Raw genomic sequence first — 57,671 nt, 5'->3', positions numbered from 1 at the left:
TTGGTATCTTGATATTCATCCACCAGCAAGTAGCGAATGCGGTTTTGCCAACGCTGACGAACTTCGGCGTTGTTTTGCAATAACAGCACCGGCATTAAAATAAGATCATCAAAATCGAGCGCGTTATACGCTTTCATTTGCTTTTGATAAAGATCGAAGCAGTAAGCGAACAGCTGTTGTTGTTCACCTTGAGCAAAACCTTTCGCTTGCTCTGGCGTCAACATGTCGTTCTTCCAGTTGGAGATAGTGCTGAGCAATTGGCGCAGCAGATCTTTATCGCCCTCGAGCTGTTTCTCTGTCAGCTCTTTGAGCAGCGCAAGCTGGTCTTGGTCGTCAAACAGAGAGAACCCCGCTTTCAAGCCCAAAAATTTATATTCCCGACGGATAATATTGAGGCCTAAAGTATGAAATGTCGAAACGAGCAGCCCTTTTGACTCAGCTTTTCCAAGCGTTTGTGCTACCCGCGCCTTCATTTCTCGAGCGGCTTTGTTAGTAAATGTAACGGCAGCAATGTTGCGCGCTTTATAATCACACTGTTGAACCAAGTAAGCGATCTTGTTGGTAATTACGCGCGTCTTACCCGAGCCAGCCCCCGCCAATACTAGACATGGGCCCGATACATATTTGACGGCTTCGTCTTGTCTTGGATTCAGCTTCATGAGGTACTCGTATCACTTTTATTTGGGCCGTCTATGATAATGCCGCGCTTTACCGATTACTACGTCATTCACCATAAGATTTTTGTCATTTTACTACACTAGTGTATTGCATAAGGGGCTATAGTTTGGTCTATAATGAATGAACGTTCATTCACTGTGGGATGTCAGCATGTCTAACTGTATTCACGTGGATAAGTACCAGCAGATATTGGTGGCCGCTGAAAAGCTGATCGCTGAATCTGGATTTCAAGGCTTATCGATGCACAAATTAGCCAAAGAAGCCGGTGTCGCAACAGGAACGATTTACCGTTACTTTGATGACAAAGATCATCTTCTCGTGACCGTTCGCTTGCACGTTTGTCAGCATATTGCTGATGCGGTGCAAGCCAATATTGATGATGAGATGCCTTTGAAAGAACGCTTTAAAATGATGTGGCTTAATATCTGGGAATTAGCACAATCAAGCAGTGCAACACTCAGCAACCGAGTTCAATATGAATCATTGCCAACAACAATCAGTTGCAATGTTAAGGAACTTGAGCGAAAAATGTTTGCCAAAGTGGATTTACTATTTGATCAAGGTAAAGAGCAGGGATTATTCAAGCCGTTGGATAACCAGATTTTGTCTGCTTTAAGCTTCGAAACAACGGTCGCCCTTGCCCGTAAAAAAGCGATGGAATGTTATCAACTGGATGACAGCGCACTCAGTGCTGTGATTGACGCCAGTTGGGATGCAATTACTCAACACTAACTTGGAGTTCTGACTAGAATGAAAAAGTGGACATTCTTTATGTTACTTATCGCCTTCCTACTGTTTGGTAGCGTGATAGGTTTTAATCTGTTTAAACAACAAAAAATTGCCGAATTCATGGCCAACCGTCCTGAACCTGAATTTCCAGTGACAGTGACTGATGTAACTCCTGTTGATTGGATCCCAGTGATTGAAGCGATTGGTTTTATTGAACCCAATCAAGGCGTGACACTGACATCTGAAACAAGTGGCGTGATCGATAAGATTTCATTTGAATCAGGGACACAAGTTGAGGAAGACCAACCTTTAGTTTTGCTTGATTCTGCGGTTGAGAAAGCGAATTTAAAAAGCTCACAAGCTCGCCTACCAGCGGCAAAAGCGAAATACGAACGCTATAAAGGTCTATTTGCTAAAGGGTCGATTTCAAAAGAAGCTTATGATGAAGCCGAAGCAAACTACTACTCTTTGTCTGCAGATATTGAAAGTTTAAAAGCTTCTATTGATCGTCGTGAAATCAAAGCTCCCTTTGCTGGTGTGGTGGGTATCCGTAATGTGTATTTAGGCCAATACCTACAGCCAGGCACCGATATTGTTCGCTTGGAAGATACCAGTGTAATGCGTCTGCGCTTTACCGTTCCACAAACGGATATTTCACGTATTTCATTAGGCCAGCAAGTGGATATTTTTATCGATGCTTATCCTAATGCAGCGTTTACAGGATCCATTACTGCGATTGAGCCTGCCGTTAGCGTTCAAAGTGGTTTAATCCAAGTGCAAGCCGATATTCCAAATAGTGACGGTAAACTACGCAGCGGTATGTTTGCTCGTGCCAACATCATCCTGCCGAAATTAGAAAACCAAGTCACGCTTCCTCAAACCGCCATTACCTTCACCCTGTATGGTGATAATGTTTACGTGTTGAAAGAAGAAGATGGCGTTAAACGAGTAGAGCAGCGCGTTGTAAAAGTAGGTGAACGCAAAGGTGCTGTGGCGCATATTTTAGAGGGTGTACAAGATGGAGACATCGTGGTCACTTCAGGTCAAGTGCGCTTAAGTAACCATTCGAAAGTTCGGGTAGTCGAAAGTAATGCGACTACACCACCTGCTGAAACACCGATGCTGTAATTGGAGGAATCATGCGTTTTACTGATGTTTTTATAAAACGTCCAGTGCTCGCGGTATCGATCAGCTTTTTGATAGCTCTGCTTGGTTTTCAAGCTATTTTCAAAATGCAAGTTCGTGAATACCCTGAAATGACGAATACCGTTGTTACAGTGAGTACAGGCTATTACGGTGCAAGTGCCGACTTAATCCAAGGTTTTATCACTCAACCTTTGGAACAAGCAGTCGCACAAGCCGACAACATTGATTATATGACTTCTTCTTCGGTATTGGGTAAATCAACGATTACCGTAACGATGAAGCTCAATACCGATCCCAACGCTGCACTTTCAGATGTGTTAGCAAAAACGAACTCGGTACGCTCACAGCTTCCTAAAGAGGCCGAAGATCCGACGGTAACTATGTCTACCGGCTCAACCACCGCGGTGCTGTATATTGGTTTCACTAGTGATGAACTTAGTTCAAGCCAAATTACTGACTATCTTGAGCGTGTATTTAACCCTCAAATATTCACCGTCAACGGCGTCTCTAAGATTGACTTGTATGGTGGCATGAAATACGCCCTTCGCATTTGGCTTGATCCAGCAAAAATGGCAGGACTACAGCTCACTGCGGGCGATGTGATGAACGTGCTGAATGCCAACAACTATCAATCAGCAACAGGACAAGCCACTGGCGAATTCGTGCTGTATAACGGTAGTGCCGATACGCAAGTGTCAAATGTCGATGAGCTGAAAAACCTGGTGGTTAAAACGGGCGACGGCAATGTTATTCGCCTAGGTGATATTGCAAACGTCACGCTAGAAAAAAGCCATGATGTTTACCGCGCAAGTGCAAACGGCCGAGAAGCGGTTGTAGCAGCCATCAACGCAGCACCTAGCGCAAACCCAATCAACATTGCTCAAGATGTGCTGGATCTGTTACCGCAGTTAAAGCGTAATCTACCAAGTAACATCGAAATGAACGTGATGTATGACTCCACGGTGGCGATCAATGAATCGATCCACGAGGTCATAAAAACCATCGCTGAAGCCGCCTTGATCGTACTTGTCGTCATTACTCTATTCCTAGGCTCTTTACGTGCCGTTATCATCCCGATTGTTACCATTCCACTCTCCTTAGTTGGTGTTGCTATGGTAATGCAGGGAATGGGCTTCTCATGGAACTTGATGACACTGCTAGCGATGGTATTGGCTATCGGCCTTGTGGTGGATGATGCAATCGTTGTACTAGAAAACGTTGACCGCCACATTAAGCTGGGTGAATCACCATTTCGTGCCGCGATTATTGGTACTCGTGAAATCGCCGTTCCGGTAATTGCGATGACGCTGACACTGGGCGCCGTTTATGCACCGATAGCGATGATGGGTGGCATAACAGGCTCACTCTTTAAAGAGTTTGCACTCACACTGGCTGGTGCTGTATTTGTTTCAGGTATTGTTGCACTGACACTTTCACCCATGATGTGTTCTAAAATGCTTAAAGCGCACGAAGAGCCCAACAAGTTTGAACAAAAAGTGCATGGATTGCTTGATTCAATGAGTAACCGCTACGCGAAATTACTCGAGAAAGTAATGCAGCGCCGTCCTGTCGTGATTGCCTTTGCGGTGATCGTGTTTGCCAGCCTGCCTATGCTGTTCAAATTCATTCCAAGTGAGCTTGCCCCTTCTGAAGATAAAGGCGTGGTCATGTTAATTGGTACGGGTTCCTCGAATGCGAACTTGGACTATTTACAAAACACCATGAATGACGTGAATACGATTCTGTCTGAACAGCCAGAAGTTCAGTTTGCTCAAGTCTTTACCGGTGTTCCAAGCTCCAACCAAGCGTTTGGTATTGCCTCGATGGTACCTTGGAGTGAACGCCAGGCAAGCCAAGCTGAGGTTGCCACTCGAGTCGGCACCTTAGTGCAAGATATTCCAGGCATGGCCGTAACGGCCTTCCAAATGCCTGAACTTCCCGGAGCAGGCTCTGGATTGCCAATTCAATTTGTCATCACTACACCCAATAGCTTTGAAAGTTTGTTTGCTATTGCCACTGAAGTGCTAACAGAAGTGAAAGCAAGCCCGATGTTTGTGTACTCCGATTTAGACCTCAATTACGATTCTGCGACGATGAAAATTAATATCGACAAAGATAAAGCTGGGGTTTATGGCATCACGATGAAGGATATTGGCACGACATTAGGGACCATGATGGCGGATGGCTATGTCAACCGCATCGATCTCAATGGCCGCTCTTATGAAGTGATCCCGCAGGTTGAACGTAAATATCGCCTCAACCCTGAATCGATGAATCACTACTTTGTGCGTGCCGTTGACGGAAAAATGATCCCATTAGGAAGCCTAATTACCATTGATGTGATTGCAGAGCCGCGCTCACTGCCACACTTTAACCAGCTAAACTCGGCAACCGTCGGAAGTGTACCGGGCCCAGGAGTTGCAATGGGTGATGCGATCACGTGGTTTGAGGATGTTGCCGCGACTAAACTGCCCGCAGGCTACAACCACGATTATATGGGTGAAGCACGTCAATACGTGACTGAGGGAAGCGCACTCTACGCGACCTTTGGTTTGGCACTCGCCATCATCTTCTTGGTACTGGCGATTCAATTTGAGTCGTTAAAAGATCCATTGGTTATCATGGTATCTGTACCTCTCGCCATTTGCGGAGCATTAATTGCATTGGCTTGGGGCGCAGCAACCATGAACATCTACTCGCAAGTAGGGTTGATTACACTGGTTGGTCTTATCACCAAGCACGGTATTCTTATTTGTGAAGTGGCGAAAGAAGAGCAGCTACACCATAACAAGTCTCGCATCGAAGCGGTGATGGAGGCAGCTAAAGTGCGTCTTCGCCCAATTCTAATGACGACAGCAGCGATGATTGCAGGTTTGATCCCGTTGATGTACGCAACGGGTGCAGGTGCAGCTCAGCGCTTTAGTATTGGTATTGTGATTGTGGCAGGTCTTGCGATTGGTACACTATTTACGCTATTCGTACTGCCTGTGATTTACAGCTATCTAGCCGAAAAACATAAGCCACTACCTGTGTTTGTTGAGGATAAAGACCTCGAAAAGCTAGCCAGAGTTGACGAGGCCAAAGCAGCACAACGCCGACTCGCTGAAAATAAATAACACCATATAATTAAGACTGCTTCAAAAAAGGCCACCTCAGTGGCCTTTTTCTTACCTTGAATAACGACATTCTCAGCTCAATTGCTTAGAATGGAAACAAACTGACAGGAGTGTAAGCCGCTATGTTTGACCCTAAAAAACTTGAGCAAATTGCCAAACAAATTCACGATTCAATGCCTCAACCCGTAAAAGATTTGGGTGCCGACGTTGATCAAAAAATCCGCCAAGTGATCCAAGGCCAATTAAATAAATTGGACGTGGTGAGCCGTGAAGAATTTGATGTACAGACTCAAGTATTGATGCGTACTCGCCAAAAGCTCACTGAAATGGAGCAAAAATTGGCCGAGCTAGAAGCGAAAATCACCGCCAAATAATATTGCCCGGTTGAGATAAAAATTTCCCAATAAAAAAAGGCTTGGTCAACGGCGACCAAGCCTTTTGTTTTATATTGTGTTTGCTTTTGTATTTATTCTCTCCAGTCAGTCTGGAGCTTTACGTCATCATTCTCGTCATTCAAAAGGGGCGAACTCTCGGCCCCTTCTTAACCACCGGAAGGTTAATTAGCCTTTAGCCACCGACAGCGATGCGTTTCATATCTGTCATGTAACCACGCAACTCTTCACCGATGTACTCAACCGGATGGTTACGAAGAATTTCGTTCACTTCAATCAAGGTCGCGTTATCAACGAAATTCGAGCTTTCACCAAGGCCTTTACCAATCACATCAGTAGATACTTTTGGCATGAACTTTTCGCGCAGTAACGGTGTTGCGACATTGGCAAACAGGTAATTACCATACTCTGCTGTATCAGAAATAACCACGTTCATTTCATACAAACGCTTACGTGCTACTGTGTTGGCAATCAGTGGCAGCTCATGCAGGGATTCATAGTAAGCTGACTCTTCAACAATACCGGAAGCCGTCATAGCTTCAAATGCCAGCTCAACCCCAGCGCGAACCATGGCAATCATCAAAATACCTTTGTCGAAGTACTCTTGCTCAGTGATCTGTACATCAGACTGTGGGTAGTTTTCAAACGCAGTTTCACCGGTTTCAGCACGCCAGCCCAGCAAATCAGCATCATCGTTGGCCCAGTCAGCCATCATAGTGCTAGAGAAATGACCAGAAATAATGTCATCCATATGTTTGTTGTACAGTGGGCGCATCAAGTCTTTAAGCTCTTCAGACAGCTCAAACGCTTTGATTTTTGCTGGGTTTGATAGGCGATCCATCATGTGAGTGATGCCACCAAATTTCAGCGCTTCGGTTACCGTTTCCCAACCGTATTGCAGCAGTTTACCTGCGTAACCTGGGTCAATACCTTCTGCTACCATCTTCTCATAGCACACAATCGAACCCGCTTGTAGCATGCCGCACAAGATGGTTTGCTCGCCCATAAGGTCCGATTTTACTTCGGCAACGAAAGAGGATTCCAAACAGCCAGCACGATGACCGCCCGTTCCCGCCGCCCAAGCTTTTGCGATATCCCAACCTTCACCTTGAGGGTCATTTTCTGGGTGAACAGCAAGCAAAGTCGGCACGCCGAAACCACGCTTATACTCTTCACGCACTTCGGTTCCCGGGCACTTAGGCGCCACCATCACAACCGTGATGTCTTTACGGATCTGCATCCCTTCTTCAACCACGTTGAAGCCGTGAGAATACCCCAATGCTGCACCTTTTTTCATCAGCGGCATGATGGTTTCGACAACATTGCTGTGCTGTTTATCTGGCGTTAGGTTAATGACCAAGTCTGCTTGAGGGATAAGCGTTTCATAGCTACCCACTTCAAAACCGTTCTCTTTAGCATTTTTATAGGACTGACGCTGTTCGTCGATCGCTGCTTGACGCAATGCATAAGAGACATCAAGGCCAGAGTCTCGTAAATTTAGACCTTGGTTTAAACCTTGTGCACCACAACCGACAATCACTACTTTTTTACCTTTGAGGTACTCGGCTTCGCTTTCAAACTCAGAGCGATCCATAAAGCGGCAACGACCAAGTTGGTCAAGTTGTTGGCGTAGATTTAGGGTATTGAAATAGTTAGCCATGTTAGCGCTCTCCTTTAAAGATTCTTTCCATCAGGTCGGTTTCTAGAACCGAATAAACTGATACTAAAGCAGACATCAAGTTGCTTAAAGTGATATATTCACAATTAGTTATTGCAATTTATGCAACGTGATGTGATTAACTTATGAACATTAAAAACCTGCAGATGTTTATCCATCTGTGTGAGAGTAAAAACTTCAGTAAGACTGCCGCCGCGATGCACATCAGCCCATCCGCGCTCAGCCGGCAGATCCAGAAGCTGGAAGAAGAAACTAGCCAAAGCTTATTTGTGCGTGATAATCGTAGCGTTGAGCTAACGCCAGCAGGCAGTAAACTGGTTCCTGTTGCACTCAAAATCATTACAGAGTGGCAGCAATATAACGTACAAATGAAAAACCAAAACAGCGTATTACAAGGTGAAATTCGTTTGTTTTGCTCCGTCACCGCCAGCTATAGCCACCTGCCTCAGTTACTGTCCGATTTTCGAGTTCGCCATCCGTATATTGAGTTCAAACTCTTGACTGGCGATCCTGCTCAAGCGATTGATAAGATTTTGAATGATGAAGCGGATATTGCCATTTCAGCCATGCCCGAACAGCTACCAGCTCGCGTTGAATTTGAAACGATTGGTGAAATACCCTTATCGGTGATCGCGCCGCTCGGGATCAGTAGCTTTATCGAACAACTGCAAAATGACACACCCGATTGGTCAGTTGTCCCTTTTATTGTTCCTGAAGCGGGAACGGCAAGAGATAGAGCCAATGCATGGTTTAAAAAAATGAAGATCAAACCCAATATTTACGCGCAGAGCTCAGGGCATGAAGCGATTGTCAGCATGGTCGCGCTCGGTTGTGGTATCGGCATTGCGCCGGATGTGGTGATCAACAATAGCCCGGTGAGAGATAAGATCCAGCGCCTTAAATTAGCACCCGTAAAACCATTTCAGCTCGGTGTGTGCTGCAAACGCTCGCAGCTTGATAACCCATTAATCAAAGCATTGTGGGATGTTGCAGCGAATAAATACCTGACGCCATAACTCATCCCTCTTTTCAAAGAAAAAGCCACTGACGAGCAGTGGCTTTATGATTCATGGTAAGGGCGTTAAATTACCCGCGAAAATTGTTGCTGACGAGCACGAACACGCAAGTATTTATCAAAGCACATGCAGATGTTGCGGATCAACAACCGCCCGCGCAAAGTCACGCGGATCTCTTTTTCATCAGCTTCCACTAACTCATCATCAATAAAGGTTTGTAGTAACTCAAGATCTTGCTTGAAGTAGTGATTAAACGTCACGTCAAACTGTGCTTCAATTTGGCTTTTATCCAGTTTGAAATTGCAGATAAGCTGCTTGATCACTTCGCGACGGAGTAAGTCATCACTATCCAGTGCCACCCCTTTCCAGAGTGCATGACGTAACTCATTGACTTGCTCATAGTATTTTTTCAGCTCTTTTTGGTTCTGCGCATACGCATCCCCAATCATTGAAATGGCTGAGACACCAAAGCCAACTAAGTCGCAGTTACCTTGCGTGGTATAACCTTGAAAGTTGCGATGTAAAATGCCTTCACGCTGCGCGACGGCCAACTCATCATTGGGCAGAGCAAAATGGTCCATGCCAATGAACTGATAACCAGCACCCGTTAAGGTCGCGATCGTGTCTTGTAATATGGCCAGTTTTTCTTCCGCCGTAGGTAGCTCTTCATCTTTAATCTTACGCTGCGCAGCGAACAGCTGCGGCATGTGCGCGTAGTTAAATACCGACAATCGACCCGGCTTCATCTCCAACACTTGCGCTAATGTTTTAGCAAAAGAGCCTTTAGTCTGCTTAGGCAAGCCGTATATGAGATCAAGGTTGGTTGAGCGAAAACCCAGTTGTTTAGCTCGTTCCGCCATAGCAAAAATAAAGGTTTCATCTTGCTCGCGGTTCACCAGCTTTTGCACTTCTTTGTTGAAATCTTGTACGCCGATGCTCAAGCGGTTAAATCCTTCGCTGCGCAGGTGATCAAGCATCTCTAACTCAATTTCACGCGGATCAACTTCAATACTGATTTCTGCGTCATTTTCAAAGCGGAACTCACCACGCAAAATGGCCATTAAACGGCTAATTTGCAATTGAGTTAAAAAGGTTGGTGTGCCGCCACCGAAATGCAGTTGTGTGACTCTACGGCCATGCAGCAAAGAGGCTCGTTGGCGAATCTCATGTTCGAGCACATCCAAATAGTCGTCGGCTTTATGCGAATGACGGGTAATCACCTTATTACAACCACAGTAGTAACAAAGTTTATGACAAAACGGGATATGAATATAAAGCGAAAGTGGCCTGTCAGGGTATTGGGCACACGCCATATCATAATCGGCAATAGTAAATGCTTCATGGAATTCAAGTGCTGTAGGATAAGAGGTATAACGCGGGCCTGAATAGTTATACTTATCTAAAACAGCTTGATCCCATACGATCTGTTGGCTGGGTACGACTTGCGAAGACATGCTGTGCTTTCCGTTCGAAACTTTGACGGGCTATTTTGCCACATGACAATGATGGACGTCGGGTGACAAAACGAAATTTGTGTATAAATGTTCTAAACTGCTAACGCGATCACTCACTCGAAAGAGGCAGTCGAGCCATTACATCATTTGAATCGGAATTTGACTATTCAAAGGGGCAATGCGTTTTTGTAGAACTTTTAACTCTTCAACAATCGCATCCATTAAACGGGCCTCCGCCTTTTGGCGCACTAAGTTATGCTTCATTCGCTCTTGTTTGGCGAGTTGGCTGCGCTCTTCGCCACGCGGCATATCCTTCACTATATAATACAATTCGGAAATAGAGGGATACGAACTATCAAAGTCGATTCTCTGTTCGCCTTGAACATAATCCATAATGCAGTAGACACGGATGCTGATCTCGGAGAGATCACATTGGCCTTGAATCCCAGCCATGCAAAGCGTATTTACGCTATCAAAAATATTTGCATTGCGTTTTTCAATGGCCAATGTTTGATGTTGAAGCTGCAAATCCTTTTGCTTTTTCAGTTGCAGCAGAAGGTAACCAGCGTAAGACGCTAAGCCGAGAATAATGATTCCACCAGCAATGGCTAACAAGGTTACATTCATGGCACTTTCTATCCTTTTAAATCATTTAGGTCGAAGCCTTCAAAATCTGATAATAAATCATCATCTGAACGTGATTTTTTGGCACTACCGCCAGTCACGATTGGCTCGAAAACATCTTCTTGCTCTTCAGCATACAGACCAAGTTGCTTCATCAGTGCTTCAATACGATCGAGTTTCTCATCAACGTATTTTTGCAAGCCGGCACCTAGGTTTTCGCCATTATCAATACGATCGAGCAACACGTTCAATTGCGCATCATTTTCCAGCATTTCGAGCTCTTGCTCAGCCGACAAACGACGCTCTTGCTTGGTCATTTTCTTCGCTGGCTCAACCACCAGAGGAATTTTTTTCTTGCTGCCTAAACGTGGATCGCGCGCTTTAGCGGCTTCTCGCTGCTGCTGATCTGAACCATCGGAATGGCGGCTACCCGCTTTCAGACCTTTCTGTTTTTTAACTCGCTTACGCAAACGGCCTTCAACATCTGCCTCACTGCGATTACGCGTGACAATCACGTCGCCTTCACCGGCTGAACCCGGCTTTCTCGATTTTTTACTACGGCTCATTACTGGGGTTTCCTCAGTAAAATTACATCATTACCAATAAATTCAAGTTCAAGCTCATCCCGCTTGGCCAAGTACTGGAAGGTTTCACGACTAAAAAAGATCACATGTGTGAGATCATTTTTGTAGTGCCACCCAGCAAACGCCTCCACGTCTTTGACTAGTTTGGTCATTAACCCAATCCAGCCTCCTGGCTTAACTAAATTTAACCATTGCTGCCAAACTTGGTGCGGCTTATGTAAATGCTCAATCACTTCAGTGGCAGTCATAAAATCATAGGTCGCCTGCAACACCTTTTCATCTGGATGAAAAAAGATATCGTATAACGACATTGTGTGCCCAGCCTCTTCCAACATAATGGATAAGGTTGGCCCCGGCCCACAACCAAAATCTAACCCGTTAGATGCCGGAGAAAGCCTCTCCAACATCGGCGCACAAACGCGTGACAAAAACTGGCGATAACCCCTATCCTGCGGGTTATTTTCATGCAAATCATAAAATGCTTTTTCCGCTTTTTCGTCAAGACGATGTTCAGGGCTAACAAACACAAGTGCACAGTGTTGGCACTGCAGATAAGGGCGAACTTTATCGGCAAAATAAGGAACTATTTGTTCACTAAAACATAATGGGCAAATGTGCATGTAACATCCTCAAACAGGGATGCGCAACATACCAGAAAGTGGCATTAGAGTGGAGAGTCAGCGCGTATTTTTTCACCAGCTAGGCAAAAAAAGATAAAAAAAGCGATAGGTAAGCCGATCATTGAGCAAAAAATTACGTTTTCTTCAGCACAAAAGAAAACGCCCTAGCTCAGTGCTAAGGCGTTTTCAAACAACAGTGCTCGAACGGTGTAGGGTTTAGTGAAGGCCGCCAACGTATTTAGAAAGTATTTCGATGTCAGTGTCGCTGAGCTTTTTCGCGACATCACGCATCATGGCATTCATATCATTATTACGAGCGTCATCGCGGAATTTTTGCAGTTGAGCTTTGATGTAGTCAGCATGCTGACCAGAAATTTTAGGGAAACCTGAAAGCTCAGTACCATTACCACGTGGACCATGACACGCAATACAAGCGGTTAAACCACGCTCTGCATCACCTGCGCTATAAAGTGCTTTTCCTTTCACTGCAACGTCTTCAGGCGTTGAGTTCGCTGAAATAGTTTGTGATGCAAAATACGCTGCAAGATCAGCTATATCTTCGTCGCTAAGAGGCATCGCCATGGCACTCATTACGGGATCGTAACGACCTTGTTTGCCACCGCTTGTCATTCCCAGCTTGAGATCATGCAATTGCTTCTCTATGTATTTCTCATGCTGACCAGCAATTTTAGGATAGATTGTAAGTAGACTATTGCCATCAGCACTGTGACAGGCAACACACGTTTGGGATTTTGCTTTACCAGCTTCAATGCTGCCTTGGGCCCACACTGAGCAGCTGGCTAAAAGACTCAAGATTAGCGCTAATTTCTTCATGACATTCCATTTATAATTATCAAGCTTCCAGTACCACTTTGCAGTTGCTACTCACTCTCAGTGGCGACTCATGGTACAATAGGCGACCTTATGCCGAGCACGGTTATTTTACACAATTTCACAAAAAAGTAATCAATCGACTACACAAAGTCGAGATGGAGTTAACAGTGAGCGTAAAAATTCATTATCAAAACACGCATTTCATTACCAGTGCGCCTGACATTCGTCATCTACCTGATGATGAAGGGATCGAAATTGCGTTTGCAGGACGCTCCAATGCAGGTAAGTCGAGTTCGTTGAATCGCTTAACGAATCAGAAGAGCTTGGCTAAAACCAGTAAAACTCCGGGTCGAACCCAACTGATCAACCTATTTAAAGTCACTGAAGGTTGTCATATTGTGGATTTACCGGGCTATGGTTTTGCTCAAGTTCCTTTGGAACTGAAGAAAAAATGGCAAAAATCATTAGGTGAATACCTACAAAAGCGCAAGAGCTTAAAAGGGCTGGTTGTGCTAATGGACATTCGCCATCCGATGAAAGATCTCGACCAACAATTGATTTCTTGGGCTGTCGATTGCTACATCCCAGTGCTAGTACTACTGACTAAAGCGGACAAGCTAAAAAGTGGCGCACGTAAAGCTCAAGTGTTAAAAATTCGTGAAGAGGCACGCTCTTTTGGCGGCGATGTCACTGTCGATGCTTTTTCATCATTGAAAGGCTTAGGCGTCGATGTGCTGCGTAACAAATTAGATACGTGGTTTGCACCCGCACTCGCACATTTAGCCGAGCAAGAAACAGTGGAAGAGATGGATGAGTGTGACTCAACTCACTTAGAAGAGAATCCAGACCATTCTGCACAGCACTAATTCAGAAGAACACTAAAAATCGTGACTCCAACAGAGCCCTACCTAATCGTGGGGCTTTTTTATAGGCTTTAAATCCAAATGCGAACGGCAAAGAGAAAAATCCCCACCATCCTGGTGGGGCAACGGGAGAGAAGTAGGAGGTAATTTATTATTGTTTTGCTAAGCATTCCTTAATCCCTCCAACTTTTCAATAGGTCAAAGAGTCATCAATTCACTCACCCACAGAACACCCCTCTGGCTCACCCCAATAAAATCAACATAACATAATGAATATTAATAATATTTAAACATATTCTTTGTGTTTGAGGCGAACTTGATTTCTCATTAGAAATAATCAAAGTGTGACTGTTAGCCAGTTACAGAATTGGGTGTTTATAAAAGAAACAAAGTAACTACTCAGCAATAGAATAGTGTGTTTGTATCACCTAAATTCTCGTAAAAAAACAGTGATGAATATTTTCTTTGGCCCAATAAAAAACGCCCCAGTCAAATACTGACTGGGGCGGCTGAATCAGCCTAATCCAATAACGTGAAACAAAAGGTCTGAAAGATAGAACATCTTACCTCTGTACCCTACGAGAGTTAATGTATAACAAATGGTCAGAAATGAAAACTATTTTTGTAGTTTTTTTTCATGAAAATTTTGTTAAACAACACAAAGTTTAAAATCAAGAACACTTGTTTCTAGGCCATAAAAAAGCCGACATTTGTGCGTCGGCTCATATAAATTAGCTAATTCTGCTTAAAAAACAACTAATGCGCCTGATCCCAGTTGTCTCCATGACCAGTATCCGCGACCAATGGCACCGCTAGCGTTGCCGCTGATTCCATCAATTGTTGTACTTTAATTTCAATTTCGGCTAAAGCCGTCTCTTGCACCTCAAACACCAGTTCATCGTGCACTTGCATCAAGAGTTTAACGCGTCCCTGTCCATGCTCCTCAATCCAAGCATCGACTAATAGCATCGCTTTTTTGATGATATCCGCCGCCGTACCTTGCATTGGAGCATTGATCGCAGCACGTTCAGCGGCTTTGCGGCGCATCCCATTACGCGATTTAATTTCAGGCAGATGCAAACGGCGACCAAATAAAGTTTCAACATAGCCAAGTTCACTAGCCGTAGAGCGTGTATCTTCCATGTACTGCATCACGCCAGGATAACGCTCAAAGTATTTATCCATATATTCTTGGGCTTCATAACGAGGAATGCCGAGCTGCTTAGCTAAACCAAAGGCGCTCATCCCGTAAATCAAACCAAAGTTAACCGCTTTCGCACGGCGACGCTGCTCACTGCTGACTTGCTCAATACTCACTCCAAGAATTTCAGCCGCGGTCGCTGCATGGATATCTTTCCCTTGCTGGAATGCTTCAAGCAGCGCTTTATCGCCGGACAAATGCGCCATAATCCGTAGCTCAATTTGCGAGTAATCGATGGCCAGAATTTTCCAGCCATGAGGAGCGATAAAGGCTTGACGGATCCGGCGTCCTTCTTCGTTACGGATCGGAATGTTTTGCAAATTTGGATCGGTTGAAGACAAACGACCAGTGGCGGTTACAGCTTGGTGATACGAGGTATGCACTCGCCCTGTGGTTGGGTTGATCATTTTAGGCAGTTTATCGGTATAGGTTGATTTCAACTTAGCTAAACCACGATGTTCAATGATCACTTTAGGCAGAGGGTAACCGTCGAGTGCCAACTCTTGCAGTACTTCTTCATTGGTGGAAGGTGTACCTGTTGGCGTTTTCTTAATCACCGGTAGCCCCATCTGTTCAAACAAAATGGTTTGCAGCTGTTTTGGTGAGCTTAGGTTGAAAGGTTGACCCGCGATATCAAACGCTTGTTGTTCTAGTTGCTCTAAACGAGCAGCGATTTCATGCGATTGCGCGCCAAGCAACATATCATCAATCATCACGCCTGTACGTTCCATACGTGACAACACGGGAACAAGAGGTACTTCTATCTGTTGGTAGATGCGATTGAGCTTCTCATCTTGCTCAATATGACTCATCAAACGGTGATGAAGTCGCAAAGTCACATCAGCATCTTCCGCAGCGTACGGTGCCGCTTGCTCAAGTTCAATTTGGTTGAAGGTCAGTTGGTTTTTACCTTTGCCCGCCACCTGTTCAAATGAAATACAGCTGTGTTGCAAGAATCGTAGCGCTAAACTGTCCATATCATGTTTGCCACCGACGCTGTTGTACACATAAGATGCGAGCATCGTATCGTGCTTGATGCCTTTCATATTGATACCGTAACGCGCAACAATGCTGGCATCGTATTTTAGGTTCTGCCCCACTTTGGCTTGGCTTTCATCTTCTAAAATGGGTTTAAGTTGGGCGAGTACCCAATCACGGTCCAGTTGCTTTGGTGCGTCAAGATAGTCATGCGCAACAGGAACATACGCTGCAACGCCCTCTTCGGTCGCAAAAGAGAGGCCAACTAAATTCGCTACCATATAATCGAGGCTGTCGGTTTCCGTATCAAACGCAAACACTTCTGCCGCTTTCAGTTTTTCTAACCAAGCATTAAACGTCTCTTCATCTAAAATGGTTTGATATTGGCTGCGATCAATCGTGGCGGCGGTTGTATCCATCTCCTTTGCTTGTGAAGAAGAAGTGTTTACCGCACCCACTTTTTCATCAGCGTCAATCACCCCATTACCACCATCCAGCAATTCTGTTAACCAAGATTTAAACGTGAGCTGACCATAAAGCTTAATCAACTCATCAATATTGGGCTGGGTTTTGCACAAGGTCTCTGGTTTCTCTTCCAAAGCGACATCCAGCTTGATGGTGGCCAATTGGTAAGAGAGAAAAGCGTTTTCACGGTTATCCGCCAGTTTTTGCGCCATGGTTTTAGAGCCGCGAAAACCCAATTGCGCAATTTTATCGAGGTTATCGTAAATTTGCTCTAGGCTGCCAATGCCTTGTAGTAACGCAATCGCTGTTTTCTCACCGACACCCGGTACACCAGGAATGTTATCGACTTTATCGCCCATCAAGGCCAGATAATCGATGATAAGCTCAGGAGGGATACCGAATTTTTCAATCACCCCTTCACGGTCAAGTACCACATTCGTCATGGTATTGATCAAGGTGACATTCTCGTCCACCAGCTGTGCCATGTCTTTATCACCAGTGCTGATCAGCACTGGCATGCCGGCTTGTGATGCTTGAGAGGCTAGCGTACCAATCACGTCATCGGCTTCGACACCTTCAATCGATATCAGCGGTAGCCCCATCGCACGGATAACATTGTGCAACGGCTCAATCTGACAACGTAGATCATCAGGCATTGGTGGACGGTTAGCTTTGTATTGTGGGTACATATCATCGCGGAAGGTTTTTCCTTTCGCGTCAAAAATAACCACCATACGCTCAGCGGAAAACTGGCGCATCATGCTACGGAGCATATTGACCACGCCATAGACAGCATTAGTTGGAATTTCGCCATTACTCATGGTGCCTGGGTAGGCATGAAATGCACGGTAAAGGTAAGAAGAGCCATCAATCAGAATGAACGGGTTGTCAGGTATGCGAGCCATAGTCTTTTGCAATCCAAAGCGAGTACGAAATGTAATGACTAAGGATGCCATGACTGTCTTGAGGATTCCACGCCAATGCACCTTGAGCAACGAAACATTTTGCTGATTTGTCCACCACCGCAAATGACATTCTGTGGATAACTCTGTTTATAGTTTTTATCCACTGGTTATTAAACAGTGATTAACGAGGAAAACAACGACATTAACCTATTGTTTATAAATGAATAAAACAAAGATCGCACATTCCTATCATGATCTTTTTACGATCATTGATTGTGGAAAAGACTATCGATGGCCTTTTATTCACAACAAAAGCATCCTCTTGAAAATGAGCGATAAAAAAAGCGACACCCGAGGATGTCGCCTAGCAAAAACAGGTAAAACTAAGTGAAGTGATTCATTCAGCCTTACGATAAAGCTATAAATTACACTGGAAGCAATGTGAGCAATGTCGTGTCAAAAAGAACTTGCGCAAGTTCGTCGCCAATTTGTCTTGTTACTTTTAACACCTAGCAATTCGTTAATCGTAAACTCGACGTCCTTGTGAACTTCGCCATTCCCTAAGACATAGTTAATAATAATGATTCTCATTTAATTATCAACCCCTAAATGAGAAAAAATCTCATTTATTTTCTAATCATGCTAAAAACACCTACCCATCTATTTCATGAAATCTTTTTTTAATTGATTTTCAAATAGATAGAAAAATTCGCTCCCCTGCCTAAATTCACAACTTAGTTGTCTTGATGTAAATATTGTGCCGTTTTGGCGTTATCTTCTGCCAGCCACTGCGCAACATCTTTAGCAAAATAGGTTAAAATGCCGTCTGCCCCTGCGCGTTTAAAGCACAATAATGACTCCATTACGGTTTCACGTTCTTTAAGCCAACCATTTAAAATGGCTGCTTTATGCATCGCATATTCACCAGACACTTGATACGCAAACGTAGGAACTTGTAATTCAGATTTCACGCGGCGCACCACATCAAGGTATGGCATGCCGGGCTTCACCATCACCATGTCAGCCCCTTCATTGATATCCATCGCCACTTCGTGAATGGCTTCATCGCTGTTGGCCGGATCCATCTGATAGTTTTTCTTGTCTCCCCCTTTCAGGTTCGAAGAGGAACCAACCGCATCGCGGAATGGGCCGTAATAACATGACGCGTATTTCGCAGAGTAAGCCATGATCTGTGTGTGAATAAAACCCGCCTCTTCAAGCGCTTCGCGGATCTTACCAATTCGTCCATCCATCATATCGGAAGGGGCAACCACATCGGCACCGGCTGCAGCGTGAGACAGCGCTTGTTTGATCAACACCTCGGTGGTCTCATCATTCATCACATAGCCACTTTCATCGATGATGCCATCTTGGCCATGGGTCGTGAAAGGATCCAGCGCGACGTCGGTAATGACACCCATTTGTGGTATATGCTCTTTTAATAATTTCACCGCACGTTGCACTAAGCCGTCAGGATTATGCGCTTCAGCAGCACACAAACTTTTAGCATCTTGATTAACCACTGGAAAAAGTGCGATGGCTGGCACGCCGAGATTAGCCAAATACAGCGCTTCTTCGAGCATTAAGTCGATAGAGAGACGCTCAATACCGGGCATAGACTCCACTGGCTCGCGGCGATCTTTACCCATCAAAATAAACATGGGATAAATTAAATCATTAACCGATAACTGATTCTCAGCCATCAAACGGCGGCTAAAATCATGCTTGCGTAAGCGACGCATGCGACGCCCTGGGAACTGACCTTGAATGGATACTGACACTCTCTTCTCCTTGTTTATACGCGGTGTGAGAAAGCATTCTTTCTTCACTACCGCTATCGCTCAAGTGTGGCGAAATCATATCACTCTCGCTTTTTGACGCTAGCGCCAATCGACAAAAATCAGAAAAATGACCTAAGGCTCACACTTCCGTATACTGTTCTCCCATTCTCTGTTTATCGAGATACACCATGATTGACACTCACGCTCACATTTATGCCGCTGAATTTGATCACGATCGAGATGAGGTCGTGCAACGCGCTAAGGCGCAAGGCATTGAGGCTATTTTGTTGCCCAATATCGATCTTGCCTCCATTGAGCCTATGCTTAAAACCGAAGCGGCTTACCCTGAACTTTGCCGATCGATGATGGGGCTGCACCCATGCTATGTGGATGAAAATGTGAAGCAAACGCTAACGGTTATCGAATCTTGGCTAGATAAACACCCCTTTATCGCCATTGGTGAAATTGGCATTGATCTATATTGGGACAAAACCTTTCAGGCCGAACAAGAGATGGCTTTCGTCACTCAACTTAATTGGGCCAAAGAGCGCGATTTGCCTGTTGTCATCCACACCCGTGATTCCATCACTCAAACTCTACAACTGCTGGAAAAAGAGCAAGATGGCTCACTTAGCGGTGTATTCCACTGTTTTGGCGGCACGCTTGAAGAAGCTAAAGCAATTAATGAGCTAGGGTTCCATCTTGGGATTGGTGGTGTATCAACGTTTAAAAATGGCGGCATGGATAAAGTATTACCGCATCTCGATATGAACTTTGTTCTGCTAGAAACAGATTGTCCCTATTTAGCCCCTGTCCCTCACAGAGGTAAGCGCAACGAACCAGCTTACACAACGCTAGTTGCCAAACGCATCGCAGAACTCACCGAACTCTCGTTGGTTGAAGTGAATAACATTACAAACACTAATGCTAACTCACTGTTTAAATTATAATTTATAGAACTATAGATAGAATGATATACACATCAGCGTGATATATATCACAAAAATAGTCATGCAAACACTATAGTATGCGGCAAAATTTTAATACATAAACGTGGCTAATATGTGTGAACATGGTAATCACTTACAACGTCAACATCGAACCTTCTGGCAAAAACTTCTGGGCATCAAGGAAGTCTATCGATGCTCTCAGTGCGGTTATCTTTTGAAGATTAAATAGTCCACTATCTAAATAGTCCACTATCATAGGTACAAAAAAAGCGGCTATTCGCCGCTTTTTTCATGTATTAATGACTTTCATCTTCCTGCTCTTCCTCATCTTTGCGCACATAAAAACGAGCAAAGAAAAGTCCAACCTCAAACAATAAACACATCGGAATGGCGAGCAAGGTTTGCGACACCATATCAGGCGGCGTGAGTAACATACCCACCACAAATGCCCCAACCACGATATAAGGCCTTTTCTCACTCAAGGTTTTCGGCGTCGTCGCCCCCGTCCAACACAGTAAAATGATGGCGACGGGAACCTCAAAGGCGATACCAAAAGCGAAAAAGAGCGCAAGCACAAAATCGAGATAACTGGCAATGTCCGTTGCAAACTCAACACCGCCTAAAGAGATGGCCGTAAAAAAGCCAAACACCAGCGGAAATACCACAAAGTACGCAAACGCCACACCGCAATAGAACAACAATGAGCTTGAAAACATCAATGGCATGACTAAACGGCGTTCATGCTTATACAAACCTGGAGCGACAAAGGCCCAGATTTGATAAAGGATAAAAGGCACCGCGAGAAAAGCGGACGCGATCAAAGTAAGTTTGAGTGGCGTGAAAAAGGGCGAGGCAACATCGGTCGCAATCATCGTCGCCCCTTCAGGCAAACGCTCAACCAATGGTTTGGAGACAAAATCGTAGATGTCGCTAGAGAAATAGACTAAGCCGATAAAAATCACGATCACCGCAGCTATTGAACGCAATAAACGATCGCGTAGTTCTAGCAAGTGACTGATTAAAGGCTGTGTCTGCTCAACGGAAGACATATCGAACCTCGTATAAATAGAGCATAAGAGGAGGAGTTACAGTGGTAACAATAACTCCTCCTACAGAGATGAGTCGGCTTTCTTATCGGCCGTTTCAGGCGACGAAATCGTTGTAGCGGGAATCACTTCAACGCTTTGTTCATCGCGCTCTGTTTTTGTTTCAGAGGGCGATGAGTTCGCATAAGGACGTTGTACATCTTGCGCAGCCTGCTTGAGCTGATCCACAGAAGATTTTAGCTCTGGAGATAAATTTTCCATCCCCATTTGCTCTGCTTTACGCAAGTTTTCTTGCAGCTCTTGAATTTTGAGCTCATGTGCTAATTCATCTTTGACACTGTTCGCCATGTTCTTTGCCGTGCTAACAAATTTTGCCACACTGCGAATAGCATGAGGTAAACGCTCAGGGCCAAGAACGACCAACGCGACAACCGATATTAATACCAGCTCCCAAAAACCGATATCAAACACGTGTTAGGCCTGCTCTTTATCTTTTTTAGTCTCAGCAGTCGCTTCTGTCTTCTGCTGCTCTATATTTTTAGGTTCAAAATCTGCGTCTTTCTTGGCAGGTTCTTCATCACTCATCGCCTTTTTGAACCCCTTAACCGCACCACCGAGATCACTACCGATACCACGCAGTTTCTTGGTTCCAAATAGTAATACAACAATCACGGCAATAATTAGAAGTTGCCAAATACTGATACCACCCATTCTCTACACCTCAGGAATTTCTCAACAAATTGATTTCAAATAAAAGACCGCTTAACGACGGTAAGCACTCCAACTGAGTAGCCAAAATACAACACCTGCAATCGCACTGGTTATTGCAAACGGCTGATAAGCACTGGTCACTAATATCGCCGAGCATACGACCAAAGTGGCGCCAATACCAAATAAAAACTTTCCTGTTGCCTGTTGACGCTTACTGGCTCGATAACCTTGGTACAACTGATCCAACCTTTGGTTCATTGCTTTACCTTGTTTGAGGCTATCGTAAAGCAGCTCTGGCAATTCAGGTAATTTTTCAGCCCAAAGCGGAGCTCGCTCTTTCACTGCGCGGATAAACGCTTGCGGCCCAACTTGGTTCATCATCCATTTTTCTAAAAATGGTTTAGCGGTTTGCCACAAGTCCAATTGAGGATAAAGCTGACGCCCTAACCCTTCGACATACAATAGCGTTTTTTGCAACAAGACCAATTGCGGCTGCACTTCCATATTGAAGCGACGAGCCGTGTTAAACAAGTTTAGCAACACATGACCAAATGAGATTTCGCACAATGGCTTGGCAAAAATTGGCTCACAGACCACGCGAATAGCAAACTCAAATTCATCGATGTTGGTTTCACGTGGAACCCAACCAGAATCAACGTGCAATTGTGCCACTCGGCGGTAATCTCGGTTGAAAAAAGCTAAGAAGTTTTCGGCTAAATAACGTTTATCTTCACTGTTTAAGGTACCGACAATACCACAATCTAAGCCAATCCATTGTGGATTGTCAGGATGCGCGGGATTAACAAAGACATTGCCCGGGTGCATATCGGCATGGAAAAAACTGTCGCGGAACACTTGGGTAAAGAACACGCTCACCCCGCGTTCAGCAAGCAACTTCATATTAGTGCCGTTGGCCGCTAAACCTTCAATATCAGAAACTTGAATGCCATATATTCGCTCAGAAACCATGACAGTTTCATTACTAAAGTCAGGAATTATCTCTGGAATGTATAACTCTTCACTATTTTCAAAGTTACGACGCAGTTGAATGGCGTTGGCTGCTTCTCGGCGTAGGTCGAGTTCAGCAAGGAGAGTTTTTTCGTATTCACGTACCACTTCAACGGGCTTCAGTCGCCTTGCTTCAGGTAATGCTTTGGCAACAATTTTCGCCATGCGATACATGAGTTTGATATCGGCATCAATCACTGGCCGAATATCTGGCCGAATGACCTTGAGTACGATTTCCCGGCCAGATGATTTGAGTTTGGCGGTATGGACTTGAGCAATCGACGCAGAAGCAAGTGGTTCAATATCAAATTCATCAAACCAAGTTTCTAAAGCGCCGCCCAACGCTTTTTCCATCTGAGTTTTAGCAAGTACACCATCAAACGGAGCGACTTTATCTTGCAGTAACGCAAGTTGGTCTGCGATGTGCGATGGAAACAGGTCACGCCGCGTTGACATCATCTGACCAAACTTAATCCACACTGGACCAAGCTCTTGCAAGGCTAAGCGCAAGCGCTCACCTAATGGTTTGTCCGCATGCTGATTTTTAATCCAGAACAATCCTTTGCGCGCTAATATTGGCGCTTTGGTGAGTTGATGTTCTGGCAACAGTTCATCTAGACCATATTCCAATTGTACCTTGATAATTCGGTACAACCGCTTGAGTTCAGTTGGCGTCATGCTTGCTCCAACAAGTGTTGAATTTTGGCTTCGATACGCGCCGCTTGGCTATTGAGATCATCCACTTGGTCACAAAAATAGGCCACCTCGAGCGAGCTGGGCAATAAACGCCACTCTTCCGTTAACACTTGGCTGAGGTGGTTTTGATGCTTGCTTCGTTGTGATTGCAGCGCTTGGCCTATGTCTCTCACACCCTGCACTAAAGCGTGAGCCAGCACATCGCCCGTCAGGCGTGACAACCACTCTTCAACATCCGGCTTGCAATCGGTGATCAACTGGGCAAATTTTTGCGCCAGTTGAATATCGCCCTCCAACACCAACTTATCTTGTTTGATCAGTTGGGTGATGTTCGCTTGCTCACGTAGCTCGGGCAAAATGGAAACATTGAGCGACAGGTAGCAATTCGACTCGCCTTCGTAAGCCGCTAACACATCAATTTGCTGGCTAAAAATGAAGGTCAGCGTTTTATTGAACTCTTTGAGATGCACTTGGATGACTTGCCCTTTCAGGCGTGATAATCGGCGCACCAACTCAGGATCGTCTTGAATTAAGGTGTTGAGTGTGGTCTCAATCGCGGCGGTAACTAAAGGCTCAAACGGCATGCCCAATCCTTAGAATTTGTAACCACGGTGCAGCGCAACAATACCGCCCGTTAAGTTGTAGTAACTCGTTTGCTCAAAACCAACCTGATCCATCATCCCTTTTAAGGTTTCTTGATCGGGATGCATGCGGATAGATTCCGCAAGATAGCGGTAGCTGTCGGCATCATTGGCAATGATTTGGCCCATTTTCGGCAATAGATGGAACGAATACGCATCGTATACTTTGGATAATGGCTCAAGCACTGGCTTGGAGAACTCAAGTACCAACAAACGACCACCCGGTTTTAAAACGCGGAACATCGAGCTCAGCGCTTTATCTTTGTCCGTCACATTACGCAGGCAAAAACTGATGGTGATGCAGTCGAAATAGTTATCAGGGAAAGGCAGTTCTTCGGCATTGGCTTGCACGTAATGTACGTTGCCCACGACACCTTTATCACGCAATTTATCGCGTCCGACATTGAGCATCGAGTTGTTGATATCAGCCAGAATAACATGACCTTTTTCGCCCACAATGCGTGAAAATTTGGCGGTTAGATCGCCCGTACCACCACCAAGATCCAAAATACGTTGGCCCGGGCGAGCGCCACTGCAATCAATGGTAAAACGCTTCCATAAGCGATGAATGCCACCAGACATCAGGTCATTCATCATGTCGTATTTGGCCGCAACCGAGTGAAAAACTTGCGCGACTTTGGCGACTTTTTCTTCTTTCGCTACGGTTTCAAAACCAAAGTGAGTGGTATTTTGTGTCTCTAATGCTGTTTTTGATTGCACGCTGGTATCCGTCATGAAGGTTCCTCTTGGGCAGCACTGTTTTGTTAAAGGCGACTGCGAGCGATCAGTTTACTTTATCCTCAGCGTGATGTCTTTCTACTAAAGGTGCATTTTCCACCGCACTGTCTGCCCATGCCTCATTTTGTGCTTGTTCGACCCATTCACTGTTTATGGAACGTTTTATCTCGACGCCAAGTTGTTTAAAACTTTCGGCTTGACGCAGTGCGTTGCCACGCCCTGTCGCGAGCTTATTCATCGCCCCTTGATAGTTTTGGTTTGCACGGTCTAACGCGCCACCAAGCCCTTCCATGTCCTCCATAAACAAGCGTAATTTATCGTACAATTTGCTGGCCCGCTCAGCGATCAACTTCGCGTTCTGGTTTTGTCGATCATTGCGCCATAAATTATCGATCGTACGCAGCGCAACCAACAAGGTGGTTGGGCTAACCAGCAAAATATTTTGCTCCATCGCCTCTTTTACCAAGCTGGGATCAGCTTGAATCGCCACTTGGAATGCAGGTTCGACGGGAATAAACATCAGCACGTAATCCAGGCTTTGTAGCCCTTTGAGCTGATGATAATCTTTCTGACCGAGTCCTTTTATATGGGCACGCAGCGCAAGTAAATGCTCACTTAATGCGCGAGCACGTTCACTTTCAGTTTGAGCATGGAAATAACGCTCATAAGCCACCAGCGCCATTTTCGAGTCAATCACCACCTGTTTGTCGTGTGGCAAATTGACGATCACATCCGGTTGATAGCGCTTACCCGCCTCGTTTTGCAAACTGACTTGAGTGTGATATTCGTGCCCTTCACGCAGGCCCGATTCGGTCAGCACCCGCGCGAGAACTACTTCACCCCAATTGCCTTGCTGTTTATTGTCACCTTTCAGCGCTTGGGTCAAATTGAGTGCCTCTTGCGCCATCTGTTCATTGAGGCGTTGCAAGTTTTTCAATTCATGAACCAACGTATGGCGCTCTTTCGCTTCATGATTGAAGCTGTCATTGACCTGCTTTTTAAACCCTTCGAGCTGCTCTTTTAGTGGGGAAAGCAGCCCTTCCAAACTTTGACGGTTCTGCTGATCCACTTTCGCGGTTTTGACTTCAAATAACTGATTGGCTAGCTGCTCAAACTGCTGCTTTAGGCGTTCTTCAGCGTGTTCAAGTAACTGTAGTTTTTCTTGGCTCGATTGAATTTGCTGTTCATGCCGCGCTTCTTGCTCACGCAGTTGAGCCTCAAGTTGCGATTTCTGCTCACGCAAAGCGTGCGCATCTTCCATGCTCTGTTGCCGCTCTTGCTTAACCACTTCGAAATAGCGCAACTTTTCCATCGCGGCCATGAATTTCCCGTGCGATTGCTTAAGCTCAAATGCGGCTTTATCTCGTTCTTCATCCAGCTCATCTAGCTCCTGTCGCGCCTGTTGCAGAGCTTGTTTGAGTTCAATTATCTGCTGATGATGATGGGCTTGATGAGTCTCTAACTGCTGTTGTAATAGCTCACTTTTCAAATTGAGCTTCTGCTTAACCCACCAGCCAGCCACTGAGCCGCTCAGCACGGCGCTGCCTAACGTTGAAAGCACTAACGCTTGATTTTCGATAATCCATTGCATGATAACGGGTTAACTCATTCTATCAGTCATGGACAAATGGTATTTCGATACTGGATAAATGTCCAGTTTGTACAAGTTAACAGCAAACTATAGACTTGCGCCGCTGAACACTATTTCAACAATTATTCTAACGAGGATTCATGGACGAACGACGCGCACTCGGCTTTGGCTTATCCGCTGTATTATTGTGGTCAACGGTTGCCACGGCTTTCAAACTTACGCTGGCTGAATTTACGCCGATACAAATGCTGGCAGTTGCGAGTGCTGTCTCAGGGTGCGTACTGCTGGGTATTTGCGCGCTGCAAGGCAAGCTCAACCAAGTAGTGAGTACCTTTCTCGCTAACCCTTGGTATTACTTATTATTGGGCTTAATTAACCCTCTCGCGTACTACCTCATTCTGTTTAAGGCCTACTCACTGCTGCCCGCCTCTCAAGCGCAAGCGATCAACTACAGTTGGGCCATCACCCTGACACTGATGGCCGCTGTTTTTTTGGGGCAAACCATTCGTAGACAAGATTGGATAGCTTGTGCACTGAGCTATTTTGGAGTGGTAGTTATCGCGACTAAAGGTGATATTTTAGCCATGCAGTTTGATAGCCCGATGGGTGTTGGGCTGGCACTATTATCAACGCTTCTTTGGGCTGGCTACTGGATTCTTAATACCAAAAACACCGCCGACCCCGTGATTGGCGTTTTACTGGGGTTTTTGATCGCCATCCCTTTTGCGATTGGTTTAAGTTGTTATGAAGGTGCAAGCTGGCATCAGATTACGATTAAAGGGTGGAGCGCGGTAACTTATGTCGGCTTGTTTGAAATGGGGATCACCTTCGTGCTGTGGTTGAGTGCGTTAAAACTCACGGCCAACACCGCAAGGATCAGCAATCTCATTTTTGCTTCACCTTTTATCTCACTGCTGTTGCTGGCTACTATTATTGGCGAAACTATTCACCCCACCACTTTGGTTGGTTTAGTGCTGATCATCACAGGGCTTGTCGTGCAGCAGTTTAAAACGCCTAAAACTATCACTCAATGACAGCGGCCCAAATTGACAAAAAGCCCAAACGGACAATTGCATAGGTTTACAAGGTAATTTGATCGCGGTAAATCTTAGGGCTCACACCGGCCTTACGTTTAAAAACACGAGAAAAATAGAGTGGGTCTGAATAGCCCACAATTCGACCAATGTGATTGACCGAGTAGTTAGACGTGACCAGTAATTGTTTGGCTCGGCTGATCCTTTGGTCGTCGCGCCATTGGGTTATGGTCATCTCCATTTCAGAGCGAAATAGGTGGCCTAAACGCGATGGTGATAAACAGATATGGGCCGAAACATCCTCGATAGTGAAGTCTTGATTGAGGTTTTGCGTCATATAATTCATCGCTTCCACCACCCTAGGGTCAAGCGGTTTGCTGACGACGTCCGGTTGCAGTGTCTTACATCTAATCAATAATTGTTCGAGCAAGTTAATCGATAAATCATTTCGATAAGGGACATCTTGTTTTGAAGTGTATTCAATATCGATAAACAGGTTTTCAATATAGCGAATGGTATTCTCATCCAACCCTTGCGTTAAATAGACGCCATTTTTTTGCTGTTGCCATGTTAGCCAGTCATGCCAAAAGGCTCGTGGCCGAAAATAAACCCAACGGTGAAACCAAGAAGCACAATCTTTTTTTCGATGATAATAGTGAGCCGCTGTTGGAGGGAAAAGAAGTAAGTCTCCAGGTTTCACGTGAAACTCATCTTCGCCATAAAAAATGGTTCCCTCGCCTTTGCTCGTAAAATTGACAATAAAACCTTTCATGCCATTAGGTCGATCAATCGTAAAATCCAGTTCATCTCCCTCAATAATTGGCGTTAGTCCAGCCACTAAATGAGCATTAAAGTTATATCCAGGTTTTAGAGGGTTATTCTGCATGGGGCAATATTCACTGTAATTTACGTGTAGTGTAAGCAACCTCTTCGTTAAGTACGATTTTTCAGTTCACACTTTTCATCTAAGACTATCCATTGGGTCGCAGAAAAAGCCTCACAGAAGCCATGTCCTACGGGTTCGATTAAGTATTCACTGGGTTGGTCATTACGTTTTCTTTGCCAACCTTTAATCGAAGAGATGATGTCTTCAGGTTGCGTGGCCAGTTGGTGGCTAACGTCTGTTTGAGTAATGTGATGTCGAATATCAAGCCGAGTTGGGATGCTATTTCGCGCAAGATAATCAATCACCAATGCACCTTGAAAAAAGGTGTAAGTCATACTCAATGAGAGTGTTTCGTTAAGCTGAATGTTGCACCATTGCTCTAAATGGTTTTGCTTAGATCTGAAATGCCAAACCACAGAGCGCATATCAATGATAAACCCATTGTTGATCAGCTCAAGCTGCCCAACGAATACAGGTTTATCCTCACAACACAGCTGAAATTGATCGGGTGTATCGGCTTTTAATTCCAAATACCACTCTTTATAACGCAGTAATGGTAAGCCAGTGGATAAAGGAAGAGCATTCATGTTCACACCATAGCCTAATGAACACTCCCTCAAATGAGGGAGTGTTCCGCGGGTTTAAATACCTGAAGATAAACGGTAATAAACGCTGTTTGTTTTGAGTGCGGACTTGAATGGATACAAGGAGGTTTGGTTATCGATTAATACCATTTCGATCCCCGCCATTTCGGCATAATCCGCTAACATCTCAACACTCACCGCTTGGCTGTATACGGTATGATGCGCGCCACCCGCATGGATCCATGCTGCGGCTGCCGTCTCAAGGTTGGGTTGCGGCGTCCATAACGCATGCGCCACGGGTAATTTAGGTAGCGATTGTGGTGGAGCTTGAGTATCGACCGTATTGACTATCATGCGAAAGCGATTTCCAAGATCAATCAAGGATACGTTTACCGCAGGCCCCGCTTTTCCGCTGAACATCATACGAGCAATATCGCATTTGCAGCCAATAGTGTGACGATGAATTTCAATCTTTGGCTTGTCTTGAGCAATAGAAGGGCAAACTTCCAGCATATGAGCGCCGAGCACTTGGCTTTGCTGACCAAAGTTGTAGGTGTAGTCTTCCATAAACGATGTTCCGCCCACTCGGCCTTGCCCCATCACTTTCATGATGCGAGTCATCGCTGCGGTCTTCCAATCCCCCTCACCACCGTACCCGAAGCCTTTTTCCATCAAGCGTTGTGTGGCCAAGCCTGGCAAGTTCGAAATACCCGATAAATTTTCAAAGGTGTTGGTGAATGCCTTCGCGCCCACGGAATCCAAGAAACGCAGCATACCCAATTCCAACTTCGCTTCTTGAGTTAGAATATTGATACTTGTGCTGTCTTTGAAAAGTTCAGGGCTCATGGTGTAGCAAGACGCGTATTCATCCATTAAAGCCTTAGCGTCACTGTCTGAAACTTGATTGACGCTCTCGCTCAGCTCACCCAAGCCATAGCCATGAACTTCATAACCAAATTGAATTTGCGCAGAGACTTTGTTTCCTTCCGTCACCGCGACTTGACGCATGTTGTCGCCAAAACGCGCTACTTTAAGCGACTTCCCTTCATGAATAGCAATCGCTGCACGGCACCAATCATCCACCTGTTGGTGAACAATCGGGCTCTCCCAATGCCCCACGACTACTTTTCGATCAATCCCCAGTCGCGTGCCAATAAAACCAAACTCACGACAACCATGGGCGCTTTGATTTAGGTTCATAAAACCCATATCAATTTCATCCCAAGGCAGGGCCGCATTGAATTGAGTGTGAAGATGCAAGAACGGCTTATTGAGCTGGCTTAACCCCGCAATCCACATTTTTGCAGGCGAGAATGTGTGCATCCAAAGCACGAGACCAATACATGAATCATCATTATTGGCTTGGCGACAAACCTCTAATATCTCATCTGGCGTCTTCACTGTACCTTTGTTCACCAAAGGAACCGAAATGGCTGGAGAGTGATTTAAACCATGGATAATTTCTTGGCTATTTTGCGCGACATTTTGTAATACTTGAGGTCCGTAAAGGTGCTGCGACCCAGTGACAAACCACACTTGTTGATTGGTAAACGTGTTCATTGTTATCCCTTATTTATTTTTTACATTACTTTGACCGTAATAAGCATTAGCTCCGTGTTTACGTAAGTAATGTTTATCCAGTAGGGCTTGATTGATGAATGTCACTTGAGGATTGATCTGCAAAGTTTGCAGTGCCATTTTGGCGACAACCTCCATGACAACTGAGTTATGAACGGCGTGATCAGCATCCTTACCCCAGCTGAATGGGCCGTGTTCATTAACAATAACCCCAGGAATGGCCAACACTTCACCACCACTGATCGTTTCAATGATGACCTTGCCTGTATGGTGTTCGTAGTCGGTTGCGATTTCGGCATTGGTCAAGGGGCGAGTACAGGGAATGCTGCCGTAGAAATAGTCAGCATGAGTAGTACCCAATGCTGGAATGGCTTTACCTGCTTGAGCCCAAGAGGTGGCATGAGGAGAATGCGTGTGCACAATGCCGCCAAGTTCTGGGTAAGCGCGATATAAGGCCAAATGGGTAGCTGTGTCAGAAGAGGGTTTAAGATCGCCCTCGACAACTAAGCCATTCAGATCAACCACCACCATATTGCCGGCATTGAGTGCTTCGTATTCGACGCCACTTGGCTTAATCACAACTAACCCTGTTAAGCGGTCAATGCCTGATACATTGCCCCAAGTAAAGGTAACTAAACCGTGGGTCTGTAGCGCCATATTGGCTTGCCATACTTGCTGCCGAAGCTCACTCAGACGTTGCTTTGCTTGTGGGTCGCTCGCTAAATCGAAGCCTAGAGAAGTCTTAACACTCATCAGTACACTCCTGTGCCAACAAGAATTCAGAAAATTGTTCGATCTGCTGCCCTAACTGGCGATAAGCATGATAACGCCATTCGCTGGTCCCTTTGGTATCAGCATCTGGGTAGTAAACATCGCAGATTGGGCTCGCCATTTGAGTTTGAGCTTGCTCGGCATCGCTATAAACCCCAGCAGCAACAGCTGCAAAAATGGCCGCACCTAATGCACAACACTGCTCTGAAGCGACAACGGCGATTTCTCGCCCAATGAGATTGGCACAGGTTTGCATCACAAATGGTGACTTCTGAGAAATTCCGCCAATGGCGATGACACGTTTCACTTCGACACCTTGCTCAACGAAACAATCGACGATTGATTTCGCACCATGAGCCGTTGATTCCACCAGTGATGCAAAGATATCTGGTGCGCTAGAGCCTAAATTCAGCCCCGTGATTGCGCCCTTGAGACGCTGATTGGCATAAGGCGTTCGCCGCCCGTTATGCCAATCTAAGGTAAGAGGCGTTTCCAGTTGCAGACGTTTTGACTGTGCTTCCGCCGTAAGTTGAGGAATTAACAAGGCCTCAGCGGCGTCCAGATCAATTCCTAATTGTGGGTTTTGCTTAGCCAGTTGTGCGATTGGCCACAACATCACACGTTTGTACCAAGCATAAATATCACCAAATGCTGATTGCCCAGCCTCCAGTGCCATTAAGTCTGGCATCGCACTACCCGTAACTTGGCCACATATTCCATGAATGGTTCGATCACCGATACTTTGTGCATCCACCATCAAAATATCGCATGTTGACGTACCAATAACTTTCATTAAATCATGTTCGCCAGCGCCAGCGCCCACCGCGCCCATATGGCAATCAAAAGCACCAATGGCAATGGCAATTCCCTCTGGTAAGCCTAACCGCTGCGCCCACTCCGCACTCAGATGCCCAGCTAATTGGTCTGAGGTGTATACCTCAGTAAACATTCGATCTCGCATGTCATCGAGCGTGGGAGAAATGGCCGATAAAAAATCTTGCGAAGGTAAACCGCCCCAGCTTTCATGCCACATCGCTTTATGCCCTGCAGCACAAATACCACGACGTAAATTTGTAGGATGCTGACACCCTGCAAGGAGAGCTGGAACCCAATCACACAACTCAACCCAGCTATGGATATAAGGAACAAGCCCTGCATCTTGTTCCGCTACCCACGCGGCTTTCGCCCAAAACCACTCCGATGAATACAATCCCCCGATGTATTTGGTGTAGTCTGGAAAAGTGTGTGAATGGGCCAGCTCATTAATGCGTTCCGCTTTGGTCACGGAAGTATGATCTTTCCACAAGATAAACATGGCATTGGGGTTATGCTCAAACTCAGGAAGCAACGCCAACACATTGCCCTCTTTATCGATAGGGGCTGGGGTCGAACCCGTACTGTCCACGCCAATGCCAACAACAGATTGTGCGATCTCCGTGGAAACCTGCGCCAACGTTTCTCGGACAGCAATGGTCAGAGACTCAATATAATCAAGAGGATGGTGACGAAATTGAGATTGGTTCGAGTCGCTGTATTGTCCTTTTGCCCACCTTGGGTAGTTAGCCACGCCAGACGCAATCTCTTCACCATTGCGAGCATTCACCAATAAAGCTCGTACAGAATCAGAGCCAAAATCTAAGCCGATCACGTAAGGTGAATCTATATTCAAATTATTCATGGTCACTCCACATCAGACCGATTAACTGCCTATTTTTATAACGGTCTTACGTCAATATCACCATGAACCCAATAGCTAAAAATATGGATAAATTAGTCGACACACTCATTCTGTGCTAATGGTTTTAAAATCATCACTTCAGCTTTTTTCCAGAAAAAAAAGCGCATAAAAACGCCAAATAGCCGATGGACATATAAAATCAAACACATAAAACCATAAAAAGTGAGAGGTACTTCATGCCCTACCTCGCTACATGAATGGACAAAAACGCTACATTTTTCTGCTGTGATTTTCATCACTTCAAAGCTCGTCAACTTCCTTAAGTATGGAGATGAAACAACCCTACCAGTGGACGGACAAATAAGATGAAAAGCATAAAAACCACACTCGCTGCCGCAATACTCACCGGAACCGCATTATTCAGTATTTCTGCTAATGCCTTTTTCGGTAGCAACGATGAACTCAAATTAGGTTATTTGGTAAAACAACCTGAAGAGCCTTGGTTCCAAACAGAATGGAATTTTGCTGAGCAAGCCGGTAAGCAATATAACTTTGAAGTGATCAAAATGGCGGTGCCTGATGGAGAAAAAACACTGAACGCTATCGATACGCTAGCGGCAAGTGGCGCCAAAGGCTTTGTCATCTGCACACCTGACCCTAAGCTTGGGCCTGCAATTATGGCTAAAGCAAAAAGCTACGATTTGAAAGTCATCACGGTTGATGACCAGTTCCTTAATGCGAAAGGCGAACCGATGACAAACGTGCCTTTGGTGATGATGGCTGCCAGTGAAATTGGTTATCGCCAAGGTTCTGAACTGTACAAAGAGATGACAAAACGTAACTGGGATACCGCAACAACGGGCGTTATGGCCATAACCGCAGACGAGCTGGATACCGCGCGTCGTCGTGTCGATGGTTCGATTAAGGCACTGAAAGAAGCGGGTTTCCCATCCAACCAAATTTACCGCGTGCCAACCAAAGCAAATGACATCCCTGGCGCTCTGGATGCAGCAAACTCGCTACTGGTGCAATACCCAATGGTCAAGCAGTGGCTTATCGTCGGTATGAACGACAATACCGTTCTCGGCGGCGTTCGTGCGACAGAAGGACAAGGGTTTAACGCAAGTAATGTGATTGGTGTTGGCATTAATGGCGTCGATGCTGTCAGTGAATTAGCTAAATCGAAACCAACAGGGTTCTATGGTTCTCTTTTACCGAGCCCAGATGTACACGGCTTCAAAAGCATCGAATCACTTTATAAATGGGTGAAAGACGGTGTTGAACCACAAAAATTCGTTGAAGTGACGGACGTTGTCTTAATTACTCGCGACAACTACGAAGCAGAACTGGCAAAGAAAGGCCTGTAAGGCGTTCGTCGTCAATGGCTAAAAGCGGTACAGCTTCTTCGTACCGCTTTCGCGAAGTAAACAGGAGTACAGACTATGGCAGCTTCACACTCTTGCTTAGAGTTTTGCCAAATATCAAAACACTTTACGGGTGTTAAGGCACTGACCGACATTAGCTTTCGCGTTAACAGCGGTAGTGTTCATGCCTTAATGGGAGAAAATGGGGCCGGGAAATCGACTCTATTGAAAACGCTAAGCGGGCTGCATCAACCCACCCACGGCAAGCTGCTCATTGATGGGCATCCAGTAACATTTCAATCAACGGTTGACGCATTAGAGCAAGGTATCGCCATTATTTATCAAGAGCTTAATTTGGTTCCTGAACTCAGCGTGGCAGAAAACATTTTCTTAGGGCAACTTCCCACTAAACATGGCCGGGTCGATACCGAAACCCTCAATCGTAACGCACGTAAACAGTTATTGCGCTTGGGGGAAAATTTTGACCCCTCTCGCCCATTAAAAGAGTTTTCTATTGGCCAGTGGCAAATGGTTGAAATTGCTAAAGCGCTAAGTCGCAATGCACACATCATCGCTTTTGACGAACCAACCAGTAGCTTGTCTCAACGTGAAATTGAAAACCTATTTAAAGTGATCCGCGAATTGCGCGACGACGGCAAAATCATTCTTTACGTTTCTCATCGTATGGAAGAAATATTCGCTCTGTGTGATGCAATCACCATCTTCAAAGATGGTACCCATGTGCAAACCTGTTATGACCTTTCTACTCTCACTCATGACCGTTTGGTTGAGTTAATGGTTGGCCGGGAAATCAATGACATTTACAACTACCGCTCTCGTCCTCTTGGTCAAAGTGGATTAGCGATTAAAAACCTGATGGGCAGAGGGCTCACCGCTCCTCTCTCGCTAGAAATAAAGCAAGGCGAAATATTAGGTTTGTTTGGTCTGGTCGGTGCGGGCAGAACGGAACTTACCCGCTTGATTTTCGGAGCAGAAAAAGCCACCGCGGGCGAGGTTTATCTTCACGGACAAAAAATACGGATTACTAAACCTGAAGACGCCATTCGGGCTGGTATTACCTTATGTCCTGAAGATCGCAAAGCAGACGGTATCGTGCCTATTTTATCGGTGCAAGAAAACACCAACATCAGCGCTCGTCCATGGCATCTAAAGCTTGGCGGGTTAATCAACTTCCAGTGGGAGTCGAGCAATGCCCTCAAACAAAACCAGTCATTAAACGTCAAAACCGCTTCGTTAGATCAACCCATTGGCGAGCTCTCCGGTGGCAATCAACAAAAAGTGATTCTTGGTCGTTGGTTATCCACCGATATGAGCGTCATTTTGCTAGATGAGCCGACGCGCGGCATTGATGTTGGCGCTAAGTCTGAGATATACGAGTTGATCTTCAAATTGGCAGAAAATGGCGTGACTGTCTTAGTTGTCTCTAGTGACATGCCTGAAGTGCTTGGTATCGCTGACCGATTACTGGTTATGAAAGATGGCAAAGTAACGGGTGAATTAACACGAACTGAATTTAACGAACAATCTGCGTTACGTCTTGCCATGATTGGCAACGACGTCGCTGCGTAAAAAGGAATATCCTAATGGCTGTAACGAGTTCAACCAAAATAGACAATACCGAGAGCCCGACTCGCTCTTTTAAGTTCTCTTCCATCTGGGATAAGTTCGGCATGCTGATGGTCTTTGCTGGCCTATTTTTGCTTTGCAGTTTATTTGTCCCTTATTTTGCTACATTCATTAATATGAAAGGGCTCGGTCTGGCTATTTCCATGAGCGGCATGGTTGCGTGCGCCATGCTCTTTTGCCTAGCCTGCGGGGATTTAGATCTCTCGATTGCTTCGGTTATTGCCTGCTCTGGCGTAGTCACGGCGGTAGCGATTAACGCAACCAGCAGTGTGGTATTGGGTATCGGCGCAGGCTTACTTTCAGGTGTACTCTTTGGTTTGCTAAATGGCTTCGTTATTGCCAAATTGCAGATCAATGCGCTGATAACGACTCTCGCAACAATGCAAATCGCTCGTGGTCTTGGTTATATCATCTCTGACGGTAAGGCGGTTGGGATCACTGAAGAACACTTCTTCACCCTAGGTAACTCCTCTTTACTTGGTATCCCAACGCCAATTTGGTTAACCATAGTCACCTTCGCTATTTTTGCCTTTTTGCTAAATCGTACGGTTTATGGGCGCAATACATTAGCGATTGGCGGTAATGAAGAAGCCGCACGATTAGCAGGTGTCAACGTCGTAAAAACTAAAATCATCATTTTCACTATCTCTGGCTTTATCTCTGCGCTCGCTGGGGTTATTTTAGCCGCGCGTATGACCAGCGGTCAGCCGATGACTTCCGTCGGTTTTGAGTTAGTGGTCATCTCTGCTTGTGTGCTCGGTGGGGTATCGCTCAAAGGCGGGATAGGTAAAGTATCTTACGTTATTGCGGGTGTGCTCATCCTCGGTACGGTAGAGAATGCGATGAATCTACTGAATATGTCACCTTTTTCTCAATACGTGGTACGAGGAACTATTTTGCTCGCGGCGGTTATCTTTGACCGCTATAAACAAAATAAATCCAGCTAGAAGCAATTCATTGCCACACAACAAAAAAGAAGGGCTAACCTGTGCAGCTCTTCTTTTTTCTAAAAAACTATCCATTGGTTTGACAGTGCTTTTTAGTGAAGTTTATCGCTAAGGATGGCTTCTATCGCAAAACTTATTCTTGACGTACAGGTAACGGCCTCTAGATACACTGACCTATCAGAGGGTATCTAGACTTAAAACGTCAAAGGTTTCGACAGAATCGACCACTTAGTTATAGTCGTAATTGGGGAATTGGGGAATTGGACGTTATACCGCACTAGCCCGATTAGAGTGTTAAATGCCTCCATCTGTAAATGTTTATCGTTTTTACTAGCCGTTCGACCATCTTGTAAAGCTTTGACAATTTCGTCAGGATTTCTTCCTGTATAGAGCTTTATTCCCGCTCTTGAGGTCACAGTGATCGTATCTAATAATGGAAGAAGCTCTTGAAACTTCTCGACACTTTCCATATCGCTATAGGCTTCATCATGTTTGTTCAATGGCGTTCTTCTAGCACCATCAGGGACTAACTTTCCTTCTCTAATACTTTTAAGTGCTGACTCATACCTTGTGAAAACCCCCATCATACTTAACGACTTATCAACGGCTAGCACCGTCAAATGAGTCTTAAAGCCATGTTTTTTACAATCATCCAGAACGTGTAATATTGAGTGTTGCTGATCTAACATGGAGCGTTGTATCACCATGTTGAATTTTTTTTCAAGTCCGTACTTTATTAAACCTTCGCAGAGAAACAACGCCGTTTGTTGGCAGTTTGACACCGTGCTTGGGTGCCCATTGCTTGCTAACTCCGAATAACCTGGAATGTATTTTTTCAGTTCATCATAATCAACCACCACACAGTTATTCTTGAGCTGTGACGAACATGCTTTTATCGCGGTCGATTTCCCAGCGCCCATTTGCCCTGTAACAACAAAGGCGCTTGGTTGTTCTTGAGGCGTAACGCCTTGGCATAGCTTCTCTTGCACATGTTTTAATAAGTTAATTTTATTACTCGGTTCAGAGAGGAACCGATTATCATCCATATCTTTTACCCGGCGCTGGCGAAGTTCCAAAGCGCTTTGCGTTGCACTGACTGGTACATTCTTTACCTGTTTAACAAAGAATGGTTCTTGTAGTGATGTTGCCCGTTCGAGGGAATAGCTTTGAGGCTCCGTAAATGTAAAAGATGTTTTCATTTCAAATCCTTATAAAATTAGGCTTTGTTCAAACGATATCTAAGCGAACCATAGTCAGCACAGTGGAAGGCGCTATATTATCACCGCGGTATGATGTATAGAGATGCATCTTATTGGACGTGAGGATGACTAAAAGGTCATGTCTTTATTTGTGAGTAAATGTAGAAGATTGATTTCATCCAGATGAGTTTACATCCGTTGTGAATATAATTTTTAGCCGTTTACTGGTTCAATAAAATGCACATTTATTCATACTTTTACAGCATGTCGAATCACATGCTTTGAGCTAAAAGTGATAAGCATGAAAAAGCCGTTGCTATGTTCAACCTTCGAGTAAACAAAAAGCAGAAGGATAGCGCGAACTTTTTATGATTTATGGTTATGATTTTTGGATATCAAAGGGTAAGTACAAAGAACCAAGCATTTGATATGCAGACGCATTCGCTTGAGTAATGTAAGGGCGAGAAGATTTTTCCTGATATTGCGTCTGGTGCAAAAACCAGCCGACCTTCTTTGAACAACGCCTTGCCCCGTTGCGGGCAAGTGAGGCTATCAACGCCTACAAATGAGACAGGCTAGTCCGTTCGTGAAAGCACGGTGTAGAGATAATAAAGTTTGTATCCTTGGGGTGATCCTCGTCACCCCTTTTGGGTCTTCTCTACACACTTACACCCACTGTCCGGCGACATAGCCGCTTGACCAACACCATTGGAAATTATAGCCGCCAAGCCAGCCCGTCACATCCATTACCTCACCAATAAAATAGAGGCCCGGAACCGATTTGCATTCCATGGTTTTCGATGAGAGGCAATCGGTGTCTACGCCACCTAATGTGACTTCGGCTGTGCGATAACCTTCAGTACCATTGGGAAGAATCGGCCAATGTTGTAAGTCGTGTGCGATAGCGGTTATTTCGTGTGGGTTTAACTGTTTGAGCGGTTTATCGACAAAAGCTTTGCGCTCAATCAGTACTTCAACTAAACGCTTAGGCAGTACTTTCGCGAGTGTATTTTTTAAGCTTTGATTTGGGTGTGCTTCACGTGATTCATTCAATAGCCGCTCGATGTCTACTTCCGGCACTAAGTTGATACTGACCTTCTGCCCCGCTTTCCAGTAAGAAGAAATTTGCAACACCGCCGGCCCAGATAAACCACGATGAGTAAACAGCAGTGCTTCTTTAAACACTGTGCCATCTTCAGTAGTGATTTCAGTTGGAATGGCAATGCCGGCCAGTTCGGCGAAATCTTCTTTATCTTGTTTATGCAGTGTAAAAGGCACGAGCCCGGCCGTGGTTGGGATCACCGCCAGTCCAAACTGCTCTGCAATTTTGTAACCAAAAGGAGTCGCACCAAGCTTGGGCATCGACAAGCCGCCCGTTGCGACCACCAGTGACTGGCATTGGATCGGCCCGTCATTGGTGGTGAGCTGAAAGCCGTTTGGCACCTTATCTATCGATTGAATCTCGACTTGATAACGCTGCTTGACCGTCGGTAAATCGCACTCTTTTAGCAACATATTGACGATGTCCTTCGCCGAATCAAGGCAGAAGAGCTGGCCATGATCGCGCTCTTCAAACGCAATATTGTATTTACTGACCAGCGAGATAAAGTCCCACTGGCTGTACTGCGATAACGCTGATTTAACGAAATGGGGATTGCGGCATAAATAGTTGGCGGCCGATAGTTCATAATTGGTGAAATTACAGCGACCGCCACCTGAGATCAAAATTTTACGGCCAGGCTTTTTGGCATGATCGAGAACGCATACGCTGCGCCCGCGCAGGCCAGCTTGCGCGGCGCACATTAGCCCGGCGGCGCCAGCACCAATAACGACAACATCAAACGACTGACTCATGCTTTCACCTTCATTTAATTAGACGCACACGCACCTAATGACAAACAAAAAGGATGCAGCGCTAGTGGCGTACATCCTTATCAATGGGGGACATTTTAACGACTAATTGAGTGAAGACAAGGTTAATCCACCAGCGACGGTATTAGACGAGCTGCTCTGCAAGCTCGCGCCCTTTTCCGCGAACGGCGTCAATTGTTTCAGCAAATGTGGCAGATATTGCCAGCACACGAGTATCTGGGTGCTCAGCCAGAAATAAGCGTTTTTCTTTTTCGGTCAGGATATCCCATTGATGGTGGATATCACGGGCAAAATGCAATACACGGGCAAGTTTTGGTGAAAGCTGCGCTTTTTCTGGCTGCGCAGAGTAGGCGATCGCATCGACCATCTCATCAGGAAACTTCCAAGCTTTGGCTAGCTTCGCCCCCAGTACATTCGCATCGGTATGGATGATTTGCTGTTGTGCTTCTAGTTCAACTTCACCAGCATCAACACAAAGGCGAATTTTCAACGCTTCTTGCGGCGCTAATGTGTGGATCATCAATTGGCCAATGTTGTGCAATATTCCGGTAGTAAAAACGCTATTGGCATCGAGTTTACAAGCGGCCCCCAGTTTGCTGGCGATAATGGCAATTTCAAAGGTATCGGACCAATATTGCTGCAGATCCAAGGTGTCAATTTTAGGAAAAGCACTGGATAATACCGATGCCACCACCATAGTTCTCACCGAGCCACTTCCGACACGAATCACCGCATCATTGATAGAGGCCACTGTGCGGCTTCCGCCAAAATGTGCCGAATTTGCAAGGCGAAGCAGCCGCGCACTCAACACTTGTTCCATGGCAATTTTTTTTGTGAGCGCACCAAAATCGACCTCTTCCTTATTAACCATTTCGAGTAGTTCTTGTAATACTTGTTGAATACGAGGTAACTCATTCAAACGTGCGAGCAGTGCTTTTTCATCCATTATTTTTCTCCTTTCGATTGCTCTTGCTAATAATAGTCGCCGCACAATGAAGATGCATAATAGTGAAGAAATAAGTCGATGACTTTATACAGACGATAAAAAAGGAGCACGATAGCTCCTTTAATCAATACAATGACTGGCTCAGTTATACGATACAAGCCGCGAAGGTTGTCACCGCCAGCAATGACATCGACAAGATAAACAGCGCTCTAACGCGATCACACTTGCCCGTAAATAGGGGATCGTGGTGATGGTGATACTCTTTACCTTTCAAATAGTGGAAAAGACGAACCTGCTTGGTGACATTACCGTGAGTGGTAAAAAAGCCACCGCCATCCACTTGTTGATAAAGCAATGGATGAGCTTCGCGCATGATGTAAATAAGTGAGCGCAGCGCAGTAAGATACCTGGCTAGGTTAACCCCAGTGACCAGCATTAGCGCAAATAAAATTGTATCCCCAGTGATCATCTTTTCCTCCCTACACCTTTGCATAGAACCCAAAGAAAAAGACGATCGCTTCATACTCTTTCTGCTGCGATTACACAGCTTGGGTATCCATTACAGAAGATGAGCCGGCTTTTGCCATTGCGGCTAGGTCTTTGTCGATGAAGAACAGCGCCTTACCATCATCACCCACAAGCTCTAGCTTATCTAAAATCCCTTTAAACAACTTCTCTTCTTCATGTTGCTCCGCAACGTACCACTGAAGGAAGTTAAACGTTGAGTAGTCTTGAGATGTGAACGCCGCATGAGCGAGTTTATTAATCTGCTGAGTAATCATCTGCTCATGTTGATAAGTTTCGCGAAACACTTCACCAAGGCTCGTAAACTTATGTTTTGGCGCTGCGATCGCACCAAGGATAGGCAGTGCACCCGTTTCACTCACGTAGGTGAATAAACGCTGCATGTGCTGCATTTCTTCTACGGCATGAGCGCGTAAAAACTCAGCAGCACCTTCAAATCCTTTATCTTCACACCAAGCACTCATTTGTAAGTATAGATTGGATGAAAAAAATTCCAGATTAATTTGTTCATTCAGTTTTTCAACCATAGCTTGTGACAACATGTCGACTCCTAGTTTATGTAACGATTTGAATTGACTATACCATGAACCTCACCATAACACTTTGAGTCAGGTATGCGGATATGAGATCACGGCGACAAAAAACTCTCGGCCTCAGTGCTAATCTTTAATCAGTACCCCATCAGGAGATAATACAATGAGTTATCAACATATTTTGGTTGCCATTGATCTTTCAGAAGACAGTAAACTCTTAGTCGACAAAGCGGTTGCACTGGCAAAACCACTCGATGCTGACGTTTCTTTCATTCACATTGATGTCAACTATGCCGAGCTGTATACCGGACTCATTGATATCAATTTAGCAGAAACTCAACATCACGCGATGGAAGCGTCACAAAAGCAGCTGCAAGCCTTAGCGGAACATGCGCAATACCCTATCCGCCATACACTAGTAGGCAGCGGCGACCTCAGTAATGAGCTATGCGAAACCATCGCTGAATTCAGTGTTGATTTGGTGGTCTGCGGTCATCATCAAGATTTTTGGAGCAAGTTACTCTCATCCACTCGGCAACTGATTAACTGTTCGCCAGTCGACATGCTTGTAATACCACTTCACGACTGACGACAAGCCAAAACTCGGTTAGACTGCGGGTTATTTACTGTTCAGCGTTGTTTGTTATGGCCTATCTCTCTGTAGTCACCCTACTTTGGGCATTTTCATTTAGCTTGATCGGCGTTTATCTCGCCGGTCAAGTTGATTCTTGGTTCGCGGTTTGGATGCGCGTTGCATTAGCGAGCTTAGTATTTCTACCTTTGATCAGGTTTAAAACCGTTCCCGCTCCGTTGATCGCTAAGTTGATGACCATTGGTGGAATTCAACTGGGCCTGATGTACTGTTTCTACTATCAATCATTTTTACTGCTATCGGTTCCTGAAGTTTTGCTGTTTACGGTGTTTACACCAATCTACGTCACGCTGATCTACGATCTACTGAAAGGCCGCTTTTCTCCGTGGTACTTAGTGACGGCGGCCATTGCCGTAATCGGTGCCGTTTTTATTAAATTTGCGGCAATAAACGAGCACTTTTTGCTGGGCTTTTTGGTGGTGCAAGGGGCTAACCTCTGTTTTGCTATCGGCCAAGTGGCTTATAAATACCTCATGGAAAAAGAGACCATTACTTTAGCGCAACACAGCGTATTCGGTTATTTCTACTTAGGTGCATTGGTGGTAGCAAGCGTGGCATTTTTACTGTTTGGTAATAGTGAAAAACTGCCCACTACCTCTTTGCAATGGGGTATTTTGATCTACTTAGGGGTAATTGCTTCTGGGCTTGGTTACTTCGTGTGGAACAAAGGAGCCTGTTTAGTCAATGCAGGCGCATTAGCGATTATGAATAATGCGCTGGTTCCCGCCGGATTAGTGGTGAACATTCTGATTTGGAATCGCGACGTAGATTTAATCAGCCTTGCAATTGGCGGCGTGATCATTTTGTTCTCACTGTGGGTCAATGAAACTTGGGTAAAGCGCAAAGTCGCTGCCAGCCGTACTCACTGAATCAGGTTGAGCGTTAAAAACAACAAAGCCCGCAATCATCGCGGGCTTTGTTGTTGAAAAAGGGGCTATCGTGGCTCGGTTTAACTCACCATCTGTTTTCAGTAAACCATCTATTTTTAGTAAACTATCTGTTTTTAGTGAATCTGCCGTTGTAGTGAACGTTCACTAACCGAAGAAATTCGTTGATTCACATCGGCAAACTTTACTTGTAATGCAGGGTGTTTCTTTAACAGTTTTTGCTGCTGTTTCAGCACTTTTTCTAACTTCTTCAGTACTTTTTTTTGTTTTTTTAACGCTTTCTTGTTCTGTTTTTCCGATCGCTTGGCGGCCTTTTTACCTTTGTCCGTCATGCCATTTGACGTACCAGAGCGCAGTTGTTTCTTCCCTTCCGAAACAAGCTTTGTCGATGCACTCGGAATAGCAGCAGGCTTACACAGCGTGTTTTTATCCGATGATGAACGAGCACATGAGCGACAAAGAAATTTTGGCGCAGCCACAATCTGATGGATATCCCCAAGCTGGCTAGTAATATCGTGTCGGTTCAATTTGCATAAACGCTTATTCATGTACGCCTCGATCACGAATAGGAATAATTATTAGTTAGATATACAATTCCAAACACGATTAAGCAAGCACTAAATTACATCTATGGGCCACGAGATTTTCTCGCCAAAGCTAACGTATTGAATGCGTTAGATCATCGCCGCTTTCACATACACATCAAAACGATTTTTCTTGGTTTCAATCGCCATACTCGGCTTTTGTTTGTCTAACCAATCGGCATAGTCAGGACGCTTCACCACCACGCGTTTGGTCGCCAAACTCAAGGCTGGGTTTAATAATGCATCAGCATCCAAGTCAGCGCCCACCAGCGATTGAAAGACGCGCATCTCCTTTTTTACCAAAGCCGTTTGTTTTTTACTTTCCGGGTGCGGGTACATGGGGTCAAGATACACCACATCTGGCTTTACAAAATCTTCATCTTGCGCAAGTTTTTCGAGCGCATCATGACTCGAAGCGTGAAGTAACGACATTCGCTCGCTTACCCAGCCACCAATCTCCGCATCTTGCTTGGCACGCTCTAAACCATCATCGAGCAGCGCGGCCACAACGGGATGTCGCTCAACCATTTGCACTTTACAACCAAGCGAGGCCAATACAAAAGCATCACGACCTAACCCGGCCGTTGCATCTAACACGGTCGGTGTCGCTCCTTTGTTTAGTCCAGCAGCTTTGGCTATCGACTGACCTTTACCGCCACCAAATTTACGTCGGTGAGCAACCGCTCCCGTGACTAAATCGACATAAATAGCGCCGAGTTTAGGCTCATCCAGTTTACGCAACTCAAGACGATACTGAGTTAATACCAAGGCAAATGGGCTCTCAGCGCATGGTTTTAATCCCCAACGCGCGGCTAATGTATCCAAATGTGCTTGCTGAGCAGGAACTTCGCAAATCAGTTGTAGCTGCAAGTTAACTCCGAAACAAAGGAAATAATGAGGAGGCTTGAGTTTACCCAATTTTCACCGACGTGACTAAAGCTTATCGCTTTTCTTAAATGGCGGCTTACGAGAAACAACGACCAGTGATAAACTGAGCGAACCATTTCAATGATAAGGATGCTGTGATGCAAGCCACTACCGCTAAACTGGACGAACTCGACCGCGCCATTTTAAAAATTTTAATGGACGATGCACGTACGCCCTACGCAGAAATGGCCAAGCAGTTCAACGTTAGTCCTGCCACTATCCATGTTCGCATTGAAAAGATGAAATCGGCCGATATCATTCAGGGTACGGAAGTGATCGTCAATACCAAAAAATTGGGTTATGACGTGTGTTGTTTTATCGGTATCAATCTCAATGCCGCGCGAGACTACCATTCGGCGCTCGCCAAACTCAATGCGCTGGATGAAGTGGTGGAAGCCTATTACACCACAGGAGCCTATAATATTTTTGTGAAGTTAATGTGCCGCTCGATTGAGGAATTACAATTTGTGCTGATCGACAAATTACAGGCAATTGATGAAGTGCAATCCACAGAGACGCTTATTTCCTTGCAGAACCCGATTAACCGAAATGTGAATCCTTAATCACCAAAGCTGCAAACACCACGCAATAAAAAGCCCGAAACTAAATTCCGGGCTATGGCATCGGTACTGATAATAAATTATTTGTTCAGATAAGTTAAAAGCTCTTCAGCCGAAATACCCTGCTTTGCCAATTCCTTCGCCATGATTTCGACTTGCTCGCCTTTACGCGCTTCAATCACTTGTTGAAACTGAAAGACTAAATCACGCAGAACTGGTAGTGGTACTTGTTTGGCGGCACTGCGAATACGCTCACTACTTTGGTTGCCTAATTCATTCAGCAATTTTCCGAACATGACCTTTTCTGGAGACTCGTCGAGTTGTTCCCAAATTCGAGCCATTTCATAGGTTGTCATTGACATTGTTGTTTCGTTTCCAAAGTGCAATTGAAATAATTAAGTGGCTAAATATACACCCGTTAAAAAGAATATAAAACAGCAGGTGACAATTTATTAATTCACCACTAATTGATGCCAATAACGCCCTGCTTTAGAAAACAGGATAAACAACGCTGGCGCAATCAGCCACATTTGTAGTGCAATTAATATCTGAGGTTCTAACCCAACACGCTGCATGGTGCCAACTAACAGGCCAGCACCACTCATCTGAAACAAACCAAGCAGTGCCGCGGCGGTTCCTGCACGGTCACCAAATGGCGCCAGTGCTTTTCCTGCGGCCGCTCCCAGAATCCAAGCAAAACCGATTGATGACATAAAAATGGGCAGCATAAAGGCAATCGCCGTTTTCTGTTGTGCCAGCGCGACCATGGTAGTCCCCGCAATCAATAACGTGCCAATTCCAACCACCAGCGCCATATGGGTACCAAACCTATCCATAAATTTCGGCGCACTTAGGCAGGCAACGATATTAATGATGGCATTGAGTCCAAACCAGAAAGTAAATTCGTTCATGGTTAATCCATAACCTTCCATCAATACCACTGGGGCAGAAGTGACATAGGCTAAAATAACCGCCATCGCTAACATACATAATGAAGCATGGAAGAGAAAAGATGGTGTTTTCAATACGGACCAGTAACGCGATAACTTAAAGAACGCTTGCTGTTCGGTGGCTTGCGGGTTGGTTTCTTTCATACCAATCACCATCATTAAACCCGCGACCACGGCAAAACCAGCCATAAAGCTGAAGTTACTGCGCCAGCCAAATTGCTGAGTTACCCAACTACCAAGGATTGGCGCTAATGCAGGAATAAAACAGATTGCACCATTTAAGTAGCTGATCATTTTGCCGCTACGTTGTGGGCCAAAAATATCGCGAACTGTTGCAAAAGCCGCTACCGATGTCGCGCACGCACCGAAGCCTTGTAGTAGCCGAGCCATCAGCATCCATTCAATACTTTGAGCGGCCCACGCCAAGCAAGCACTCAATGCATAAATACTGATCCCTCCTAATGCAACAGTTCGACGGCCGAGTTTGTCCGCTAGCGGGCCAGCAAAGAGTTGACCGACTCCCATAGCAAACAGAAACCAAGTAATCGTATCTTGTGCATAAGCGTGTTCCACGTGAAACGTTTGAGAAATTTGCGGTAAAGCTGGTAGATAAATATCAATCGCTAACGGGCTAAACAGAACCAACAAAATCAGTAATGCCAATTGACGCTTGCTATGCGCGTCAGAGGTTATTTGCTTCACGAAACACTCCAGTAATGAGAAAGAACACACTTTTACAACTCGGCTATAATAGAGCAATGATGATATGAATAGAAATGGCTTATACTCATCACAATTATTCCCAAATGGAAATACAGATGAATATAGAAAAATTAGCCAGAATCGATCTTAATTTGCTTGTTTGTCTGTCCGTACTGCTAGAAGAACTGAACGTAACGCGCGCCGCCCATCGCCTCTGTTTGAGTCAATCTGCCGTCAGTAAATCGCTTGCCAAGCTTCGTCAGCAGTTTAATGACCCGTTGTTTATTCGTAATTCACATGGCTTAAAGGCCACACCGCAGGCGCTCTATCTCAAACCCAAACTCGACACCCTCATCAATCAGCTCGAGCTACTCACTCAACCACAACAGTTTTCACCACAAAGCAGTGAATACCGTTTTCATATTGCGGCAGTAGAAAGCGTCTACCCATTGATTCTCCCCCATTTTTTGCCCGCTATTTTCAGCCAAGGTCCAAATCTCAACATCAATACTCACTCTTGGAATGACCAAACCTTTAAGAAATTGCAGCTTGGTGAGTTGGATTTAGGCATTACCGGCAAGGACATTGATATCAATGATGCCAAATTAACGATGCTGCCACCCAGTGATATCTGTGAGCAAGAGATCTATCGAGATAGCCAAATGTGCGTGGTACGTAAAGACCACCCAGCATTACGAGACAATTGGACGTTAGAGCGCTATTTATCGCTACGTCACGTACAAGTACGCTGCGATGGTAATGATCGCTGGCTACTCGACTATCGCTTGGCGGATATCGGCCGAGAAAGGGACATCGCAATTACAGTACCGGATTTTAATAGTGCCGCCAGCCTTTGTACCTATACTGATTTTATCTTTACCGCGCCGAGCCACTTCACCCACCTAGTAGCTAAGCAGATGGATCTCGTCGTGTTGCCATTACCGATGGAATTTCCACCTATGGCTTATACGTTATTTTGGCACAGAGACAGAGAAAGTGACCCCGCATTGAGCTGGTTAAGGCAGATGATCCAAACCAAAACACTGCATCTCAGGTGAAGCTGCGGTTTGCGCCAGTTCGATAAAAAGAGTAGCTTATTGAAGCTCGTCCCCATCGCCACAACCCCATAGACACAATAATAAAGTCAGGGTTTGCTATGGATTTGCACAGCCCCCTACACCTACAACGGACGGTTATGAGAAAGGATATAACACAGATGCATGATTCAATCGCACAACGCGTATCAGCCTTACGTGGCTGGCTCACACAACAAGGGCTTGATGCCATCATCATTCCACACGAAGATGAATATCTCGGGGAATATGTACCGCAACACAACGAACGCCTGCATTGGTTAACTGGTTTTACTGGCTCGGCAGGCGCGGCTGTGGTCACCCACGATAACGCGGCTATTTTTGTGGATGGCCGCTATACCGTGCAAGTTCGTAAACAAGTGCCAGAGGCAACCTTTGAGTACCGTCACTTGATTGAAGAGCCCGTTCTTGATTGGCTCCAAAGCGCATTGGTCTCAGGTAGTAAAGTGGGATTTGATCCGCGCATGCATCGAGCAAGCTGGCTTAAAGCAGCACAGGCAAAATTATCTGATGAGTTACAGCTTATTGCCGTCGGCAGTAACCCAATCGATGAGTTATGGAAGGACCGTCCTAGCGCTGCAATTTCAGCAGTGCGCCTAATGGGTAATGAACTCGTCGGTATCAGTAGCCATGATAAGCGTGAGCAAATAGCCCATCAGCTGAGTAAGAAAAAGATTGATGCGGCGGTACTGACAGAACTTGATTCCATCTGCTGGCTGCTAAATATCCGTGGCCTTGATGTTTCCCGATTACCAGTCTTACTTTCCCATGCCATTATTTATGCTGACTCCAACGTCGATTTCTTCCTTGACCCTGCTCGTCTTCCTGCGGAATTTGACAAGCATATCGGTGGCGGCGTTCGCGTTCACCATCCAGATCAACTAGAAAAGCAGCTTAATTTACTCGCAGGTAAAAAAGTGATAATCGACCCTGCTACCAGTAATGCATGGTTTACGCTGACTTTACAAAATTCCGCTGCTGAAATCATTAATGACGCCGATCCGTGCTTACTGCTAAAGGCGGCAAAAAATGCAACCGAAGTCTCTGGAATGAAAGCGTGCCACGTGCGTGATGGTGTGGCGATGACGAAATTTCTTGCTTGGTTGGATAATGAAGTGGCTAGCCAAAGACTGCACGACGAAGGCTATTTATCTGACCGCTTACAAGCATTTAGAGAGGAAGACCCAACTCTAGCCGATCTTAGTTTTGATACTATTTCAGCGGCAGGCAGTAATGCAGCTATGTGCCATTACAACCACATCAACCAAGTAAAACCAGGACAATTAGCTCAAGACTCACTTTATCTTGTCGATTCTGGCGGCCAATATTGTGATGGTACGACTGACATTACGCGTACCATTGCTATTGGTAACCCCAGTGAAGAGATGAAAAAACAGTTCACTTTAGTGCTTAAAGGTCATATTGCACTAGCCAGAGCACGCTTTCCAAAAGGCACTTGTGGTCATCAGCTTGATGTACTTGCCCGTCAGCACCTATGGGCTAATGGCTTCGATTATGATCATGGCACTGGTCATGGAGTCGGCCACTTTTTGAGTGTCCATGAAGGGCCACAACGCATCAGCAAAGTTTTCAACAACGTCGCACTGCTTCCGGGTATGGTACTGTCGAACGAGCCCGGTTATTACCGTGCCGATGCGTTTGGCATTCGTATAGAAAACTTAGAACTGGTGGTCGAAGTTGAAACACAAGGTGATTTCTCTGTGTTGGGGTTTGAGTCACTCACGCGTTGCCCGATTGATAAGCGCGCGATCAACATCAATATGTTAACTCGACCAGAGCTCACATGGTTAAATGACTACCATCAAAAAGTATGGGATCAAGTTAGCCCACTCGTTGAGGGTGATAACAAAGCGTGGTTGCGCCAAGCGACGCTACCTATTGAGCATAATTAAACTTCAACATGATAGAACAAATGCGCTGTAGGTAGTTTCTCTGTAGTAACTTAACCTAGAAAGATGAAAGGCGACCTCGAGTCGCCTTTACTTTAACTTATGATTCTCTTAACTCGAACTCACCTTAATTAGCTAAATCATCATACTTTAATGCATCCATATGTTTCACGTGAAACGTGCAAGCCATAACCTCATCCAGAATAGGCAGCATGCCAATCTCGCCACACGACTTCAAAACCTTGCCCTTTAACAGCGGCGGCAACTTGTGCGGCTGTACGTTCATCGCTAATCACAAATTGCTCAAGTTCGGTCTCTTGCATTGCATAACCTCCAGGCTGTGTTTTTGATCCCGCCGATATGCTGGTGATCCCAAGTGGGATGAGCTTATCCCTAAAGTGCGCCGATTCGCGGGTAGAAAGCGAGAGTTCCACTTCTGAATTTAGCAAGCGAAATGCACAGATGAGCTGAACCAGTTGCTTGTCAGACATAACCGATTTAGGTTGCAGACCACCTTCACAAGGTCGCAAGCGAGGAAACGAAATCGAATAGCGCGTCTTCCAATATCTCTTTTCAAGATAATCCAGGTGAGCGGCCACGTAAAAACAATCGGCCCGCCAATCTTCCAAGCCAATCAAAGCGCCAAGACCAATCTTATCAATCCCTGCCCGGGCAAGTCGGTCCGGTGTTTCAAGGCGAAAGTTAAAATCCATTTTGTTGCCTCGCAGATGATGTAAAGCGTAAGTCGATGGATGATAAGTCTCTTGATATACCATTACCGCATCTAAACCTAAGCTCTTTAGCTCCGCATACTGCGCTTGCTGAAGCGGTTGAACCTCCATAGCAACATAGCTGACTTCACGCTTTATCAACGGCAGTATCTGCCGGAAATAGTTCATGCCTACTTTGGTTTCATGCTCACCGGTTACCAACAACACATTATCAAACTGCATTTGCTTGATAACTGCCAATTCACGTTCAACTTCATGCAAACTTAATGTACGCCGCTTAATGCGATTCTCCATCGAAAATCCACAATAAGTGCACGCATTGGCACACAAATTTGAAAGATAAAGCGGGATATAAAAAGAAAGAGTATTGCCAAAGCGTTGCCTCGTCAGTGCGTAAGAAAGTTGCGCTAACTGCTCGATATAAGGCTCAGCAGCAGGAGAGATTAATGCCTTAAAATCCTCCAAATCGCGCTTCTCTTTATGCAATGCTCGCTCGACATCTGACGCTGTTTTGGAACGGATTGATAACGCAATATCGTCCCAATCGAGTTGTTTGAAACGTTCTAAAAAGCTCATCGCTATTGATCCAAAAATGCAGTTAGAGGGCTGGATGCGATAGCATGATGAACCTGAGTTGCAAGCCCAGCCTCATAAGCCATTCGACCCGACTCCACCGCCAACTTAAATGCCAACGCCATTTGTATCGGATCGCGCGCGGCCGCAATTGCGGTGTTAACTAAGACAGCATCCGCGCCCAATTCCATCGCAAAAGCCGCATGCGAAGGCGCGCCAATACCGGCATCAATAATCACGGGTACACGAGCTTGGTTGATGATGATTTCTAAAAAATCTCGTGAGACCAGCCCCTTATTCGATCCAATTGGCGCACCTAATGGCATTACGGCCGCGCACCCCACTTCCTCTAAACGCTTACACAACACGGGGTCAGCATGGCAATAAGGTAATACGATAAATCCATCTTTCACTAATTGTTCCGCTGCCTTTAACGTTTCGATAGGGTCAGGCATCAGATACTTAGGATCGGGATGAATTTCTAGCTTCAGCCAAGATGTCGATAACGCTTCACGCGCTAAATGGGCAGCAAAAATCGCATCATTCGCATTTTTCGCACCCGATGTATTGGGTAAGAGATTGACGCCTGACTCGATAAGTGGCGCTAAAATATCATCATTTAATTGGTTAAGATCGACTCGCTTTAATGCCATCGTCGCCATTTGTGAACCAGATATGGCAATAGCTTTTGTCATTAACTCTCGGTTGGCAAATTTCCCCGTACCAGTGAACAGGCGAGATTCAAACTGTTTATTCGCTATCGTTAACATTTAGCCTCCTGCAATGGCTTGAAACAGCGATATTTGATCGCCTTCACTTAATAGGGTCGTTGACCACGCACTACGTGGCACCACGCTCTGATTCAGGGCAAACACACAACCGGTAATAGCGATAGAAAGCAGTTTGGTGAGATCCGTAATACTGGTTCCCGCTGAAACTTGATGAAACTGCTGATTAATCTTGATGGTTATATCTGACATGTGGCTTCTCCCTTCATCTGATCAGCCTGTGGGTACCCACACACCTCGCACTGAGGATCTTTAACAACATTTAAGGTTTGGAATTGAAACAAATGAGCATCAAACAGTGCCAGTTGGTTAGCATTACGCATCGTCTGTCGAGTCAATATCATGATGGCTTGTAAAGCTTGCAGGGTTCCGATGATTCCGACGACAGGCCCCAGAATACCGAATTCATTACAACGCTGCGCGGTAGGCAGTTCGCTATCAGGCACTAAACAGTGATAACAAGGTGACAACGGCAGTTGATCAAAAGCAATGACTTGCCCCTTCCATCCAATAGCCGAACCTGAAATCAATGGCTTAATTAGTTTACGGCACAACTGGTTAATTTGCTGACGACTGTGGATGTTATCCGTGCAGTCAAGAACGACATCAGCATTCAGCACTTCCAGTTCGAGCTGAGTACCAATAAGGCGTTTAGATATCGCTCTTACTCTGCAATCAGGGTTGATGGCTTTAATTTGCTCTGCCATCGCATCGACTTTGGTTTGACCAATTTGCCTCTCTCGGTAGATCACCTGCCGAGGTAAGTTGCTGCTTTCAACTCGGTCATCATCCACTATTACCAGTTGTCCAATACCAGCACTCGCCAAATACAAAACGGCCGCAGACCCTAAACCACCACAACCAATAACCAGCACTCGGCTATCAAGTAAATATTGCTGTCCATTCTCACCTATTTCAGGAAGCGCAAGTTGTCTTTGATAACGGATAAATTGCGCATCAGAAAGCATAATTACATACCTCCTCAGCACTACTTGGTAATCGGTTTTGTATGATTCGATTGAAACTATCAATGACCAACTGAGGTGATTTTGCTTCTGTCACTGCACGTACAACGGCCAAGCCTGATACATCGCACTGCCAAACTTGCAATGCGTTCTCTAGGTTAATTCCGCCAATTGCAACTGTGGGTATTTTTGCACTTACAACTTCATCTGAGTTGGCGGCACAACTTAAACTCTCAATTAGCTGCTGGTAAAGTTTCAACCTAACAAGCCCCTGTGGCTTAGAGGGCATAATTTTGGTGGTGGTTGGGAATATGTGACCCAAAGCGATATAGCTGGGATTTAGTGAAGTGATGTTCAGAATCTCATAATAGCCGTGAGTTGAAATGCCTAAACAGATCCCAGCTTGAGCAATTTGTGCTAAATCTGCATTGGTGAGATCTTCTTGTCCAAGATGAATGCCAAAAGCACCATGCTTTATCGCAAGCTGCCAATGATCATTAATAAAAACCTGTGCTTGATAGGCTTGTCCAAGCTCAATAGCGGCGATAATTTGTGATTCGAGATCAGGATGTGTTGAATCTTTTATTCGCAGTTGGATTGTCTTTACATCAAACTTCAATAACCGCTCGACCCACTCAGCGCTATCCACAACAGGGTAAAGGCCAATATTTTTGTCTATCTTTGGAAAACAGATATTATTTTGTTTATCGTCAGCAAAGATGCCAGCTGCTGAATGTAGTAGCTGAGGAAAATATCGGCTATCTGTTGGCCATGTTTCACGTGAAACACTCATTGCCGCGCGAGTAACCACTAAAGCATCCTCTAGTGGAAAGTCGAGACACAACAATGATAGAACCCAAGCAAAGTGCTCACTCTTTGCATCAGCAGCATGAGCATTCGTAGAATATCTTATACGACGCAGCTCTTCTCCGTGATACCACTCATCGACATAGTCGTGTGAGTCAGCATCTATAAGCCCTATTTTGACCAAACAAGTTTCTCGTTTCTGGGAGTGATCGAATGGCATTTGAGCGCAAAAATTGACTTGGTATTGCAAGAATAAATTGGGCTTATCAGTTAAAGCACTTAGCGCATCTTCGCACGAGGCTAAGCAATCACTGCCAATCAAAGATGAGCATGACGGCGTTACTAATTGACAATATAAAGTTGGGCTGGCACCCAAATAAATATCATCGATATCAAAACCATGATGCTTGGCCAATAGCAAAACCTGTTGTACTTGAGCTGTCAACGCAATGTCATCACGGGGGATAAGTAATTGAATCATCTAATTACTCCTCGCTAACGACTGACCGTTGACTAACAGCAGGGTGATAAAGCTCTGATCCTGAGGCTTTAAACTCTTGCGATTTCTGTCTCATGCCTTGTAACGGGTCATCTAGCAGCGTAACGGAAATGAGCGCATCAGCAGCAACTTGCTTGGTATCTAGCGCATACTCTCGAACCTCTTGAGAGATTTTCATCGAGCAGAATTTCGGCCCGCACATTGAGCAAAAATGCGCGACTTTACCAGACTCTTGCGGAAGAGTTTCATCGTGAAAAGTACGCGCTGTAACTGGGTCTAATGCAAGATTGAATTGGTCTTCCCAACGAAACTCAAAACGTGCTTTCGATAAAGCATTATCGCGCACTTGTGCTCCCGGGTGCCCTTTCGCAAGGTCTGCAGCATGTGCTGCCAATTTATAAGTAATTAAACCCGTTTTAACATCTTCTTTGTTTGGTAAACCAAGGTGCTCTTTCGGTGTTACATAGCAAAGCATCGCGCAACCATACCAGCCAATCATCGCAGCGCCAATGCCGGAAGTGATGTGATCATATCCCGGAGCAATATCGGTAGTTAATGGGCCCAAGGTATAGAATGGCGCTTCATGGCAATGCTTTAATTGTTCATCCATATTCTCTTTAATCAAATGCATGGGGATATGACCAGGACCTTCAATAATGACCTGTACATCATATTCCCACGCTATTTTGGTCAACTCACCTAAAGTGCGCAGCTCTGCAAATTGTGCTTCATCGTTAGCATCGGCAATGGATCCTGGCCGTAGTCCATCCCCTAAGGAAAGGGCAACGTCATACTTGGCGCAAATTTCACAAATTTCACGGAAATGAGTGTAAAGAAAACTCTCGGTATGATGGGCTAAACACCATTTAGCGATAATAGAGCCGCCACGCGAAACGATACCAGTAACACGTTTCGCGGTCATTGGCACATAACGAAGCAACAAACCAGCATGAATTGTAAAGTAATCAACACCTTGCTCCGCTTGCTCAAGTAAGGTATCGCGCATTACTTCCCATGATAAATCCTCCGCAATACCATTTACTTTTTCCAATGCTTGATACATGGGCACAGTGCCAATCGGTACGGGGCTATTACGCAAAATCCATTCTCGAGTTTCGTGAATATTGCGCCCAGTAGAAAGATCCATCACGGTATCCCCACCCCAGCGGGTTGCCCATACCAATTTTTCAACCTCTTCTTCAATTGATGAAGAGACGGATGAGTTACCGATATTCGCATTCACTTTGACGAGAAAATTACGACCAATGATCATCGGCTCTGATTCTGGATGGTTAATATTCGACGGTATAATGGCTCGTCCTTCAGCAACTTCACGACGCACAAACTCAGGAGTTATTTGCTTTGGTAGATTAGCCCCCAAATGAATCCCTGCATGTTGCTGGTTCAGTTGTGCATCCATACACTCTCCACGTCGCGTATTTTCGCGAATGGCAATGTATTCCATTTCGGGTGTGATAACACCTTGCCGCGCATAATGAAGTTGAGTAACGCACTTCCCTTTCTTTGCTCGGCGTATAGCAGGCAGGTTCCCATAACGCAGTTCGTCCAATGTATCATCAGATAAACGTTCTTTAGTGTAAGCAGAACTGACCTCATCAAGCCACTCGGTATCATCCCGCTCAGCGATCCATTTTTCCCTTAATTTAGGCAAACCTTGATATAAGTCGATAGTATGAGATGGGTCGGTATAGACACCTGAAGTGTCATAAACACATATAGATTCATTCGGTTGATAAATCGGTGAGGACTTTGTGCCTCCGACCAAGCTGTCAGCTAGTTTAATCTCACGCATTGGCACGCGGATATCCGAACGTGAACCAGTAATATAGATTTTAGAGGAATTTGGGTAGGGTTCGACAGACAATGTGTCAATGAATTGTTTGGCTTCCAGTCTCGCTTGTTTGCGACTCGACATAGCATCTTCCTTTTTTGTACTAGGGATAAATGCTTGACGGATTAATGCACAAGAGTTGATCAAAATAGAGTTTTGATCTTAAGGATATAACGCTAGATAGATCACTAGCAGGTTATATTCTCTTGTTCCCTTCGCAGGTATTAGCCTGATCAGGTTCAACGGATCCCGAAAATACGGTCTCAGCCTTATGGCACTCCGACAAGTTGAATCACGATTATAGGGAAAGACTATCCATTAACCAAGATGAAATTGTGATTTCGTTAACTTCTCATCAACAACTGAAAACCTATCCAAGCCGCTGAGATACTTAGCACGACGTTTAATAAGACATTAACACCCATTTTCAGAAAGGCTCCTTGCTGCATCAGCAGCACATTATCCATAGAGAATGTAGAAAATGTGGTTAATGCACCCAAGAAACCCAAACCAATAATCTGGCGCCATGGCTCAGTTGTAAGTAATTCACTCTCAAAAGCAGCGATCAATAATCCCATAATAAATGAGCCGACAACGTTGACCATCAGCGTTCCATAAGGGAATCCACGCCCTAATAACTGAACACTTAGCTCGGTAACCAAATAACGAGCGCACGCACCAAATGCACCACCTAATGCAATAAAACCTAAAATAGACAGCTGTCCCATAACGAATTCCTAAAAGTAACCGTCGTTATTTTAACCGCTAAGCATAATAAATCGAACCTAATTACTAAAATAATCAAGGAAAGTTATGCTGATAATCTAGTGCTTTTAAAAAGTTACATCCGTCACTTACTGAGTAAATGGATAAGCTAAACCGCTCTTATACCAATCTAAGAAAAAATATGATCTAATTGAGGCTATTTCACGCTCGGGATCGCTTTCTTGGATACAGCTTGAGTACAGAGAGCTGGCCACAAAAATGTGCCGAAGGAATGAGGTAAACGGAATTAGTTAATTTTTCGGATTACTATCATAGAGGAAGTGAACAGATAGCAAAAAGCCTCAGCATTTCTGCGGAGGCTTGATAGATGGCAGGGGTGGAGAGATTCGAACTCCCAACACGCGGATTTGGAATCCGCTGCTCTGCCAGTTGGAGCTACACCCCTAAATAATTTA

General features: G+C 45.1%; 54 protein-coding genes, 1 tRNA gene and 1 riboswitch (1 of these 56 running past the window's edge). Of the genes, 16 read left to right on the top strand and 39 right to left on the bottom strand.

The annotated features are described in order from the left end of the window. Positions 1–659, bottom strand: partial view of a DNA helicase Rep gene (gene rep / locus AACQ75_RS04635; protein ID WP_017048508.1) — the 5' portion only. Its footprint begins 1,360 nt before the window's first position; only the first 659 of its 2,019 coding nucleotides appear in the window; it begins with the start codon at positions 657–659; its stop codon lies off the left edge, out of view. Between the two features lie 139 nt (positions 660–798). Here rep and AACQ75_RS04630 point away from each other — a divergent pair, with 139 nt between their 5' ends. The 4 genes from AACQ75_RS04630 to ubiK all read left to right on the top strand — a co-directional run bounded on the left by AACQ75_RS04630 (position 799) and on the right by ubiK (position 6,043). Continuing rightward, positions 799–1,410, top strand: coding sequence for a TetR/AcrR family transcriptional regulator (locus AACQ75_RS04630; protein ID WP_013855653.1), 612 nt, complete (start codon positions 799–801; stop codon positions 1,408–1,410). Between the two features lie 18 nt (positions 1,411–1,428). Then, complete coding sequence (locus tag AACQ75_RS04625; protein ID WP_017042454.1) at positions 1,429–2,535, top strand: efflux RND transporter periplasmic adaptor subunit; 1,107 nt, start codon at positions 1,429–1,431, stop codon at positions 2,533–2,535. Between the two features lie 11 nt (positions 2,536–2,546). Then, a complete protein-coding gene (locus AACQ75_RS04620; protein ID WP_013855651.1) occupies positions 2,547–5,669 on the top strand; it encodes a multidrug efflux RND transporter permease subunit in 3,123 nt (1,040 codons plus the stop codon). Between the two features lie 122 nt (positions 5,670–5,791). After that, complete coding sequence (ubiK, locus tag AACQ75_RS04615; RefSeq protein WP_010319855.1) at positions 5,792–6,043, top strand: ubiquinone biosynthesis accessory factor UbiK; 252 nt, start codon at positions 5,792–5,794, stop codon at positions 6,041–6,043. A gap of 193 nt (positions 6,044–6,236) precedes the next feature. Here ubiK and ilvC read toward each other — a convergent pair whose 3' ends face one another. Continuing rightward, complete coding sequence (ilvC, locus tag AACQ75_RS04610) at positions 6,237–7,721, bottom strand: ketol-acid reductoisomerase (protein ID WP_013855650.1); 1,485 nt, start codon at positions 7,719–7,721, stop codon at positions 6,237–6,239. Between the two features lie 143 nt (positions 7,722–7,864). On the opposite strand from ilvC, the gene ilvY reads away from it, so the two are divergent. Then, the gene (gene ilvY / locus AACQ75_RS04605; protein WP_013855649.1) at positions 7,865–8,755 is read left to right on the top strand and encodes an HTH-type transcriptional activator IlvY; all 891 of its coding nucleotides are present in this window, start codon (positions 7,865–7,867) and stop codon (positions 8,753–8,755) included. Positions 8,756–8,820: 65 nt separating this feature from the next. Here ilvY and hemN read toward each other — a convergent pair whose 3' ends face one another. The 5 genes from hemN to AACQ75_RS04580 all read right to left on the bottom strand — a co-directional run bounded on the left by hemN (position 8,821) and on the right by AACQ75_RS04580 (position 12,871). Then, positions 8,821–10,209: an oxygen-independent coproporphyrinogen III oxidase gene (gene hemN, locus AACQ75_RS04600; protein WP_064626070.1), complete on the bottom strand. Its 1,389-nt coding sequence runs from the start codon at positions 10,207–10,209 to the stop codon at positions 8,821–8,823. Positions 10,210–10,347: 138 nt separating this feature from the next. Then, positions 10,348–10,836 carry a DUF2489 domain-containing protein gene (locus tag AACQ75_RS04595; protein WP_170889616.1) on the bottom strand — a complete coding sequence of 163 codons (489 nt, stop codon included), beginning with the start codon at positions 10,834–10,836 and terminating at the stop codon, positions 10,348–10,350. 8 nt (positions 10,837–10,844) lie between these two features. Further along, positions 10,845–11,399: a Der GTPase-activating protein YihI gene (gene yihI, locus AACQ75_RS04590; RefSeq protein WP_013855646.1), complete on the bottom strand. Its 555-nt coding sequence runs from the start codon at positions 11,397–11,399 to the stop codon at positions 10,845–10,847. Beyond that, on the bottom strand, positions 11,399–12,037 hold the full coding sequence (locus AACQ75_RS04585) for a class I SAM-dependent methyltransferase (protein ID WP_013855645.1): 639 nt from the start codon (positions 12,035–12,037) through the stop codon (positions 11,399–11,401). Before AACQ75_RS04585 ends, yihI begins: the two co-directional genes overlap by 1 nt. A 216-nt stretch (positions 12,038–12,253) precedes the next feature. Beyond that, on the bottom strand, positions 12,254–12,871 hold the full coding sequence (locus tag AACQ75_RS04580; protein ID WP_013855644.1) for a c-type cytochrome: 618 nt from the start codon (positions 12,869–12,871) through the stop codon (positions 12,254–12,256). Between the two features lie 167 nt (positions 12,872–13,038). On the opposite strand from AACQ75_RS04580, the gene yihA reads away from it, so the two are divergent. Beyond that, on the top strand, positions 13,039–13,737 hold the full coding sequence (yihA, locus tag AACQ75_RS04575) for a ribosome biogenesis GTP-binding protein YihA/YsxC (RefSeq protein WP_019281187.1): 699 nt from the start codon (positions 13,039–13,041) through the stop codon (positions 13,735–13,737). A 511-nt stretch (positions 13,738–14,248) separates the two neighbouring features. On the opposite strand, the gene AACQ75_RS18150 is transcribed toward yihA, so the two are convergent. The 3 genes from AACQ75_RS18150 to hemB all read right to left on the bottom strand — a co-directional run bounded on the left by AACQ75_RS18150 (position 14,249) and on the right by hemB (position 19,064). Continuing rightward, the gene (locus AACQ75_RS18150) at positions 14,249–14,296 is read right to left on the bottom strand and encodes a hypothetical protein (protein ID WP_438356636.1); all 48 of its coding nucleotides are present in this window, start codon (positions 14,294–14,296) and stop codon (positions 14,249–14,251) included. A 194-nt stretch (positions 14,297–14,490) separates the two neighbouring features. Next, positions 14,491–17,283 carry a DNA polymerase I gene (polA, locus tag AACQ75_RS04570; protein ID WP_170889614.1) on the bottom strand — a complete coding sequence of 931 codons (2,793 nt, stop codon included), beginning with the start codon at positions 17,281–17,283 and terminating at the stop codon, positions 14,491–14,493. Between the two features lie 734 nt (positions 17,284–18,017). After that, complete coding sequence (gene hemB, locus AACQ75_RS04565; RefSeq protein ID WP_026028265.1) at positions 18,018–19,064, bottom strand: porphobilinogen synthase; 1,047 nt, start codon at positions 19,062–19,064, stop codon at positions 18,018–18,020. 188 nt (positions 19,065–19,252) lie between these two features. Here hemB and AACQ75_RS04560 point away from each other — a divergent pair, with 188 nt between their 5' ends. Continuing rightward, positions 19,253–20,014, top strand: a complete 762-nt coding sequence (locus tag AACQ75_RS04560) for a TatD family hydrolase (protein ID WP_170889612.1) — start codon at positions 19,253–19,255, stop codon at positions 20,012–20,014. Between the two features lie 296 nt (positions 20,015–20,310). Here the strand turns inward: AACQ75_RS04560 and tatC are convergent, their stop codons facing one another. Genes tatC through rmuC form a run of 7 tightly spaced genes read right to left on the bottom strand, consistent with a single transcriptional unit; the run spans position 20,311 to position 26,445 of the window. Beyond that, a complete protein-coding gene (tatC, locus tag AACQ75_RS04555) occupies positions 20,311–21,063 on the bottom strand; it encodes a twin-arginine translocase subunit TatC (RefSeq protein ID WP_088721434.1) in 753 nt (250 codons plus the stop codon). A 60-nt stretch (positions 21,064–21,123) separates the two neighbouring features. Next, a complete protein-coding gene (gene tatB / locus AACQ75_RS04550) occupies positions 21,124–21,531 on the bottom strand; it encodes a Sec-independent protein translocase protein TatB (RefSeq protein WP_010319842.1) in 408 nt (135 codons plus the stop codon). Positions 21,532–21,534: 3 nt separating this feature from the next. Continuing rightward, positions 21,535–21,771: a Sec-independent protein translocase subunit TatA gene (gene tatA, locus AACQ75_RS04545; RefSeq protein ID WP_010319841.1), complete on the bottom strand. Its 237-nt coding sequence runs from the start codon at positions 21,769–21,771 to the stop codon at positions 21,535–21,537. A 51-nt stretch (positions 21,772–21,822) separates the two neighbouring features. Continuing rightward, positions 21,823–23,457, bottom strand: coding sequence for a ubiquinone biosynthesis regulatory protein kinase UbiB (ubiB, locus tag AACQ75_RS04540; RefSeq protein ID WP_088721435.1), 1,635 nt, complete (start codon positions 23,455–23,457; stop codon positions 21,823–21,825). Next, positions 23,454–24,059 (bottom strand): ubiquinone biosynthesis accessory factor UbiJ, encoded by a 606-nt coding sequence (locus AACQ75_RS04535; RefSeq protein ID WP_026028263.1) that lies wholly within the window; start codon positions 24,057–24,059, stop codon positions 23,454–23,456. The genes ubiB and AACQ75_RS04535 overlap by 4 nt, the downstream gene beginning before the upstream one ends. Positions 24,060–24,068: 9 nt before the next feature. After that, on the bottom strand, positions 24,069–24,851 hold the full coding sequence (ubiE, locus tag AACQ75_RS04530; protein WP_010319838.1) for a bifunctional demethylmenaquinone methyltransferase/2-methoxy-6-polyprenyl-1,4-benzoquinol methylase UbiE: 783 nt from the start codon (positions 24,849–24,851) through the stop codon (positions 24,069–24,071). A 49-nt stretch (positions 24,852–24,900) separates the two neighbouring features. Continuing rightward, positions 24,901–26,445, bottom strand: coding sequence for a DNA recombination protein RmuC (gene rmuC, locus AACQ75_RS04525; protein WP_170889610.1), 1,545 nt, complete (start codon positions 26,443–26,445; stop codon positions 24,901–24,903). Positions 26,446–26,585: 140 nt separating this feature from the next. Between rmuC and AACQ75_RS04520 the strand changes: the two genes are divergently transcribed. Next, positions 26,586–27,479 carry a DMT family transporter gene (locus tag AACQ75_RS04520; protein ID WP_170889608.1) on the top strand — a complete coding sequence of 298 codons (894 nt, stop codon included), beginning with the start codon at positions 26,586–26,588 and terminating at the stop codon, positions 27,477–27,479. Between the two features lie 46 nt (positions 27,480–27,525). On the opposite strand, the gene araC is transcribed toward AACQ75_RS04520, so the two are convergent. The 5 genes from araC to AACQ75_RS04495 are packed head-to-tail and all read right to left on the bottom strand — an operon-like array spanning position 27,526 to position 32,976. Then, positions 27,526–28,365: an arabinose operon transcriptional regulator AraC gene (gene araC, locus AACQ75_RS04515; RefSeq protein WP_029189931.1), complete on the bottom strand. Its 840-nt coding sequence runs from the start codon at positions 28,363–28,365 to the stop codon at positions 27,526–27,528. Between the two features lie 47 nt (positions 28,366–28,412). Beyond that, complete coding sequence (locus AACQ75_RS04510; RefSeq protein ID WP_170889606.1) at positions 28,413–28,952, bottom strand: hypothetical protein; 540 nt, start codon at positions 28,950–28,952, stop codon at positions 28,413–28,415. A 54-nt stretch (positions 28,953–29,006) separates the two neighbouring features. Then, positions 29,007–30,509: an L-arabinose isomerase gene (gene araA / locus AACQ75_RS04505; RefSeq protein ID WP_170889604.1), complete on the bottom strand. Its 1,503-nt coding sequence runs from the start codon at positions 30,507–30,509 to the stop codon at positions 29,007–29,009. 9 nt (positions 30,510–30,518) lie between these two features. Beyond that, positions 30,519–31,280: an L-ribulose-5-phosphate 4-epimerase gene (locus AACQ75_RS04500; RefSeq protein WP_088733013.1), complete on the bottom strand. Its 762-nt coding sequence runs from the start codon at positions 31,278–31,280 to the stop codon at positions 30,519–30,521. Beyond that, positions 31,270–32,976 (bottom strand): ribulokinase, encoded by a 1,707-nt coding sequence (locus tag AACQ75_RS04495; protein ID WP_170889602.1) that lies wholly within the window; start codon positions 32,974–32,976, stop codon positions 31,270–31,272. Before AACQ75_RS04495 ends, AACQ75_RS04500 begins: the two co-directional genes overlap by 11 nt. Before the next feature lie 365 nt (positions 32,977–33,341). On the opposite strand from AACQ75_RS04495, the gene AACQ75_RS04490 reads away from it, so the two are divergent. From AACQ75_RS04490 to araH, 3 genes are all read left to right on the top strand, one after another. Then, entirely contained in the window at positions 33,342–34,343 is a 1,002-nt protein-coding gene (locus AACQ75_RS04490; protein WP_047690318.1) for an arabinose ABC transporter substrate-binding protein, read from the top strand. Between the two features lie 75 nt (positions 34,344–34,418). Beyond that, positions 34,419–35,930, top strand: a complete 1,512-nt coding sequence (gene araG / locus AACQ75_RS04485) for an L-arabinose ABC transporter ATP-binding protein AraG (RefSeq protein WP_094133390.1) — start codon at positions 34,419–34,421, stop codon at positions 35,928–35,930. Between the two features lie 14 nt (positions 35,931–35,944). Beyond that, positions 35,945–36,934 carry an L-arabinose ABC transporter permease AraH gene (gene araH, locus AACQ75_RS04480; protein ID WP_013855627.1) on the top strand — a complete coding sequence of 330 codons (990 nt, stop codon included), beginning with the start codon at positions 35,945–35,947 and terminating at the stop codon, positions 36,932–36,934. A 194-nt stretch (positions 36,935–37,128) separates the two neighbouring features. On the opposite strand, the gene AACQ75_RS04475 is transcribed toward araH, so the two are convergent. The 5 genes from AACQ75_RS04475 to ftnA all read right to left on the bottom strand — a co-directional run bounded on the left by AACQ75_RS04475 (position 37,129) and on the right by ftnA (position 42,018). After that, entirely contained in the window at positions 37,129–38,133 is a 1,005-nt protein-coding gene (locus AACQ75_RS04475) for a zeta toxin family protein (protein WP_170889600.1), read from the bottom strand. Positions 38,134–38,799: 666 nt separating this feature from the next. Further along, a complete protein-coding gene (locus tag AACQ75_RS04470) occupies positions 38,800–39,987 on the bottom strand; it encodes an NAD(P)/FAD-dependent oxidoreductase (RefSeq protein ID WP_013855625.1) in 1,188 nt (395 codons plus the stop codon). A gap of 142 nt (positions 39,988–40,129) precedes the next feature. Next, entirely contained in the window at positions 40,130–40,951 is an 822-nt protein-coding gene (locus AACQ75_RS04465; RefSeq protein ID WP_026028254.1) for an HDOD domain-containing protein, read from the bottom strand. Between the two features lie 145 nt (positions 40,952–41,096). After that, positions 41,097–41,420 carry a universal stress protein UspB gene (gene uspB / locus AACQ75_RS04460; RefSeq protein WP_029388213.1) on the bottom strand — a complete coding sequence of 108 codons (324 nt, stop codon included), beginning with the start codon at positions 41,418–41,420 and terminating at the stop codon, positions 41,097–41,099. 70 nt (positions 41,421–41,490) lie between these two features. Next, positions 41,491–42,018, bottom strand: a complete 528-nt coding sequence (gene ftnA / locus AACQ75_RS04455; protein WP_013855622.1) for a non-heme ferritin — start codon at positions 42,016–42,018, stop codon at positions 41,491–41,493. A 154-nt stretch (positions 42,019–42,172) separates the two neighbouring features. Between ftnA and AACQ75_RS04450 the strand changes: the two genes are divergently transcribed. Both AACQ75_RS04450 and AACQ75_RS04445 read left to right on the top strand, forming a co-directional pair. Beyond that, positions 42,173–42,598 (top strand): universal stress protein, encoded by a 426-nt coding sequence (locus tag AACQ75_RS04450; RefSeq protein ID WP_010319581.1) that lies wholly within the window; start codon positions 42,173–42,175, stop codon positions 42,596–42,598. A 56-nt stretch (positions 42,599–42,654) separates the two neighbouring features. Beyond that, positions 42,655–43,530 (top strand): carboxylate/amino acid/amine transporter, encoded by an 876-nt coding sequence (locus AACQ75_RS04445; protein WP_170889598.1) that lies wholly within the window; start codon positions 42,655–42,657, stop codon positions 43,528–43,530. 134 nt (positions 43,531–43,664) lie between these two features. On the opposite strand, the gene AACQ75_RS04440 is transcribed toward AACQ75_RS04445, so the two are convergent. Both AACQ75_RS04440 and AACQ75_RS04435 read right to left on the bottom strand, forming a co-directional pair. Further along, positions 43,665–44,111, bottom strand: a complete 447-nt coding sequence (locus tag AACQ75_RS04440) for a hypothetical protein (RefSeq protein WP_013855620.1) — start codon at positions 44,109–44,111, stop codon at positions 43,665–43,667. 111 nt (positions 44,112–44,222) lie between these two features. Next, positions 44,223–45,002: a class I SAM-dependent methyltransferase gene (locus AACQ75_RS04435; RefSeq protein ID WP_010319578.1), complete on the bottom strand. Its 780-nt coding sequence runs from the start codon at positions 45,000–45,002 to the stop codon at positions 44,223–44,225. A 155-nt stretch (positions 45,003–45,157) separates the two neighbouring features. Here AACQ75_RS04435 and asnC point away from each other — a divergent pair, with 155 nt between their 5' ends. Beyond that, entirely contained in the window at positions 45,158–45,622 is a 465-nt protein-coding gene (gene asnC / locus AACQ75_RS04430; protein WP_010319577.1) for a transcriptional regulator AsnC, read from the top strand. 77 nt (positions 45,623–45,699) lie between these two features. On the opposite strand, the gene tsrA is transcribed toward asnC, so the two are convergent. Together tsrA and AACQ75_RS04420 are read right to left on the bottom strand one after the other, a co-directional pair. Continuing rightward, positions 45,700–45,981, bottom strand: coding sequence for an H-NS-like global regulator TsrA (gene tsrA, locus AACQ75_RS04425; protein ID WP_017044523.1), 282 nt, complete (start codon positions 45,979–45,981; stop codon positions 45,700–45,702). Between the two features lie 90 nt (positions 45,982–46,071). Further along, entirely contained in the window at positions 46,072–47,271 is a 1,200-nt protein-coding gene (locus tag AACQ75_RS04420) for a multidrug effflux MFS transporter (protein WP_339605550.1), read from the bottom strand. Positions 47,272–47,387: 116 nt separating this feature from the next. Between AACQ75_RS04420 and AACQ75_RS04415 the strand changes: the two genes are divergently transcribed. Together AACQ75_RS04415 and AACQ75_RS04410 are read left to right on the top strand one after the other, a co-directional pair. Further along, positions 47,388–48,329, top strand: a complete 942-nt coding sequence (locus AACQ75_RS04415) for a LysR family transcriptional regulator (protein ID WP_026027502.1) — start codon at positions 47,388–47,390, stop codon at positions 48,327–48,329. 158 nt (positions 48,330–48,487) lie between these two features. Then, on the top strand, positions 48,488–50,278 hold the full coding sequence (locus AACQ75_RS04410) for an aminopeptidase P family protein (RefSeq protein ID WP_170889594.1): 1,791 nt from the start codon (positions 48,488–48,490) through the stop codon (positions 50,276–50,278). 191 nt (positions 50,279–50,469) lie between these two features. On the opposite strand, the gene thiH is transcribed toward AACQ75_RS04410, so the two are convergent. The 8 genes from thiH to AACQ75_RS04370 form a co-directional block, all read right to left on the bottom strand. Then, positions 50,470–51,582 carry a 2-iminoacetate synthase ThiH gene (thiH, locus tag AACQ75_RS04405; protein WP_088721462.1) on the bottom strand — a complete coding sequence of 371 codons (1,113 nt, stop codon included), beginning with the start codon at positions 51,580–51,582 and terminating at the stop codon, positions 50,470–50,472. 2 nt (positions 51,583–51,584) lie between these two features. Further along, complete coding sequence (locus AACQ75_RS04400; RefSeq protein WP_096036770.1) at positions 51,585–52,349, bottom strand: thiazole synthase; 765 nt, start codon at positions 52,347–52,349, stop codon at positions 51,585–51,587. Then, positions 52,350–52,559 carry a sulfur carrier protein ThiS gene (gene thiS / locus AACQ75_RS04395; RefSeq protein ID WP_094133308.1) on the bottom strand — a complete coding sequence of 70 codons (210 nt, stop codon included), beginning with the start codon at positions 52,557–52,559 and terminating at the stop codon, positions 52,350–52,352. After that, on the bottom strand, positions 52,547–53,335 hold the full coding sequence (locus AACQ75_RS04390) for a HesA/MoeB/ThiF family protein (RefSeq protein ID WP_170889592.1): 789 nt from the start codon (positions 53,333–53,335) through the stop codon (positions 52,547–52,549). Before AACQ75_RS04390 ends, thiS begins: the two co-directional genes overlap by 13 nt. Then, complete coding sequence (thiE, locus tag AACQ75_RS04385) at positions 53,325–54,620, bottom strand: thiamine phosphate synthase (RefSeq protein WP_170889590.1); 1,296 nt, start codon at positions 54,618–54,620, stop codon at positions 53,325–53,327. The genes AACQ75_RS04390 and thiE overlap by 11 nt, the downstream gene beginning before the upstream one ends. A 4-nt stretch (positions 54,621–54,624) precedes the next feature. Then, on the bottom strand, positions 54,625–56,574 hold the full coding sequence (thiC, locus tag AACQ75_RS04380; RefSeq protein ID WP_170889588.1) for a phosphomethylpyrimidine synthase ThiC: 1,950 nt from the start codon (positions 56,572–56,574) through the stop codon (positions 54,625–54,627). A 109-nt stretch (positions 56,575–56,683) separates the two neighbouring features. Beyond that, a riboswitch (TPP riboswitch) is annotated at positions 56,684–56,782 on the bottom strand. 52 nt (positions 56,783–56,834) lie between these two features. Then, on the bottom strand, positions 56,835–57,218 hold the full coding sequence (crcB, locus tag AACQ75_RS04375) for a fluoride efflux transporter CrcB (RefSeq protein WP_170889586.1): 384 nt from the start codon (positions 57,216–57,218) through the stop codon (positions 56,835–56,837). A 366-nt stretch (positions 57,219–57,584) separates the two neighbouring features. Then, positions 57,585–57,661 (bottom strand) — tRNA-Trp (locus AACQ75_RS04370). Between the last annotated feature and the right edge of the window lie 10 nt (positions 57,662–57,671).

This window comes from Vibrio sp. B1-2, assembly GCF_963888445.1.
Classification (GTDB): domain Bacteria; phylum Pseudomonadota; class Gammaproteobacteria; order Enterobacterales; family Vibrionaceae; genus Vibrio; species Vibrio anguillarum.
The sequence above is the reverse complement of the archived record's forward strand: the minus strand, read 5'-3'. Positions and strand labels throughout refer to the sequence as shown.

What these genes read in the sequence shown, in the direction of transcription:
- AACQ75_RS04630 (WP_013855653.1), top strand. Translation starts at nt 799, where the DNA reads ATGAACGTTCATTCACTGTGGGATGTCAGCATGTCTAACTGTATTCAC.
- AACQ75_RS04625 (WP_017042454.1), top strand. Translation starts at nt 1,429, where the DNA reads ATGAAAAAGTGGACATTCTTTATGTTACTTATCGCCTTCCTACTGTTT.
- AACQ75_RS04620 (WP_013855651.1), top strand. Translation starts at nt 2,547, where the DNA reads ATGCGTTTTACTGATGTTTTTATAAAACGTCCAGTGCTCGCGGTATCG.
- ubiK (WP_010319855.1), top strand. Translation starts at nt 5,792, where the DNA reads ATGTTTGACCCTAAAAAACTTGAGCAAATTGCCAAACAAATTCACGAT.
- ilvC (WP_013855650.1), bottom strand. Translation starts at nt 7,721, where the DNA reads ATGGCTAACTATTTCAATACCCTAAATCTACGCCAACAACTTGACCAA.
- ilvY (WP_013855649.1), top strand. Translation starts at nt 7,865, where the DNA reads ATGAACATTAAAAACCTGCAGATGTTTATCCATCTGTGTGAGAGTAAA.
- hemN (WP_064626070.1), bottom strand. Translation starts at nt 10,209, where the DNA reads ATGTCTTCGCAAGTCGTACCCAGCCAACAGATCGTATGGGATCAAGCT.
- AACQ75_RS04595 (WP_170889616.1), bottom strand. Translation starts at nt 10,836, where the DNA reads ATGAATGTAACCTTGTTAGCCATTGCTGGTGGAATCATTATTCTCGGC.
- yihI (WP_013855646.1), bottom strand. Translation starts at nt 11,399, where the DNA reads ATGAGCCGTAGTAAAAAATCGAGAAAGCCGGGTTCAGCCGGTGAAGGC.
- AACQ75_RS04585 (WP_013855645.1), bottom strand. Translation starts at nt 12,037, where the DNA reads ATGCACATTTGCCCATTATGTTTTAGTGAACAAATAGTTCCTTATTTT.
- AACQ75_RS04580 (WP_013855644.1), bottom strand. Translation starts at nt 12,871, where the DNA reads ATGAAGAAATTAGCGCTAATCTTGAGTCTTTTAGCCAGCTGCTCAGTG.
- polA (WP_170889614.1), bottom strand. Translation starts at nt 17,283, where the DNA reads ATGGCTCGCATACCTGACAACCCGTTCATTCTGATTGATGGCTCTTCT.
- AACQ75_RS04560 (WP_170889612.1), top strand. Translation starts at nt 19,253, where the DNA reads ATGATTGACACTCACGCTCACATTTATGCCGCTGAATTTGATCACGAT.
- tatC (WP_088721434.1), bottom strand. Translation starts at nt 21,063, where the DNA reads ATGTCTTCCGTTGAGCAGACACAGCCTTTAATCAGTCACTTGCTAGAA.
- tatA (WP_010319841.1), bottom strand. Translation starts at nt 21,771, where the DNA reads ATGGGTGGTATCAGTATTTGGCAACTTCTAATTATTGCCGTGATTGTT.
- ubiB (WP_088721435.1), bottom strand. Translation starts at nt 23,457, where the DNA reads ATGACGCCAACTGAACTCAAGCGGTTGTACCGAATTATCAAGGTACAA.
- AACQ75_RS04535 (WP_026028263.1), bottom strand. Translation starts at nt 24,059, where the DNA reads ATGCCGTTTGAGCCTTTAGTTACCGCCGCGATTGAGACCACACTCAAC.
- ubiE (WP_010319838.1), bottom strand. Translation starts at nt 24,851, where the DNA reads ATGACGGATACCAGCGTGCAATCAAAAACAGCATTAGAGACACAAAAT.
- rmuC (WP_170889610.1), bottom strand. Translation starts at nt 26,445, where the DNA reads ATGCAATGGATTATCGAAAATCAAGCGTTAGTGCTTTCAACGTTAGGC.
- AACQ75_RS04520 (WP_170889608.1), top strand. Translation starts at nt 26,586, where the DNA reads ATGGACGAACGACGCGCACTCGGCTTTGGCTTATCCGCTGTATTATTG.
- araC (WP_029189931.1), bottom strand. Translation starts at nt 28,365, where the DNA reads ATGCAGAATAACCCTCTAAAACCTGGATATAACTTTAATGCTCATTTA.
- AACQ75_RS04510 (WP_170889606.1), bottom strand. Translation starts at nt 28,952, where the DNA reads ATGAATGCTCTTCCTTTATCCACTGGCTTACCATTACTGCGTTATAAA.
- araA (WP_170889604.1), bottom strand. Translation starts at nt 30,509, where the DNA reads ATGAACACGTTTACCAATCAACAAGTGTGGTTTGTCACTGGGTCGCAG.
- AACQ75_RS04500 (WP_088733013.1), bottom strand. Translation starts at nt 31,280, where the DNA reads ATGAGTGTTAAGACTTCTCTAGGCTTCGATTTAGCGAGCGACCCACAA.
- AACQ75_RS04495 (WP_170889602.1), bottom strand. Translation starts at nt 32,976, where the DNA reads ATGAATAATTTGAATATAGATTCACCTTACGTGATCGGCTTAGATTTT.
- AACQ75_RS04490 (WP_047690318.1), top strand. Translation starts at nt 33,342, where the DNA reads ATGAAAAGCATAAAAACCACACTCGCTGCCGCAATACTCACCGGAACC.
- araG (WP_094133390.1), top strand. Translation starts at nt 34,419, where the DNA reads ATGGCAGCTTCACACTCTTGCTTAGAGTTTTGCCAAATATCAAAACAC.
- araH (WP_013855627.1), top strand. Translation starts at nt 35,945, where the DNA reads ATGGCTGTAACGAGTTCAACCAAAATAGACAATACCGAGAGCCCGACT.
- AACQ75_RS04475 (WP_170889600.1), bottom strand. Translation starts at nt 38,133, where the DNA reads ATGAAAACATCTTTTACATTTACGGAGCCTCAAAGCTATTCCCTCGAA.
- AACQ75_RS04470 (WP_013855625.1), bottom strand. Translation starts at nt 39,987, where the DNA reads ATGAGTCAGTCGTTTGATGTTGTCGTTATTGGTGCTGGCGCCGCCGGG.
- AACQ75_RS04465 (WP_026028254.1), bottom strand. Translation starts at nt 40,951, where the DNA reads ATGGATGAAAAAGCACTGCTCGCACGTTTGAATGAGTTACCTCGTATT.
- uspB (WP_029388213.1), bottom strand. Translation starts at nt 41,420, where the DNA reads ATGATCACTGGGGATACAATTTTATTTGCGCTAATGCTGGTCACTGGG.
- ftnA (WP_013855622.1), bottom strand. Translation starts at nt 42,018, where the DNA reads ATGTTGTCACAAGCTATGGTTGAAAAACTGAATGAACAAATTAATCTG.
- AACQ75_RS04450 (WP_010319581.1), top strand. Translation starts at nt 42,173, where the DNA reads ATGAGTTATCAACATATTTTGGTTGCCATTGATCTTTCAGAAGACAGT.
- AACQ75_RS04445 (WP_170889598.1), top strand. Translation starts at nt 42,655, where the DNA reads ATGGCCTATCTCTCTGTAGTCACCCTACTTTGGGCATTTTCATTTAGC.
- asnC (WP_010319577.1), top strand. Translation starts at nt 45,158, where the DNA reads ATGCAAGCCACTACCGCTAAACTGGACGAACTCGACCGCGCCATTTTA.
- tsrA (WP_017044523.1), bottom strand. Translation starts at nt 45,981, where the DNA reads ATGTCAATGACAACCTATGAAATGGCTCGAATTTGGGAACAACTCGAC.
- AACQ75_RS04415 (WP_026027502.1), top strand. Translation starts at nt 47,388, where the DNA reads ATGAATATAGAAAAATTAGCCAGAATCGATCTTAATTTGCTTGTTTGT.
- AACQ75_RS04410 (WP_170889594.1), top strand. Translation starts at nt 48,488, where the DNA reads ATGCATGATTCAATCGCACAACGCGTATCAGCCTTACGTGGCTGGCTC.
- thiH (WP_088721462.1), bottom strand. Translation starts at nt 51,582, where the DNA reads ATGAGCTTTTTAGAACGTTTCAAACAACTCGATTGGGACGATATTGCG.
- AACQ75_RS04400 (WP_096036770.1), bottom strand. Translation starts at nt 52,349, where the DNA reads ATGTTAACGATAGCGAATAAACAGTTTGAATCTCGCCTGTTCACTGGT.
- thiS (WP_094133308.1), bottom strand. Translation starts at nt 52,559, where the DNA reads ATGTCAGATATAACCATCAAGATTAATCAGCAGTTTCATCAAGTTTCA.
- AACQ75_RS04390 (WP_170889592.1), bottom strand. Translation starts at nt 53,335, where the DNA reads ATGCTTTCTGATGCGCAATTTATCCGTTATCAAAGACAACTTGCGCTT.
- thiE (WP_170889590.1), bottom strand. Translation starts at nt 54,620, where the DNA reads ATGATTCAATTACTTATCCCCCGTGATGACATTGCGTTGACAGCTCAA.
- thiC (WP_170889588.1), bottom strand. Translation starts at nt 56,574, where the DNA reads ATGTCGAGTCGCAAACAAGCGAGACTGGAAGCCAAACAATTCATTGAC.
- crcB (WP_170889586.1), bottom strand. Translation starts at nt 57,218, where the DNA reads ATGGGACAGCTGTCTATTTTAGGTTTTATTGCATTAGGTGGTGCATTT.